Here is a 56,049-nt window from a genome sequence, read left to right on the forward strand (position 1 = left end):
CATGCCGCCGTGGCTCTGCGAACGGCGAGGCTGTGAGCGGGCAGTTAAGGTGAGAAGCGTGAGAGACGTGCCGTCTGAGAATAGGAACCGCCACTTCGTTGGGCTTGCAGCCGGGGTAACTGCCCTCGTGCTGACCTACGTGTTGAGCGGTGGGGTGGTCACGTACCTCATTTACATTGGCGTGAGTGTGCTCGCGGTGCTCGTCGGTCACTACGCGGTCAAGCGGCCGGGGCGCACACGCTGGGCTGCAATTGTCGGACTTGTACTGAGTTATCTCACGCTGGTTATGTCGATCGGGTTGCTTACGGTGCGCCTCACGTTGGTGCTGTCGAACACGGGCACTCCGCTGTAACTGGCCGGCTGCGAAGAAGTTGCGTGAAGAGCTGTCCCAGTGGCCCAACGTTGGTCAATGTGCGACGATTTCGGTTACGTAAGCCGCATATCTCGGAGCAATTCCTCATTCTTTTCATCCGAACGTCACGTTTCGGCAGCAATCCCGTGTTACGGTCGTGGCCCCCTTTCTACCCATTTTGATGTGCCGATTTCGACGGGTAATCGGGATCTGATTCTCGTGCGTGAGCCTTGCCCCCGTTGACCACCGTCGTGGTGTCGCGTCGGCTCGGCACGGGCGACGACACGCCCTCTCCTGGGGATACGCGAGGGGCGCGTCACGATTCCAGCCTTTCGTCGTTCTAGGTGGGAGAGCGTCGGAAATGAACTCGGCGCAAAGTGGCGGGCAGTGGGGGTTGTATGGAGTGGGATGACGTCGAGCCCGAAAGCGACGAGGCAGCGGGAGCGCTTTGGGATGCCGGCCACACGGGTATCACGCGGGCTGCCGCCCGCGGCGAGCGCACGGTGTACCGGCTTTCAGGTCAGAGCGGGCTCTCGCGACTATCGTTTCGAGCGACTGCGTCGAGCGTTGAACCCGCGGCTTTTCGGGCGCGGCTCGTCTCAGTTCCGCTCGGCGATATTGGCTACGAGGAGTTCACTGCGACCTCATGCTCGTTCGATCGAACGGCGGCCCACGTCGCCTCCGACCGCCTCGATGATGTGCGCGTGAGTGTGCTGCACGACGGGGTCGTGAACCTGGATGTCGACGGTGCTCGCTTTCGCCTTGAGCCCGGCGACGTGTACGTAGTCGATCTCGCACGGCCCTACTATGCGGATTTCATCGGCACGACGCGGCAGTCTTCGGTCGTGGTGCCGCGTCGGTTGCTCCGCCTCATAGAGGGAAAAATTGACCTCGTGCGACAACAGCCGGTGTCAGTCTCTGCGCTGTCGGAAGCGTTCGTCGGAGTTCTTTCGGGGCTGGGGAAGCGGGTGCCAGACGACAACACCGTCGACGCCGAACTGCTCGCACACGCGCTTGTAGACCTCGTGCAGGGCGTGAGTCGCACGCGTGATCGTGGAATCGGCATTGATCATGAAGATGTGGTGATACGTAGACGCGTATATGCGCTGATCGAACGCGAATTTCAGCTGCCGGGTTTCAATACCTCCGACGTCGCGGCGCGACTTCGTGTCAGCCTGCGCTATCTGTATCGCCTCTTTGCGACCGAGCCGTACTCAGTTGCGCAGCTGCTTCGCGCACGACGAGTGCGCGAGATCCAGATCGGCCTTGCCGGATCCGCTGAGCGCTTCGACTCTATTGCGCGTCAGGCTGGATTCGGATCGATTGATGCTGCGTATCGCGCATTCAAGGATCTGACCGGTGTGACACCGTCGGAGTATCGATTGGATCCCGCGAGTGTCCCGCTGTTGCTGCCGGATCATTCGTGATTTCTGCCACTTTTGTCTCGTTTTCTGCCATCGTTCGCGTTGGGCGCTGCAATGCATCAGGATGATGATGAGTCACGCACGGTTCATCCGTGTGCGCTCGCATGAGTGCTTCCGTCGGGTGCTGTCCCCCCATTCCCGTTTCAGCACCCGGCGGAGCATCTTTTGTTGCACAACTGAGCGTCACGATTCCGGTCGTTTTGCGTCCTTATCTTGTGGGGTGCTCGGCGGACGCCGTGCCCAGGGATCAACGAGGGGGACACTATGGCGGGCTGTGCGTCAATTTCGGCTGCGGGACGAGAGTTTGGTTCAGCGGCGGAATCCGCGCATCGGCTTGGGTTCGTCACTGCTGCACCGGTTGAACAGGCCAGCCTCCAGCGGGACCCCGATGCTCCCCGTTCCATCGGCTTCACGGATGCCGTCCGCGGCTATTTTGAAGGCTCTGTCGTCTTCTCAGGACGGGCTTCCCGCCGGGAGTACTGGTGGGTCGCACTGTTCGTGGCTCTCGTGCAGATCTCGCCGCTCGTGATCGTGATTACCGGCATCTCGCTGCGCGGCTCTTGGGCAGCGCCTGCGCTCGCGCTCGTCGTGCTCGGTCTGGGGGTGAGCGTGCTGCTGTCCCTGCTCATGCTCCTCCCGTCGCTGTCGCTCACGTGGCGTCGACTGCACGACGCGAACATTCCGGGTTACTACGCACTCGTCGGTGTGATTCCGGTGGTCGGCACGATCGTGCTCAGCGCACTCGCGCTGCTCCCGTCACGACCCGGTGGCGCTCGCTTTGACACACGGAGTGATGCGGCGCAGATTTAGACCGAACACCAGCTGTGACTGTCGAATTCTGAGCGAGGTTTGAGTGGATTTAGCATGTTGCGTCCGCATCGGCGCATAGGGGGTAACGGCTGGTGAGTGCTGCGCCGATCATCGCTAGGTGGTTACACACGCTTCGTGGGCCGGTGATCTCCAGCCACTCGACGAGCCCCGCGAGATGGCCGGCGATCCCATATTCGCTAGGAGCATGGATTACCACTGAGATGCGGCCATCGCTTGAAGTAGACCCAATTTTGAGGTTATCGCCGAGTGCCGTTTGGAGAAAGCCGAGCCCTTCGGGGGCACAGTTCGCGCGCACCTCAACGACTGTACGGTTGCGCTCAGCTTCGTGGGTAATATCGCGCCAATTCTCCGCGAGGTCAAAGTCCTCGGTTCGGTGAACGGGGGCGGCACTTGGGCGAACTGCAGTAATGCGGTCGAGGCGAAATGTCCGTCTGCCCGCCGCTGTGTGAGCAACGAGGTACAAGCGTGAACCCTTAGCCACCAGGCCTAGTGGATGAACATTCCTCTCGGATTCCTGCCCTGCGCTGTCAACGTAGTTGAGCTGCGCCTGCACGCCGCGAATCACGGCATCCTGTAAAATGTCAAGGAACTGCGGACGCCGGTTTACAGCATCGCTCGCGCCCCACTGTTGCGAATCTACAATCAAGGAAGCGGCAGCGGCCTCGGCCTGCGTACGGAACGACTCAGGCAGGGCCCGGACGAGCTTGCGAAGGGCCGCCTTCAACTCAGGCTCTGCCTCTGTGGAGGCCGCCGCTGGCCCGGCGACAAGGAACAGGGCGCGAGCTTCGCTCGCGGTGAGGCCTGAAAGGTCTGTGCGACCGCCCCCGAGAAGACGCCACCCACCGGAACGCCCTTGAATCGAATAGATCGGGACCCCGGCCATGCCGAGTGCATCCAGGTCGCGGCGAGCAGTGCGCTCAGATATCTCCAGTTCTTTTGCGACTTCCGCGGCGGTGATCTGCTCGCGACGCTGCAGCATCAGGAGGATGGCGATCAAACGATCTGATTTCATGATTTCTATCCTCTCTGGAAAACCGGTCAAAGGGTGACCTGTTTATGTCATTAGCTTCGATATATGAACACATCAACGCATGAAGTCCCGTTCCCGGAACCCACTATGATCACCGTGAACGGCGTCGACCTTGAAGTCTTTGAAGCTGGTCGTGAGAACGCAGGAAAGCCCATCTTTCTCTGTCACGGTTGGCCAGATCTTGCATACACTTGGCGCCATCAGATCCCGGCTCTTGTCGATGCCGGTTACCATGTGATTGCCCCCAACCAGCGAGGGTTTGGCGACTCAGCTCGGCCAACCAATATTGCCGATTACGATATCGAGCAACTGACGGGTGACCTCGCCGCCTTGCTCGACCATTTCGGTTACGAGAGCGCGACCTTCGTCGGTCACGATTGGGGAGCGTTCGTCGTTTGGAGCTTCGCGCTGCTGCATCCGAATCGGGTGGACAAGATCGTTGCGCTGAGTCTGCCGTACCTCGAACGCGGCGAGATGCCATGGCTGGATTTCATGGATGCGGTGCTCGGGAGTGACTACTATTTTGTGCACTTCAACAAGCAGCCGGGAGTCGCTGACGCCGTTTTCGACGCCGATCCCGCGCGTTTTATTAACAACCTCTACCGTCGGGATGAGCCGGCGATGCCGCCTAAACCAGGCATGGCGATGATCGAGATCGCGCAGAATGCCTCTCCTCTTGGAAAGCCTCTGCTCACTGCACGCGAGTTGGCGGTCTACGATTCGGCGTTCAAGCATTCCGGGTTCACGGGCGGCATCAATTGGTACCGCAACCTCAACCGCAACTGGCACCTTCTCGCAGACGCCGACCCCGTTATCCGTCAGCCGGCGCTCATGATCTACGGTCTTCGCGACGCGGTCGCTCGATCTGAACGCCTCTCAGTGTTTGTTCCGAACGTTGAAGAGATCAGCTTTGACAGCGGACACTGGGTCCAGCAGGAGCGCCACAGCGAAACCACGAGCGCAATCCTCGAATGGTTGGCCCGGACGCCGGCGGGTTAAAAGGCAGAGACGGACGGCACGTGGCACATGCACCGACATGTAGCTATGCAGATCCACCGTGAACAAACGAGAGGGTTCTCAGTCTCTGACCCGCGAACCTCGTACAGTGAAACCACTGCGGAAACGTCTGTTTTCGCGATGAATGGGAGGGCAACATGGGATTCATCACCGTCGGCACCGAGAACACCACCCCGATCGAGCTGTATTACGAGGATCAGGGCGAGGGGCAGCCAGTCGTACTCATTCACGGCTACCCGTTGAACGGTCACAGCTGGGAACGTCAGGCGCGCGAGCTGCTCGCCGCCGGGTATCGCGTCATCACCTACGATCGCCGCGGTTTCGGCAACTCGTCGAAGGTGCACACGGGCTACGACTACGACACCTTCGCGGCCGACCTCAACAGTGTGCTGGAGACGCTCGATCTACATGACGTAGTGCTCGTCGGATTCTCGATGGGTACGGGCGAGCTTGCCCGCTACGTGGGCAAGTACGGTCACGACCGCGTGGCTAAACTCGCGTTTCTTGCGTCGCTCGAGCCGTTCCTCGTTCAGACGGACGGCAACCCCGAGGGTGTGCCGCAGAGTGTCTTCGACGACATCGAGGCGGCGGCGAAGGGCGACCGTTACGCCTGGTTCACCCAGTTCTTCGCGAATTTCTACAACCTCGACGACACGCTCGGTAGCCGCATCAGCCAGGAGGCCGTCACCGGCAGCTGGAATGTGGCGACCGCGAGTGCGCCCGTGGCCTCATACGCCGTGGTGCCGACCTGGATCGAGGATTTCCGCAGCGACGTCGACGCGGTGCGTGAGAGCGGAAAGCCGACACTGATCTTGCACGGCACTGCCGACAACATCCTTCCGATCGATGCCACCGCCCGCCGGTTCAGCAAGCTGGTTCCGAACGCGCGGTACATCGAAATCGAGGGTGCCCCGCACGGTCTGCTCTGGACTCACGCAGACGAGGTAAATGCGGCGCTCGCCGATTTCCTCTCCGCGGAGCAGTAAGGCTCGCCTCGCGCCGCGTTAGCGCTCGCTAAACGGAGGGTCGATCAGCAGATCGGCCCGCTCGGCGAGATACGAGGCTAGGGTCGGCGCTCCCGAGAGTGGAGCGCCGACCCGCCAGCGCACACGAAGCTCCCCGGAGTCGTACCCGACAGGCAGTTCGGTACCGACGGCGGGCGTCGCATCGAGCGGGATCGGCGCCGCATCGTAATTCACCTCATCGCCGACGGCGTATCCGCCGCGAAGCGCTGCCGCGGCGATCTCTCGCCGCTCTTCACGCGACAGCGACTGGTACCCGGGGCGCCCGCGTTCGGCAGCGCGCGTTGCGTGCCCGAGGGCGTACAGTTCGCCGGAATCCGTGAGCAGCAGTGCGCCGAGACGCCACACCTCGCCCAACGCGCGCATCGTCGGGGGTTTGATACGTAGAAAGCCGCGCCGAGGCTCGACGTATTCAGCGAGATACTCGCGGGGTACTCCCGCGGACGCGAGTCGGCCGGCGGTTTCAGCACACGCAGCCCGCGCCCGCGCACTCGCAGCGGCGATTTCGGGCGACTCAGGCACCCGGCCAGTGTAACCCCGCACCGCCACTATGCTCGGTCTGATGAGCACTCCCGCGACCGCCCAGGGCTTTGATCGAGGTGCCATCGTGCGCGCGATGATTCTCGTGCTGATCGGCGCCACCGGTGTGCAGCTTTCGGCCGTGTTCGCAGTGGGGCTCTTCGAGCCACTCGGCGTGCTCGGCACGAGTTCGCTGCGCCTCACGATTGCCGCCGTCATCTTGCTCGTCATCTTCCGCCCACGGCTGCGCGGGCGCAGCCGCACGGAGTGGGCCGGCATCGTTGTGTACGGCATTGCGATGGCTGCGATGAACGCGATGCTCTATCTCGCGGTCGACCGACTGCCGCTCGGGATCGCGACGACCCTCGACTTCCTCGGGCCGTGCGCTGTCGCGCTGTTCGCCTCCCGGCGCATCAGAGAAGGTCTGCTCGCGGTCGTCGCGCTGCTCGGAGTCGCCCTGATCGCGGGGTTCGGTGGACCGCTCGATCCGCTTGGCATCGTGTTCGGGCTGCTCGCTGGCGCGGCCTTCGGCCTCTATACCCTGCTCGCCGCGCGTGTCGGACAATCGGGAGCTGGCCTGCAGGGAGTCGCGCTGTCGGTCGTCGTCGCTGCGATCCTGACCCTTCCGTTCTCGGTGCCGACAGTGCCACGAATAGAGCTGCCTCACCTCGTGCCCCTCGTCGCGTCCGCGTTGCTCGGCACGGCGCTCGCGTTCTCCGTCGACACCCTCGCGGGTCGTCTCACGTCGGCCCGTGTACTGGGCGTGTTCTTCGCGTTCGACCCGGTCGTCGGCACGATCGTCGGGGCACTCTTTCTCGGCCAGATTCTCTCGCCGATTGCGCTCAGTGGCGTCGTGCTCGTGGTCGTCGCGGGCGCCGGCATTGTTTGGTTTGCGGGCTCCGACACCCGCAATAGACTGGACGAGTGAGCAAAAACGCTGGTCAAGCATCGCTCGAGATCGAGCGCAAATACGAGGTGGCGGCCGACCTCCCGTTGCCTCCAGCAGACGCGTTTGCCGAGATCGGACTGCGCGCGGCGTCGCCGGTCACCTATGAGCTGTCGGCGGTGTACTTCGACACGGGCGACGCTGATCTTGCGAGGCGCGGGCTCGCCATGCGGGTGCGCCACGGCGGCGCCGACGCGGGCTGGCATCTGAAGCAGCGTGGCAGCGACGGCGTACGCGAACTGTTCTGGCCGCTGAGCGAGGCGGTGCCCGACGGGCTGCGCGCCGAGCTGCGCGAGCGCATCGGCGGGGCGGCAGACGCGGTAGCGCCGATCGCTGAGCTCGCGACCGAGCGCACCATCGTCGTGCTGAGTGACGAAGCTGGCGCTGAGCTCATTGAACTCGCCGACGATCGTGTCGACGCATTTGACCGTGTTTCCGGCATCACGCGCGCCTGGCGGGAATGGGAGGCCGAGCTGATTCCCGGTGCTGCGGTCGAGGCGCTTTCGCTCGTGGAACCCGTGCTGCTTGCGGCGGGCGCGGTGCCGTCGCTGAGCGTCGCGAAGATTGCTCGCGCCACGGGTAGGCTCGTCGACGCTGCTCGCGCTTCGGGAGCGAGCGCGGCAGTCATCGCGGAGCTTGAAGCACTCGATCGCTCCGACCGGGCCGCTGCTGAGGCGTCCACGGGTACTCCAGTTGAAGGAACTGACGTATGAGCCAGAAGTCCAACCCGCGCGGTCGCAAGGAATCGCCCGAAGAGCCGCCGTCGCAGAGCGCTCGTCGCAAGCAGATCATTATCGGGCTGGTGATGGGACTGATCATGGGCGTGCTGCTCGGTGCCCTCACGCAGTTCTGGCTGTGGCTGCCGGCCGGGCTCGCGATGGGGCTCGCAACCGGTGCCATTATGAAACCCCCAAGCGACTGATTTCGCGGTAGATTTTGGCTTTTACCTGCGGATTCAGCAAAAATCTGTCGAGTTTTGCGCGATCCGGCAGGAATTCTGGGTGATTCGCGATGTACACCTGAGCGCGAGTGTGCGAGGATCGAACCGGACATCGAGGACGAGGAATCCATGCACCCCACCATTTTTGAAACCCGTATTCCCGAGGCGCGCGTCATTGACGAGGCGCTCGCAGACACGAAACTGTCGTGCTTCTGGACCGATGATGTTGAGCAGCACGCGCCGCGCCACCCCGAGCTCAGCGGCGACCAGCAGGTCGACGACGCCGTCGTCGGCGGAGGCTTCGCCGGGCTGTGGACGGCTATCAAGCTCAAGACCGCACACCCCGAGCGCCGCGTCGTGCTCGTCGAGGCAGTGCGCGTCGGCTGGGCAGCATCGGGCCGCAACGGCGGATTCTGCGAGGCCAGCATTACGCACGGCGAACCGAACGCGGAATCGCGGTGGCCGAACGAGACCGGCACGCTGCGGCGGCTCGGCTACGAGAATCTCGACGCAATTGAACGGTTCATTCATGAGCATCAGCTCGACGTCGACTTCGAGCGCAACGGTGCGCTGGCCGTCGCGAACGAGGCGTATCAGCTGGATTGGCTCGGCGAGAGCGCCGACGAGCACGTCGTGACGCTCGACCAAAGCGCCGTGCAGAGCCGCATCAATTCGCCGACGTTCCTCGGCGGAGAGTTCTCCCCGAGCGAGAACGCGAACGTGCACCCGGCCAAGCTCGCACTCGAGCTGGCGCGCCACGCGGCGTCGATCGGAGTGGAGATCTACGAGGGTTCGCCGGTGCAACATCTCGAGGGATCGGCCGAGCAGCCGATCCGGTTGACCGTTGCGAACGGGAGCAGCGTGACGGCCGAGCGCGTCGCGCTCTGCACGAACGTGTTTCCGTCGCTCTTGAAGCGCTACCGCTTCCACACGATTCCGGTCTACGACTACGTGCTGATGACGGAACCGCTCACCGACGAGCAGCTCGCGTCAATCGGCTGGGAGGGCCGCGAAGGACTCTCTGATCTCGCGAACCAGTTCCATTACTCGCGGCTCACGAAAGACAATCGCATTCTGTGGGGTGGTTACGACGCGGTGTACCACGCGGGCGGGCGCATCAAACGCGAATACGAGGATCGGATCGAGAGCCACCGCAAGCTCGCGAGCCACTTCTTCACCACCTTCCCGCAGCTCGCGGGCGTGAAGTTCTCGCACCGCTGGGCCGGCGTAATCGACTCGAGCACGCGCTTCTGCGCGTTCTTCGGGCAGGCGCACGGTGGGCGCGTGCAGTACGTTTCCGGTTTCACAGGTCTCGGTGTCGGCGCGACGCACTTTGCCGCCGACGTTATGGTTGATCGGTTTGAGGGTCGCGTCACGGAACGCACCGAGCTCGAAATGGTGAAGCAGATGCCGCTGCCGTTCCCGCCCGAGCCCGCGGCGGCCATTGGCGTGAATCTCTTCCGGTGGTCGTTCGACCAGGCCGACCACAACGGTGGCAAGCGCAACCTCTTCTTGAAGGCCATGGACGCCGTGGGATTCGGGTTCGACTCGTGAGCGCGCTGCTGCCGCACGGGCACAACTTCACGATTCCAGTCGGCGATGTCGACGTCGAGCTCGAAGCTGTCGATGCGGCCGAGGTAGTCGCGGGCGGACCGAGCCAGGGAGCCGCTGAGCTCGGCACCATTGGCGGCGCCGAGGTGGGCGTCTGGGAGCTGCGCGACGGCACCGTGACCGACACCGAGATCGATGAGATCTTTGTGGTGATCAGCGGTGGGGCCACGATCGAACTGCTCGAGGTCCCGGGCTCGCCCGAGGAGACGGGGCGTGTCATCGAGGTGGCCGCGGGTGATGTCATGCGACTCGTCGCGGGCACCCGCACGAAGTGGTCCGTCGAGGACCACATTCGAAAGGTCTACATCGCGGGAGAGTAGTGGGAGTAGCGGTCGCGTCCGTCGGGAATGGGTGAAGCTGAGCGCCTGCTGAACGCTAGGATGTGTGACTGGCTGTGCGCTCGAAGGGGTGGCTGCGCGGCTCCTCGCGATCCGGAACCCCCGAAGGAGCCCGCATGGCATTGACCTGGAAGCAGCACGGAGACGGCACGCACGTCGCGCCCGATGCGATCGTGTTGCCCGAGGAGCGGCTCAGCTGGCTGCGCACCATTGGATTCGGCGCGCAACACGTTGTGGCGATGTTCGGCGCGACATTCCTCGTACCCCTGCTCACCGGGTTCAGCCCGACAGCAACGCTGTTCTTCTCGGGCCTCGGCACACTGCTCTTTCTGCTGATCACTGGCAACCGCCTGCCGAGCTATCTCGGTTCGTCTTTCGCGTTCATCGCCCCGATTCTCGCCGCGACGGCGAGCGGGGACCCCGAAAACCCCGATCTCGGCCGAGCTTCATTCGGCATTCTCGCCATCGGCGTGCTGATGGCGATCGTCGGTCTCATTGTGAACCGCTTCGGTTCCGGGTGGATCAACGCGCTCATGCCGCCCGTCGTAATGGGCGCGATCGTCGCGCTGATCGGGTTCAACCTCGCGCCCGCGGTGAAGAACAACTGGAACGCCACCGAGCTTTCAGGCTGGGTCGCGCTCATCACCATCACCGCGGTACTGCTCATCACCGTGCTCTTCCGGGGGCTGCTGGGGCGCCTCTCGATTGTTCTCGGCATGGCCGTCGGGTACATCTCGGCAATCTTCATGGGCGAGGTCGATTTCTCGAAGGTGGGTGATGCGGCTTGGATCGGGCTCCCCGCGTTCCACGCGGTCGGCAACCCGTTTGCGGACCCGACGCTGTGGGGCCTGCTGCCCGCGTTCCTGCCCGTCGTGCTCGTGCTCATCGCCGAAAACGTGGGCCACGTGAAGAGCGTTGGGCTCATGGTGAACCGCGACCTCGACCCCGTGACGGGGCGGGCGCTGCTCGCTGACGGCGTTTCGACGATGCTGGCTGGCTTTGGTGGCGGATCGGGAACGACGACCTACGGCGAGAACATCGGGGTCATGGCGGCGACGCGCGTCTACTCGACGGCCGCGTACTGGGTCGCCGGGCTGTTTGCGGTGCTGCTGAGCTTCTCGCCGAAGGTCGGCGAAGTGATCTTCTCGGTGCCGGCCGGTGTGCTCGCGGGCGTGACCGTGGCGCTGTATGGCCTGATTGGCCTGATCGGCGTCAAGATCTGGATCGACAACAAGGTCGACTTCTCGAAGCCGATCAACCAGTTCTCGGCGGCCGTGCCGCTGATCGTCGGCATCGCCGACTTCACGCTGCAGATCGGATCTGTGCTGTTCAACGGCATCGCGCTCGGCACGATCGCGGCGGTCGTTGTCTATCACCTCATGCGCACACTCGCGAAGCTGCGCGGCGGCGAGGTGCAGGTCGCCGACCCGGTGGTCACGGGCGACACCCGCGACTAGCGCGGGGACGCCGCGCCCCCGCGCGGCCGTCCGCCCCGCGCGGCCCGCGCGCCCCGTGCGCCCCGCGCGCCCCGCCCAATCCCGTCGAACACGAGGGTTCTCGCTGAACGCGAGCGAAAACGGGCCGAAAGTTCCTTCGTTCTGGCGGGCACCCCTCGCGTTCGGCGGCGGCACGCGGGCGGCGCGGGCGCGGGCACGCGGGGGGCACGCGGGCGGGTGCGGGCGGCGCGCCGCGAAACTCCGGGGAATCTGCGCTGATTCTCTGGAGTACTGCGTAGGGTGGCGGTGTGTGGAGTGTAGATCGGAAACGGCGACCCGAAAAGGGACGCAGCGCGGAAAGCGCTGAGTCCGTTCCGACGCGCGCCAACGGCGCCGGCTCGGAGTCGAGACCTGATGCGCGACGCGACGTGATATCCGACGCGCACGCTGCAGCTGAGCATCCTCGCAGCGAAGGCTCGCTCGCGAAGGCTCCCGCTCCGGCACCGCGTGTGCAGCCCGATCTGGCCGCTGGCCTGAGTGGCCCCGTCTCACTCGTCGACGTCTACGCTGACGAGCACGCCGACTGGCGCCGCGAGCTCGCGGGCATCGGCGGGCGCAACGCGCTGCTGCACTTTGACGATCGTCCGGCGAATCGAATCGAGCTTTCGACCACGCACCCGGGCGGCCTGCCACAGTTCATCACGGGCAACAAGATTCTGCTGTCGGCGTTGATTCGCGACGACCTCGCCCTGCGCCACGCGCGCGCCGCCGCTGGCCGCGTCACCGACAAGGCCATCGAGATGCGCACCGTGCGTGGGCTTGAGACGGTCAACCTCGGCGTCGGCATTGCGAAGTGGGAGTTTGAGGGCGAAGACTTCTGCGCGCCGGTGCTGCTGCGTCCGCTCGCGATTCGCCGCTACGGCCGGGACTTCGAGCTCAAGCTCAAGCAGTTCCCTGTGGTCAACTCTGAACTCATCAGGGCAATGCGCGAGCAGTTCGGCATCAGCGTCGACGCACGCTCACTGATTGAGCTCTCGCAATCCGAGGGCGTGTTCAAGCCGCAGCCCGTGATCGACCGGCTGCGCCAGATGGCGGCGGGCGTGCCCGGGTTTGTGGTGCAGCCGCGCCTCGTCGTGTCGTCGTTCCACAACGTCGCGCAGTCGATGGTGATGGACGCGAAAGATCTCACCTCACCCGTACTCGCGGCAGTGTGCGGCAATGAGCCAGCAAAGCGTCAGCTCGAAGCGACGTATCGCCCGGTTTCTGCGACGGCCCCAGACGACCGCTCCCCGAACACCGATCGCACCCTCTACGACGCCGATGCCGAGCAAGACGATGTGCTCGCACAGATCGACGCCGGTCACTCGCTCGTGGTGCACACGCTCCCGGGCACCGGCGGTACGCAGACCGTCGTCAACGCCATCGGCAACCTCGTGCGCGCTGGCAAACGCGTGCTGATCGTGTCGCCGCGCCGTGCAACGCTCGACGGCATCACGCACCGCCTGGCCCGCGTCGGCCTCGCGGGACTCTCCGTGAGCCCCCGCCGCCTGCGCCGTAACCTGGTCGAATCGATCAGTCGAAACGAGAACGCCCGCTCTGAGCAGCTTCGCGACGTCGACGAAGCCCTCGTGCGACTGCGGGGCGTGCTTCTCGACTACCAGACGGCGCTGTCGACGCCCGATCCGCGATTCGGCGCCTCACCGCTTGACGCGCTGCGCAAGCTGACCGCGCTCTCGCTCGATGAGCGCCCGCCGAGCACAACGGTACGCCTCGACGATCAGGCGCTTGGTCAGCTCACGCTCGACCGGTCGTCGGTAGCTGAGGCGCTCACCGAGGTCGCGCGCCTCGGCCAGTTCCAGTACGGCCCGGAAGACTCACCTTGGTACGGCGTCAGCTTTAGTACGACCGAAGAGGCGCGATCCGCGTACGGCACCGCCGTCGACCTCGCGGAATCACAGCTGCCGCGTTTGATTTCGATGGCGAACGAGCTCATCGGTCAGACGTCAATGCGCCCGTACGAGACGATCGCCGAGCTTGGCGTCTATCTGCGCCTGCTCATGGGCATTCGCGAGACGCTCGACCGATTCACGCCCGAGGTCTACGACCGCTCGCTCACCGAGGTTATCGCGGCCCACGCCCCGCGCGGCGACGACGAGATGTCGGCGGCAAACAAGCGCCGCTTGCGCAAGCTCGCTCGCGAATACGTGCGTCCCGGCGTGCACATCACCGATATGTACTCCCGACTGGTGCAGATTCAGCAGCAGCGCGTGCTCTGGCAGCGGTATACGACCGTTGTGGGGGCGCGGCCCGAGGTGCCGCTCGGTATCTCTGACGTGGTTGTCGCCTTCCAATCGGCGTACCAAGATCTCGACTCGCTCGATCGCGTGCTTGGCACGGCGACCGACGCTGACCGCCTGAAGACGCAGTCGCTCGGCCGCCTCGCGAGCCGCATCTCTGACCTCGCCCGCGAGTCTGAGGTGCTGCAGAACATTCAGGAGCGCACCGCGATCGTGGAGCGCATGCGTTCCGCGCACCTCGAACCGCTGCTCGACGATCTTTCTGCGCGCCACGTGCCCGCCGAATCCGTTGCGTCCGAGCTCGAACTCGCCTGGTGGCAGTCGGCGCTCGAGCGCATGCTGCAGACCAACGAATCGCTACTCAGCGCGAACACGAGCGTCATCGAGCGCCTCGAAGCTGATTTCCGGCTCGTCGACGACGCGCACGCGGGCGCCAACGGCGCGCTGCTCGCCGCGGCGCTCTCCGATTCGTGGCGCGTTGCCGTGCTCGACTTCAAGCAGGAGGCGCTCGCGATGCGTGAGGCGCTCCGCAGCGGCTACGTTTCGCCGCTCTCGCTCGCGCAGCGCGCGCCGCACCTGCTCGGCGTGCTCGCGCCGGTCTGGACGATGTCGCCCTATGAGGTCGCGATGCTCCCCGACACGATGCGCTTCGACGCAACGCTCATCGTCGACGCTGGGGCCACGACGCTCGCGGAAAACCTCGGCGCGATTCGTCGCGCCGATCAGGTCGTTGCATTCGGCGACACGATGACGCAGACGCCTTCCCACTTCGAGATCGCGGTGGGTGCATCGGATGAGGATCGCGAAACCGTTGATGTCGAGGCCCTGCACCGCAGCTCTGCGTTTGCACAGCTCGGCGAGGTGCTGCCGACGCTGACCCTGACCCGCAGCTACCGAGCGGGCGGCGAAGATCTCACGAACCTCGTCAACACGCGCTTCTACGGTGGCGCGATCCAGTCGATGCCGTGGGCAGGTAGCTTCCTGGGCCACTCGAGCCTGACCTACGAGTTTGTGCGCGGCGGCCAGGGGCTACCCGATCAGCAGACCGGCGCCGTTGAGAGCACCGATGCAGAGGTCGAGCGCGTCGTGCAGCTCGTGCTGCAGCACGCGAGCGATCGTTCGAGTGAATCGCTCATGGTGATAACCGCGAGCGAGCGCCACGCGGTGCGGGTGTACCAGGCAGTACTGCAGGCGTTTTCGAAGTTCCCGCAGTACCGCGACTTCCTGCTCGGTGAACGCGCAGAGCCGTTCGCCGTGCTCACGCTCGAGCAGGCGACCGCGCAGAGCCGCGATCGCGTGATTTTCTCGATCGGGTTCGGCCGCACCCCGCACGGCCGAGTGCTCTCAAACTTCGGCGGCCTCGGTCGCCCGGGCGGCGAGCGCCTGCTCGCGGTCGCGATGACCCGCGCGCGCCGGGCGATGACTATCGTCAGCTGCTTCAAGCCAGAGGACCTCGACCGTGCGCGCCTGAAGCACGGCGTCGTCGAACTTGCTGAACTGCTCGCGTTCGAGCACCCAGAACCCGAGGCGCCATCGCTGCCCGCTGAGCGCGACCCGATGCTGGGCGAGCTTGCCGATCGTCTTGAGGCGCTCGGACTCACCGTCGCGATGGACTACCGCGGTGCGATCCCACTAGCCGCCTCGCTCGGTGACCGGGCGATCGCCATCGATCTCGATCTCGGCATGGCGGGCGAATACCGCGGCGACAGCCTGCGCGACACACTTCGCCTGCGACCAGCGGTGCTGCGACGCCTCGGCTGGCACTACCACCGCGTGCAGAGTTTCGACCTGTTTGCCGACCCCGACGAGGTCGCGCTGCGCATTGCCCGTATTGTGGGCTACGACGCGGGCAATGAGGCGGGGGAGGGCGCGGCCGAGCAGGGCCGCGCATGACCGACGAAGCTCACGCCCGACCGGCCCCGCGCCGGTCGCGACGCGCGAGCCGACCAGCACCCACGGGCGTGGATCCGAGGCCGTCAGAGCACCCGCTCGACGCGCGCGCGGCTGAGGATCGGCTCGATGCGTGGGGTGACGGCGCCGCAGCCGTCAATGGCGGCCGTGCAGCTCCAAGTGCGCACGACGAGGCGCTGAAGCGTGACCGCCCGCCCCACTGGGGGTAATGAGCGCGCCAGCGCCTAGCTGCTGGAGGAGCCTGAAGATCCGGACGACGACGAGCTGGACGACGATCCTGATCCCGAGCTGGACTTCGAAGGCGACTTCGAACCCCCGCCTGAGCTCGACTTTGATTCCGACGAGGACCCCGAGGATCCCGAGCCCGACGATCCGGATCCAGACCCCGCTCGCGAATCGGTGCGATAGAAGCCGGACCCCTTGAACGAGACGCCGAGCGAGCCGAAGACCTTGCGCAGGGTGCCGCCGCACTCGGGGCACTCGGTCAAAGCGTTGTCGGAGAACGCCTGATAGATGTCAAAGGCGTGGCCGCATTCTGAGCAGCGATAAGCGTACGTAGGCACGAGGCTCAATGATACCCGTTCTAAGCCCGCGCCCAGGGGTGTGACGCCAGCTCTCGCTCAGCCGGTGGCGAACCGGATGATGCGGGTGGGGGTGACGGCGCCGTCGACCGGAACGTCGTGGGCGTCGCGCGGGAGCGACTCGAATACATCGGCGTCGTCGACGACTGCGTATACCGGCGGCCTGCGAGCGAGCGATGCAAGCAACCGGTCGTAATACCCGAGCCCCCAGCCGAGCCGGGTGCCGTGCTCGTCGACCGCGCACGCCGGCACAATCATGAGATCAACCTCGGCCGCCGCCCCTGCCCCGAGTCTGGGCCCGTCGGGTTCTGCGATTCCGTGCCTGCCGATGACGCGAGCACCGGTGTCTCGGGCCCACTCGAGGCGGTGGCCCGAGAGGGCGATCGGAAGCAGTACCCGCACACCCGTATCGCGTGCCCACTGCAAGAAGCCACTCACATCGGGTTCGGTACCGAGCGGCACATACGCGGTGAGCGAGGTCGCGCCGCGCTCAGTGACGAGGGCCGCGAGTTGGCGGGTGAGTCCGTCACGGCGCTCGTCGCGATCCGGCGCAGATACTGTCGCGCGCTGTTCGCGCACGGCCGATCTCAGTGCGGTCTTCGCCGGGCGCGAATCGTCAGCCATAGCACTCAGCATATGCGCGGTGCGAGCCTCTCGGTGGTGACTTTGCGGCCCGAGGATCGGGGGATAGGCTGACAGTCATGACAGAGACTCAGGCGACTCAGAGGCGTTCGGTTGCTAAGGCCGTAGTGCCTGCCGCAGGGCTTGGCACCCGCTTCCTTCCGGCGACGAAGGCGATGCCGAAAGAGATGCTGCCAATCGTCGACAAGCCAGCGATCCAGTACGTAGTGGAAGAGGCCGCCGCAGCTGGGCTCGGTGACGTGCTCATCATCACCGGTCGCAACAAAGACAATCTGCTGAACCACTTCGACAGCGTTCCCGAGCTCGAATACTCGCTCGAGCGCAAGGGTGACGAGGGCAAGCTCGAGAAGGTACACGAGTCGAGCGAGGTCGCAGAGGTGCACTTCCTGCGCCAGGGCCAGCCTCTCGGGCTCGGCCACGCCGTCGGCCGTGCGCGCAGCCACGTTGGCAATGAATCATTCGCTGTGCTGCTGGGCGATGACCTTATTGACCCGCGGGATCCGCTGCTCGATCGAATGATCGCCGAACACGACTCGCGCGGTGCGACCGTCATTGCGTTGATGGAGGTGCCGCGGGAATCCGTGCACCTCTACGGCTGTGCCGCGGTCGAGGCGACCGACGACCACGATGTCGTGCGCATCACGGGACTCGTTGAGAAGCCATCGGCCGACGAAGCGCCGTCGAACCTTGCCGTGATCGGGCGCTACGTGCTGCGGCCTGAGATCTTTGACATTCTTGACCAGCTTCCACCCGGTCGCGGCGGCGAGATTCAGCTCACCGACGGCCTGAACTACCTGGCCGAGGGCAAGGGCGATGGTCCCGTCTTCGGCGTCATCTTCCGGGGTCGTCGGTACGACACCGGTGATCGCGCCGACTGGATCAAGGCCAACGTGCTGCTGGGCGTCGACCACGAGGAGCTCGGCGAAGAGATCACTGAGTGGGTCATCGGCTTCGCGGATCGTCTCCGCAAGCAGCGCGCCGAGGGCTAACCCAGGTGCCGCTCGGCCGTGAGATCGACGACCCGGGGCTGATTTCTGCGGGCCGGGTGGCCGTGCGCATTATTCGTTGGGGCGATGCCGAACCGCTGCGACAGTTGCTCTCGGAGAACCGTGACTGGCTGCAGCGGTGGGAGGCGACGCATCCGGCGGGGCGAAGCGTCGTTCCCGGTTCGGTGTCGATGCGCCCACTGGTGCGTGTGCTGCGTAAGCAACTTCGTGCGGGCAGCGGAATGCCGTTTGTCGTGCTGTACGACGGTCAGGTCGTTGGTCAATTGAGTGTGTCAGAGATCAGCGGCGGAGCGTTGCAGTCGTCACAGCTCGGCTACTGGGTGTCACAGCACGTCGCGGGCCGGGGCATCACTACGGCGGCGGTCGCGCTCGTCATGGATCACCTGTTCGGCGTGCTGGGATTGCACCGCGTCGAAATCTGTATTCGGCCAGAGAATGGGCCGTCGTTGCGGGTCGTCGAGAAGCTCGGGCTGCGGCACGAGGGGCGGCGCGAGTCGTATATCCACATTGACGGTGCGTGGCGTGACCACGAGTGCTTCGTTGCGCTGCGCGGTGACGCGAATGCCGGGTACACCGCGCGGCTACTCGAGGCGTGACCGGTACCCATAGCGCTTCCGAGCCTGAGCGGTTTCGGCATTTCGGGCGGGGGCGCGGCGCGCCGGTCAGAGCGCTCTGCGCGAACACCGTACAGTGATCCCCATGACTGGCGGCGTACTTGGCGGAGGAGTGATCTTCGTAATCGCCGCCCTCTTGTGGGGTGCGGTGCTCGTTCCGAACTGGGCGAGGCGCCGCGAATTCCGCGCAGCTGAAAAGAATGCGCTCCGGCTTCAGCGCACGCTGCGTCTGCTCGCTGAGACGTCTGAGGTGCCGCAGGAAGTGCGCCTCGAGGCCACCGCGCGGGAGGCTCTCGCGCACGAGCGGATGCTGCGGAGTGCGCAGAAACGTCAGGAAGCAGAGCGTCGAGCAGCGCTCGCAGAAGCGGAGGCAGACCAGGTGCGTGCCGAGATTCGAGCCCAACAGATGCAGCGTAAGCAGGCGGCCGCGCAGCGGTCGGCAAAGCTCCGGAAGCCGGCTGCGCGACGCGTGCGCGCTACGGCAGCTCTTGGCGCGTTACTCGGCCTGATCGGCGTGCTCGTCGGGGCAGGTCTCGCGATTGGTGGCAGTGGTCCGTCCTTGCTCATTGGTGCTGTCGCGCTGTTCGCCGCGTCAAGCGGTGCGCTGGTGTTGCTCGCGCCCGGACGCACGCGCGTGCAGTCGACGCCGGCCGAACAGGTCACGAGCGCAATTGCGACGGCGGTTGTCGAGACGGCCCCGCAGCAGGAAGAAATTCTGGATCCGGCTATCGCCGCCGCAGCGCACGCCGAGACGCAACGGGCCGCAGCCGAGCGCATCGAACTCGCCCGTGCTCTTGCGCGCACGCGCGCTCGTGGCGCCGCAGAACGCCCGGTGACGCAGGAGAACCAGACCGACTCGATGCTGCTGCGCGAGGTGCGTCAGCAGCTGGCGACGGGTGGCGGCGCGACTGCCGGTGCGGCCGGTGCCGCTGCCGCGGCGTCCGCGAGTGCCGTCGATCCGCGTGCTGCAGCCGCGGCTGCCGCCGCCGACGATCAGGCGCGCCAGCAGGCGCGCGCGTTCGAGGAGGCGCGTCAGCGTGAACAGGCGCGCGTGCGTGCCGAGCAGGCTAAGCAAGAGGCAGCGAGCAACCGCTTCCGCGGCATGGGTGTCGTGGGAGACACCGCCACGGGCATGCCCGACCTCGACGCTGTACTGCGCCGCCGCCGCAACGCGGGTTAGCGATACCCGCTGAGTCCCTACCGCGGCTGAGGAGGGGTTCGGCGAGCGAGCGCAGGCGGTCCCGACCACATCGAGATACAGTGGTTTGTAGGTTGATCGGAGAGGGGCTGCCGTGGGTGACGTACTGAGCGCTGACGAGCTGGTCGAGGCGCTGAAGGCGCTCGCCAATCCGGTGCGGCTGCAGATCGTTAACTGGCTGCGCGATCCCGAATCTGAGTTTGCCGACTGGGAGCCCGTCGCCGATCGCGCAGAGGTGGGCGTCTGCGCCCTTCATATCCAGGAGAAATCCGGGCTGACGCAATCGACGATCTCGTCGTACATGATCACGCTCGAGCGCGCTGGTCTCGTGCGTTCGACGCGCGTCGGAAAGTGGACTCACTATCGTCGCGATGAGGATCGGCTCCGCCAGGTCGGTAACGCCATCGGTGCGCCGGCAACCAGCGATGTTCACTAACCCCGATATCGACAAAACGCGTTTTATCGTTATGATTGGTGCGTGACGGCGCCTCTCTAGCCGCGCGAACTGCGCACGCCGTCCCAACCAACGCGCTGCTCGAACGTACGTTTGGCGCGCCATCATTCGGTAAGGGAGCCACCCATGACTGCACTTGAGACACCCGATCTGCGCGGGACACCCGATCTGACGCGGCGACAACGCATCGCGGTGGTGGTGCTGCTCACCGCGAACTTCACGCTCGCGGTCGACTTCTCGATCTTGAGTGTCGCACTGCCGCACATCGGCGCCGATCTCGGGTTCGCGGCAGCGAACCTGCAGTGGATCGTCACGTCGTTCGCGCTGTGCGCTGCCGGGTTCACGCTGTTCTTCGGTCGCGTTGCCGATCTGTTTGGGCGGAAACGGCTCTTCCTCACGGGGGTGGCACTGCTCGGCGTTTCATCGCTTGCCGCGGGAATCGCTGTTGAACCAGCACTGCTGCTGGTTGCCCGCGTCGGGCAGGGGCTTGCGACAGCGATGGTCACGCCGGCGGCGCTCTCGCTGCTGACGACGACATTCCCAGAGGGTCGGGCGCGATCCCGAATTCTCGGTCTGTCAGGGGCGCTCATGGCCGCGGGGTTCACGACGGGCGCAGCGCTCGGTGGGCTGCTCACGGGTGTGGTGAACTGGCGCTGGGCGTTCTTTATCAATGTTGCGGTGGCGATTGTCGTGCTCGCGGTCGCACCGGCTGTGTTGACCGATAAGCGATCCGCAGCGCGGCCCCGGCTCGACGCACCAGGAGCGTTCACGGTGACGCTTGCCCTGGTCGCACTCGTGTACGGCATCACGACGGCGGGGGAGCGGGGCTGGGCAGATCCGCTCGCGTGGGGGCCGATCGTAGCGTCGGCGACGCTGTTTGCGCTGTTTGGGTGGATCGAGTCGCGCGTGGCTGATCCGCTTGTGAGTCTGGCCCTGCTTACGCGCAAAAGCATTGTCTGGGGCAACTTTGCGGGTCTGCTGGCGTTCGCGACGTGGACCTCGATGGTGTTTCCGCTCACTCTCTACCTGCAAGAGATTCTTGGCTACGGTGCGGTCACCACGGGCATGATCTTCGCCTGGCTCGGCATCGGCACGGTCATCGGCGGTCTCGTCGCACCCAGAATTATCGGTCGCTCGAGTGCCAAGGTTGCGATCCTCATCGGCTTTCTGGTGCAGGCGGCCGCGACAATTCCGCTCGCGTTCGTGACCGAGGCACACTGGTGGATCGTGCCTGTGCTGGCGGCGGTATTCATTGGCGGCGTAGCAAACTTGATCGCAATCGTCGGATTCACCGTCGCCGCGACATCGGGCGTTGCGGCGGATCAGCAGGGATTAGCGACCGGACTCATCACCATGAGCCAACAGGTCGGGATCGCGCTTGGCACACCCGTCATGGCCGCCCTGATAACCGCATTCACGACGACCACGTTGCTCCCCGGAATTCAGGTTGCTATTGGAGTGAATGCCGCGGTCTGCCTTGCGAGCACGATGCTGGTTGCGGTGTTCTTGCGGGAGGGGCGCACGGCGCGTGGGGCACGCTGCGCTCTGAAACCGTGATGGCCGCCGTATTGCGCTGAAGTTACTGGAGTGGTGGATCTGAGGGGAATCGAACCCCTGACCTTCTCATTGCGAACGAGACGCGCTACCAACTGCGCCACAGACCCTGACAGCGCTCCACTCTAGCAGGGGAGAGGCGCCGCGTGAAATTCTAGCCTTGCGACGCGGATACACTGTGCTGGTGGCTCCCGCAATCTGGCTTTCTCTGTTGGCCGCATCAATCGTCATCTGTATTACGCCCGGCGCCGGGGCTATTAATACGATGTCGAATTCGCTCGCCGTCGGGTGGCGGCGTTCGATCTGGGGCGTGTTTGGTCAGGAACTCGCGCTGCTCGTGCACATCGCGATTGTCGCGGCCGGTGTAGGTGTTCTTGTCGCCAACTCGCCTGTGCTGTTCAACGTCATCAGATACTCGGGTTCGGCTTACCTGCTGTACCTGGGTCTCCGATTGATCTTCACGAAACCGCAGCCGCCGGCAGCTGATGCTGAAGGTGCTGCGATGTCGGCGACACGCATCGCAATGCTGCGCCGCGGATTCTGGGTGAACCTGCTCAATCCGAAGGCGATCGTGTTCTTCCTGGCGTTCATCCCGCAGTTCATCAGCGCGGACGCTCCGCTCATGCCGCAGTATCTGATCCTCATCGCGACCACCGTAGGCGTCGACGTCATCGTGATGTGGGGTTTCTTCGCGGTCGTTGCGCGCCCGTTCCGCCGCTATACGGCGACGGCGCGAGGCCAGCGGGTGCTCAATGCGATTTTCGGTTCATTGTTTGTCGGTGTCGCGGCGCTGCTGCTCTTTTTGCACTGAACGCCAACCCCTAGGCGGGAAGCATTGGGTGTGCGCGATCCGCTAAGCTATTCGGGTTGGCCCCTATAGCTCAGCGGTAGAGCTACGGACTTTTAATCCGCAGGTCGTAGGTTCGATCCCTACTGGGGGCACTTCTAGATTTCAGGTCTGGCGCGCGTTGATTTACTCCATGTGACGGGAGACTAGCTCGAATATGGATCCCATCAGCATTCTCACCGTCATGGTGGTCATTGCGATTCCGGTGTTGATCGTAGTGCTGGTGTTGCGCTCGCGGCGGCAGCGCAGTGTTGGTTTTCTCGAGCCGGATCGCTACAACACGTATGCGGTCGTCGCGTTTGTACTGGCGTTTCTGGTTTCAGTCGCGGCGGTCGTACTGGGGCACATCGCGCTCGCCCAGATTCGTCGTACACATGAACGCGGATGGGGGCTTGCCGCCGCCGCGCTCATCCTCGGTTACCTCGGCGTCATTGGTGGGGCGATAGGCCTGACTGTCCTGCTGGTGCAGCTGCAGCCGTATATGTAGGGACTCGAACAGTCGCAGCACCGCGACGGATCCGGTGAGCCTCGGCGATGCGCACGCGTTTGGCAAGCGATCTGCGTTGCGCAAGCTCCCGCGGCCCGAATTCGGCTTGCGGAACGCGGATCGCGCGCGGAACGCGAATCGCTCACAGAACGCTGAGCGCTTACCGAGCGGAGAGCCCGCACCCCGCCACGCCCACCCACACACACTTGTGGCCCCCGCGCACGCGCGAGGGCCACAAGTCCGCGATTACTTGTCGAAGACATCCTTCGCGGAATCCTTGGCGTGTTCGCCGGCTTGCTTCAGGTCGCCCTTCGCCTGATCGAGCTTGCCCTCGGCGACCTGTTCATCGTCACCGGTTGCCCGCCCGACTGCCTCTTTGGCGTTGCCCTTCAGCTTGTCGCCTGCGGCTGAAATCTTGTCTGATGCACTCATAGGTCCTCCTTCAACGTTGGGAGCATTCCCAAGACCGGGAACACATTCCACGGTGCCATTGGAGCTGCCCAGCGCCCAGGGGGTTGCGTCTTCGTCGGCGTGTGTGAGAAAGCGTGTGTGAGAAAGCGTGACAACCAGTAAAAACCTACCCTTTCAGAATACGCCGCTGCCCCGAATGCTCGGTGTGAGTGGGGTTCTGGGATGCGGCGTAGACTCGCGAGGTCGTCATCGGCAGCAGCGTTGTCGACACGCACACACCGCGAACCAGGCACCGTGAAAGAGGCAGATGTCCCGCGACCACCAGCGCCCCGTATTGCAGCCGGGATTCACCTTCGACTGGATCATTGGCTCAGATGAGCCCGAGGCTGCCCGCAGACTTGCGCAGGAGACCTCGTGGGCCTTGCTCGATCGAGTGCGGGCAGTCGCTGACCCCGAGGTGGTTGAGCGCGTTGTCGGGCTTGCGGCGGGCACGGGCCTCGATGACATCGCGGAGCTGTGGGCGGGCGAGAGCGCGCACTCGCTCGCCGGCGTGCTGTGGCGGCTCTACCTGCTGCGCCGCGTGGTCGATTCTGACCCCGAGGGCTCGGCCGACCTCTTTCGCCGCGGCGTCGCAGTTACGGTGACCATTGACCCGATCGTTGCGGGCGCAGCCGAACCCGTCACGCCCGATTCGATCTCGTACCTCTGCGACACGATCTTGCGCGGTGTATTCACCGGCGATTTGGGCGGAGCGCTGGATCGTGCGGCAAGCTACTGCCGCCTCATGTCTCTCGGCGCGGCCGACCTTGCCGACACCCGCGACGTGCACGACGACGCCCACGCGGCGGAACTCACCACGCGGTCACTGCGCTATTCGACGTTTGCGCACGACCTGCACGGCGGCGCGCGGCGCTGGCGTGACGGGACGCTGTCGTAGCTCGCCTGTGCCACTCCCCGTGCATCCCGCCTGTGCATCTCGCCCCGTGCATCTCACGCGCGCTTTGCTAAACTGATTCACGCCGGGCCGCAGTAACCCCGGGCTCCAATTTTCGCCGCTTCGAGCGGCCTTCCGCCGAGAGGCGTTTCTGCGGCTCGGTTTCTTCTGCCCCTTCGAGGCTCGCGAAGACGTGCCTGACACGGCTGCGCTCGGCGCAGCTGGGCCGACCCGATTCGTTGCAGAGCTGAAACGCGGCCGATCTAAGCTCGAGTCATGAGATCTCAGTATCAGCACGATAACGGCATCAACTTCTCGACGCGCAAGTGGGTGCGGCCCGAAGATATGAACGCGAACGGCTCACTATTCGGGGGTAGCCTACTGCGGTGGATCGACGAAGAGGCGGCGATCTACGCGATCATTCAGCTGGGCAATCCGCACGTGGTGACGAAGTTCATCTCGGAGATCAACTTCGAAGCTTCGGCTCGCCAGGGCGACCTGATCGAGATGGGGCTCGTCGCGACTGATTTTGGTCGCACGTCGCTCACGATGCGCGCGGTGGTGCGCAACATGATCACGCGAAAGACGATCTTGTCGATCGACCGGATCGTCTTCGTGAACATCGGCCCCGAAGGCACCCCGGTGCCGCACGGCTACTCCGAGATCACCTACGAGCGCGATCGGATGCCGACGGCCGACGAGATGCCGAACCACGACGATTAGCGGCGAACGCCTACCCGAAGCGGCCGGAGACGTAGTCTTCAGTTGCCTGCACCGACGGCGTTGAGAAGATCGTCGAGGTGTCGTCGTACTCGATGAGCTTGCCCGGCTTACCGGTGCCCGCGATGTTGAAGAACGCGGTGCGGTCAGAGACGCGCGACGCCTGCTGCATGTTGTGGGTCACGATCACAATCGTGTACTCGCGCTTGAGCTGGTCGATGAGATCCTCGATCGCGAGCGTCGAGATGGGGTCGAGCGCCGAGCAGGGCTCGTCCATGAGCAGCACGTCGGGGGAGACCGCGATCGCGCGCGCGATGCAGAGGCGCTGCTGCTGACCGCCCGAAAGGCCGGAGCCGGGCTTGTCGAGGCGATCCTTCACTTCGTTCCACAGATTGGCGCCGGTGAGTGACTTCTCAACGAGTGCCTCGGCGTCTCCGCGTGAGATGCGGCGGTCGTTCAGTCGCACGCCGGCGAGCACGTTATCGCGAATCGACATGGTCGGGAATGGGTTGGGGCGCTGGAACACCATGCCGACCTGGCGGCGCACGAGCACGGGATCGACCCCTGTGCCGTAGAGGTCCTCGCCGTCAAGCAGCACCTCGCCCTCGACGCGCGCCCCGGGAATGACCTCGTGCATGCGGTTGAGCGTGCGCAGGAACGTCGACTTGCCGCAGCCCGAAGGGCCGATGAACGCGGTGACGCTGCGGGGTTCAACGTTAATTGACACGCCCTCAACCGCGAGGAACTTCGAGTAGTAGACGTTGAGGTCGTTAACCTCGATGCGCTTCGACATGATGATTCTTTCGTTCGAGAGTCTGTGAGGTGGGGAGGCCGGCTCAGCGGCCAGTCTTCGGGGCGAACCAGCGGGCGATCAGGCGACCGAGCAGGTTGAGGGCCATGACGATGAGGATCAAGACGAGCGCGGCTGCCCACGCGCGATTGATAAAGGCCTCGGCCGGGTTGCCCTGGTTCATGAACTGCGTGTAGACGTACACAGGCAGCGACTGCATGCGGTCCGAGAACAGGTTGTAGTTCATCGAAGCGGTGAAGCCCGCCGTGATCAGCAGGGGAGCGGTTTCGCCGATGACGCGAGCAATCGAGAGCATGATGCCCGTCGTGATTCCGGCGATCGAGGTGGGGAGCACGACCTTCGTAATGGTGCGCCACTTCGGCACGCCGAGGGCGTACGAAGCCTCGCGTAACTCATTCGGCACGAGGCGAAGCATTTCTTCGCTCGAGCGAACGACGACCGGGATCATCAGCACCGAAAGCGCGACCGCGCCAGCGATGCCCATGCGTACGCCGGGCCCGAAGAAGAGTGCGAACACGGCGTAGGCGAACAGGCCAGCGACGATCGAGGGAATACCGGTCATGACATCAACGAGGAAGGTGATGGTCTTCGCGACGCGTCCGCGACCGTACTCAACGAGGTAGATCGAGGTCATGAGGCCGAGCGGTACCGAGATGACGGTCGCTGCGAGGGTGATGAGCAGCGTGCCGATCATGGCGTGCAGCGCGCCGCCGCCCTCACCCGTGACATTGCGCATTGACGAGTTGAAGAACTCGGAGTCGAAGCGCGCGAGGCCGTTCGATACGACGGTCACGGCGACTGAGATGAGCGGCACCATCGCGAGCAGGAAGGCACCCGACACGATCGCCGTGATGAAGCGATCCATGGCCTGACGGCTGCCCTCGACGGCGGCGGACATGATCGTGATGACGAGCACAAAGGCGATCGCACCGACGAGCACGGCGCCAACCACGGAGTATTTGCTGCCCGAGGAGGCGGCGATGAGGCCGAAGAGCGCGAGCGCTGCAACGAGGCAGCCAGCAAGCACGATCCACGGCGTTGAGCGCGACAACCGATTCCCGGCGAGCGACGAACCCGCGCGGACGGGGCGGACGGTGATGGCCACGGAGGTGGTCCCCTCTTGTTTCGGTTCGGTCTGCTGGAGCATCAGTTCGCCGCCGAGAACTCAGCGCGGCGGCTCACGATCCAACGGGCGAGCGCATTCACCAGGAAGGTGACGACGAACAGGATGAGGCCGGTGGCGATCAGCACGTTGATGTTTTCGCCGTAGGCCTCCGGGAACGAGAGCGCGATGTTCGCCGCGATCGTCGACGGGTTCTCGGAGGTGAGGAGTTTGAACGACACGAGTCCCGTTGCCGAAAGCACCATGGCGACGGCCATGGTCTCACCGAGCGCTCGGCCGAGCCCCAGCATGGCGGCGGAGACGATGCCCGGGCGGCCGAAGGGCAACACCGCGAGCCGGATCATTTCCCAGCGGGTCGCGCCGAGTGCCAGTGCAGCTTCTTCGTGCAGCACGGGCGCCTGCAGGAAGATCTCACGACAAATTGCCGTCATGATCGGGAGGATCATCACGGCGAGTACTATCGCTGCGGTCAATATAGTGCGACCGGTGCCGCTGACCGTGCCGCCAAAGAACGGGATCCAGCCCAGGTAGGTGTTCAGCCACTCGAACACGGGGCGCGCGGCGGGGGCGAGCACGCCAATGCCCCACAGGCCAAACACGACGCTCGGTACCGCGGCGAGCAGGTCGACCACGTAGCCGAGCACCTGGGCAAGTTGGCGCGGCGCATAGTGCGAGATGAAGAGCGCGATGCCGATCGCGAGCGGCAGTGCGAGCAGCAGCGCGAGAGCGGCCGCCCAGACAGTGCCGAAGACGAGGGGGCCGACGTAGGCCCAGAAATTGCTGGTGAGCAGCGACGCGCTCTCATCGGTGGCAACGAACGCCGGAATGCTCTGCACGATGAGGAAGACCGCGACGGCGGCGAGGGTGACGAGGATCATGCTGCCCGCGAAGACCGCGGAGCGCGAGAAGACGCGGTCGCCGATGCTGAGCACCGGTTTGGCGGGGGCGGAAGTGACGGTCACTGAGTCTCCGAGATCGGGAGGAGCGGAACACGGGGGTGATCGCCTGACGACGACCGGCGGTGAGCGGGGCGCACGATGAGTGCGCCCCGCTCACCGGGGAAGTTAGCTGATCGAGTCGATCGCGGTCTGCACCTTGGTGCGCAGGTCATTCGAGATCGGTGCGTTGCCTGCCGACTCAGCCGCAGCCGACTGACCCTCTTCGCTCACGATGTAGCTGAAGTACGACTTCACGAGCTCGGCGTTTGCCGCGTCTTCGTACTTCTCGCAGCCGATGAGGTAGCTCACGAGTACGATCGGGTAGACGCCGGCCTCGGTCGAGGTGCGGTCGAGTGCGATCGCGAGGTCGTGATCGGTGCGGCCCTCCTCGAGCGGCGACTCGTCGACGATGGCGGCCGCGGCCTCGGGGGAGATCTCGACGTACTCTTCGCCGACCTTGATCTTGACGGTGCCGAGGTCACCAGCCTGCGAAGCGTCGGCGTAGCCGATGGTGCCGGTGCCGTTCTTCACTGCGCTGACCACGCCAGAGGTGCCCTGTGCGCCCTCGCCGCCGTACTCGGTGGGCCAGGTCTCGATCGAACCGGCGGTCCAGTCGGTGGCAGCGGCCGCGCCGAGGTACTCGGTGAAGTTGCCCGTGGTGCCCGAATCATCTGAGCGGTGCACAGCGGTGATATTGGTGTCGGGCAGGTCGACGCCCTCATTCTGATCGGCGATCGCCGGGTCGTTCCACTTAGTGATCGAACCGGAGAAGATCTTCGCGACGGTCGAGGCGTCGAGCTGCAGCGAGTCAACGCCCTCGACGTTGAAGATGACGGCGATGGGGGAGATGTAGGCGGGGAACTCAACGATGTCGCCCGTGGCGCAGCCGTCGAACGGACCGGCGGAGATCTCTTCGGCCTTGAAAGCGCGGTCGGAGCCTGCGAAGGCGCTTGCGCCCTTCTGGAACGTCTCGCGGCCAGCACCCGAGCCGGAGGGCTCATAGTTCACCGTGACGTCGGGGTTGGCGGTCTGGAACCCAGCGACCCAGACCTCCTGCGCCGAGCCCTGCGACGATGCGCCTGCGCCGACCAGTTCGCCCGAGAGGCTCGAAGCGGCTGCGGTCTCGTCGGAGGCGCTGCCGCCCTCGTTCGCGGCACAAGAGGTCAGCGTGAGTGCGGCGATACCGCCGATAGCGGCGACCTTGGCGAATGCTGAAAGCTTCACTTGGATTATTCCAATCTGGAAACGGATGTGAGGTCATGGCCTCGAACGACCACATCACCACGCTAAGCACCCATCGTGACTCAGGGTCTGCCAGGGGGTGAACAACAGGTGAACTCACGCCGCCCGCGTCATCGCGGACTCCAACGACTCAGTGCTTCAGCGGATACGTTTCCACGCAGATGATGCCGGCATCGGGGTGCCGTCGCGACAGGTGGAAGACTGAGAAGCCAGCGGTCGGCAGCGCGGTCGCTTCGTCGAGATACGATCCGAGCGGGCTGCCAGTCGCGAGCGCGAGTTCGCGGGCGAGGTCGGGCAGCACGGGCCGATGGCTGCACAACAGCACACTCTTGCCGCGCGTGATGATCTTGCCGACCAGCGTGCGAAGCCCGGCGAGATCGCCGGTGTCCCAGGTATCTTGACTGATCGCATCGGTAGATCGCACGGGCTTGTGTTGAAAGTAGGCGAACGGCGTGACCGTCTCGACGCACCGCGTAGCCGTCGAGGCGTAGATACGGCGTGGCCCAAACGCGGCGAGCGTTGGCACGAGTGTTTCTGCCTGCTCGGTGCCGAACGGGGTCAGCGGGCGCTCGTGGTCGGCGCCACCGTTTTCAGTGCGCGGCTGCGCCTTGGCGTGACGCAGAAGCGTGACCGTAAAACTGTCGAGCAAGTCACGCTCGGCGAGGCGTAGAAACACGGCAAACAGCTCTTGGTCGGCGGGATAGGTGAGCTGTTCGCGCACTTCCTCAATGGGAAGCCACGCAATCGAGTCGACCTCACTGTTCGGTCGAAACGACAGCGCGAGCGCGCGCTTTTCAGACACCTCGGCCGCCCAGTACTGCACGGTCTTGCGGCGATTTCCGCTGAGCGAGTAGTGGATGGTGCCAAGGTGTGGTCCGAGGCGCACCTTAAGTCCGGTCTCTTCTCGCGTCTCGCGAACGGCGGCCTGCGGCATGCTCTCGCCCGCCTCAAGCTTGCCTTTAGGAAACGAAACGTCTTGCCGTTTGGGTCGGTGAATGACGAGCACGCGCACGCGTTCGCTCCCGTCGGCGCCGACTTCGCGCCGCCAGCAGACGGTTCCCGCCGCGAAGATCTCTTCGGTCACCGGGCTCTCCGCGCGCGACGCGCTTCGGTGCGGTCTGCCATCACGAGGTCTTGCAGATCTGGGAGTGGTTCGCCGGCTTCGTTCACCACGCTTCGGTGCCAGCTGCCGTCGGGAAGCATGCGCCACGACGACACATCGTCGCTGAACGCGAAGTCGAAGAAGCGCGAGATGCGCTCTAGGTGCTCGCGCTCTTCAAGACGCACGAGTACTTCGATGCGACGATCGAGGTTGCGATGCATGAGGTCAGCGCTACCGATGAAGACTTCGGGCTCGCCGCCGTTCTCAAACGAATAAATGCGCGAGTGCTCAAGATAGCGGCCGAGCACTGAGCGCACGCGGACGGTTTCGGAGAGGCCGGGCACTTCAGCCCGAATCGAGCAGATGCCGCGCATCCAGACGTCGATCGGTACCCCTGCCTGGCTTGCGCGGTAGAGCGCGTCAATGATTGTCTCGTCGACCATCGAATTGCCCTTGAGACGGATGCCGCTGGGTCGACCTGCTCGGGCGTGCTCTACCTCGCGCTCGATGCGCTCAAGCAGACCGCTGCGCAGTTGCAACGGCGCGACGAGCAAACGGTCGTAGTCGGTCTCGATGGCGTACCCCGATAGCACGTTGAAGAGCTTCGTCACATCACGGCCGACCTCGGGCGACGAAGTAAACAGTCCGAAGTCTTCGTAGATTCGGCTGGTCTTCGGATTGTAGTTGCCCGTGCCGATGTGGCAGTAGTGCGCGAGTCGGCCACCCTCTTCGCGGATCACGTGCACGAGCTTGCAGTGCGTCTTCAGGCCGACGAGGCCATAGACGACATGCACGCCCGCCTGTTCGAGCTTGCGCGCCCAGGTGATGTTCGCTTCTTCGTCGAACCGCGCCTTGACTTCAACCAGGGCCAGCACTTGCTTGCCCGCCTCGGCGGCCTTAATGAGTGAGGCAACGATGGGGCTGTCGCCCGAGGTGCGATAGAGCGTCTGCTTGATCGCGAGCACGTCGGGGTCTGTGGCCGCCTGCTCGACGAACGCCTGCACGCTCGTGGCAAACGACTCGTAGGGGTGATGTACCAGCACCTCGCGTCGCGCGATCGCCCCGAAGACGTCTGGTTTGTCACTCGGCGCGCCAGTGCGAAACTGCGGGTGAGTCACCGGAATGTGCGGTTTGAACTTCAGATCGGGTCGCGCAATTCGGGCGAGCGCGAACAGGCCGCTGAGGTCAAGCGGAGCCGGAAGTGTGTACACCTGCTGCTCATCGATGTCGAACTCGCGTACGAGCAACTCAAGCGTGGCCTCGTCCATATCGTCGGAGATCTCGAGGCGAATAGGCGGCCCGAACCGGCGACGCAGCAGTTCCTTTTCGAGCGCCTGAATCAGGTTCTCGGTCTCGTCCTCTTCGATCTCGACGTCTTCATTGCGGGTCACACGGAAGACATGGTGGTCGATGACCTCCATGCCGGGAAACAGCCCGTCGAGCTGGTTGGCGATGAGTTCTTCGAGCGCGATAAAGCGTACGTTGTCGACGCTCTCGCGACCGTCGACCCGCACATAGCGGGGAATCATCTGCGGTACCTTGAGTCGCGCGAACTCGACCTTGTCGGTGTTCGGGTTGCGCACTCGAATGGAGACGTTGAGCGCTCGGCCCGAGATATAGGGGAACGGGTGCGCCGGATCGACAGCGAGGGGCATCAATACCGGATAGATGCGTTGCTCGTAATAGTCGGTCAAGATCTCGCGATCCGCGTCATCGAGTTCTTCCCACTCGACGATCTTGATGCCAGCCTCCGCGAGACCCGGCTGCACGTGTCCGCGGAAGCACTCGGCGTGCCGCAGCTGCAGTTCATATGCGCGACGATTGATGTCTGCGAGAACCTCGGTGGGGGCGCGACCAACGTTCGTCGGCACCGCGAGCCCGGTAACGATGCGCCGCTTCAAGCCTGCGACGCGCACCATAAAGAACTCGTCGAGATTCGCCGCGAAGATCGCCAGGAACTGCGCGCGTTCGAGCAGCGGGGTCGACGGGTCTTCAGCGAGTTCGAGCACGCGCTGGTTGAATGCGAGCCAGCTCAGCTCGCGATCGATGTACCGGTCTGCCGGAAGTTCGATCGGCGCTTCATCGAGATCGCGGGGTTCGTCGCTCATGCGTCCATTCTGGCACCCGGCACCGACACTGGGGCCTTTCGCCACTGCCTGCTCCGTGAATCAATGGTGAACCCCGCGTGCTCGTACATACGCACGGCGCGCTCATTATCTCCGTCGACGTAGAGCGAGACGCGGGCTGGACGGTGCTGGGACATGCGCGCGAGCGTCGCGTCGAGGAGCAATTTGCCGAGGCCTTGACCGGCGAATTCGGGCCGCACGCCCACGGCGTAGAGTTCGGTTTCGACCTCGGGCTCGCGCAGCGTCTTGATCCAGGTAGACCCGGCGGCCTCGCCAGTCTCGTCGATGAGGAGCAGCAAGTCCGCGGGATCGAACCACTCCTCGGCGGAAATCAGTGCGAAGTCGGCCTCGGTCATGCGCCCCTGCTCCGGGTGCGTTGCAAACGCGGCTGCGTTCGCCCGCACCCATACTCCTGGGTCGCCGGGCCGCTCGGGATCGAACTGCCGCAGTTCGAACCCTGCAGGCACGGGGAGGGCGCTCGCGAGTGAACCGTCGCTGACGACGGGCTCGGGAAGCAGCGCGGGATCAAGTGCCATGCGGTAGAGCGACCTCACCGGGGTGAAACCAGCCGGCGTGAGGAGCGCCTCGGCAGCGGGATTCACCCCGTGGGCCCACGCGAGCAGTTCGCCAGTTTCATCCGCGAGTAATTCGGCTAGGGCGGCCGCGCCGATGCCCTGTCGCCGCGCATCTGGCCGCACGACGAGGTCGATTTCACCCTGCCCGACGATGCCGATAGCGACCGGGCCGCCGGTCTGATTTGTCGCCGCATCGGAGGTAAACAGTCGCAGCTCGCGCTCGCCCTGTTTGGCCGCGAGAAGAGCCTGATCTGAAACGGGGGAGACGCCGTCGTGCGACTCTGCCGCTGCGACTACCTCGCGAGCGAGTTCGAAGTCGGACGGACGGGTTGCGGCGTGCGACTTGAGCTGACTCATTCCGTGTCTTCCTCCTCGACGCGGGCCCGCGCGAAGCCGTAGCCAACGCCGCGCACGGTGCTGATGAGACCCTCGTGTTCGCCCAGCTTGGCACGCAGCCGCCGCACGTGCACGTCGACGGTGCGCGTGCCGCCGAAGTAGTCGGTTCCCCACACTTCGCTGAGTAGTTGCTCGCGGGTAAAGACACGGCCGGGGTTGCCAGCAAGAAAATGCAGTAGCTCGAACTCCTTATAGGTGAGGTCGAGCGGCCGGCCGAACAGTCGGGCCGTGAAGTTTGATTCGTCGATGACGACGCCCGCTGCGTGCACCGCTGAGGGTTGCGCCGCGGCACGTGGGCGCTCGAGCAGCCGCAGCCGCAGCTCGATCTCCACCGGGCTCGCCGTCGGAATCAGTAGCTCTTGCACCCCCCAATCAGGTGTCAGCGCGGTGAGTGCCACCTCCGGCAAAATCACGACGCGTGGCGTCTCGCTGCCGTTCACCAGGCTGAGGCACGCCGCGCGGGCACGCCGCGCATCGAGCGTGCCGTCGATCAGGACGGCGTCGAAACGATCGGCCATTGTCTCGGGTACGCGCAACGAAAGCGGCGAGGTGCGCACATCGTGTGGCAGCAGATCGAGCCCGGGGAGTGAATCCGCTGGATCGCGGTCTGAGAGGCAGAGGAGTTGCATCCGTGTGCTCCCTTTCTCGTCTGGTGACCTGCTCCAAATAGTACTGTGCGCCTTGTTTCACACCCGTTTCACGTTTGTTTCGGTGCCTCGGGAGTCTGCGGCACGTGTGGGAGAATGACGCCATGAGCGATGCGCCCCCCGAAACGTCCGAGATGCCAGATGCGCACTCCTGGCACATCGCGCGTCTCGTTGTGGCGTGGGCGGTAGCCGCGGTGATCGGCACACTTGTGACGCTGCTCGTGCCTGAGGCCGAGCGTTTTTCTTGGCTCGCGCTCGCCGTCGGGGTCTCAACGCTCGTCACCTTTGGACTGCAGCTCGGCACCGCCCAGCGTGAGGGATTCATCACGCGCGTCTCGTTCAGCGTCGCGGGTTCGGTCGTCGTGATCGCGATTATTGACGTACTGGGCCTCATTTTTCTCTAGATTCTCGGGCCCGAGAGCGTCTCGGGCCCGCTCCGAGAGCGTCTCCGGTCTCGCCTGCGCCGGGCGCGGCGGCGATGTAGACTGTGATCATGCTTCTCGCCCTCGAACTCTTCTTTCTCGGACTCCTCGGCCTGGCGTCGCTCGCGATCGTCTGGGTGTCTGGCACCGTCATCTTCAAGCTCTTCAAGGGTCAGCGCTAAGCTTCACGGCTCCGACCTCTGATTGTGATCGGAGTATCGATGCATTCCTTCGCTGAGCTTCCCGGCAGCGTTCTCGACAGTGAGACCGGCGCTTCCTCGCACTTCGGTGAGCCGCTGCTCGAACAGCGCGCCCTCGAAGCGGGCGCAGCAGTCGTCGATCTGTCACACAACGGCATCGTTGTTGTCTCCGGGCCAGATCGCCTGAGCTGGCTGCACTCAATGACGAGTCAGCAGTTGCTGGGGCTGCAGCCCGGGGAGAGCACTGAAACCCTGCTGCTCGATCCGAATGGTCGCATCGAGCGCGCCGTGCGCGTTGTCGACGATGGGGAGTGCACCTGGTTGCTCGTCGACGCAGGGTCAGCCGAGCCGCTCGCAGCCTTTCTCACGCGCATGCGCTTCGCGCTGCGCGTCGAAGTCGCAGACGTGAGTGCCACGCACGCGGCCGTGCTCGCGTTTGCGGGCCCCGCCAGCGAAGCGCTGCGCAGCCTGCGTCCGAGCGTCGAGTGGCGGGACCCGTGGGCCAAGGTGTTGCGGGGCGGTGTGCAGTATGCCCGCGCAGACATTGCCCACGCAGGTGCCGACTGGACGGCGACACAGTTCGTATTCGAGCGCGAACGGTTCGCTGAGATCATTGGCCTGGTGCACAGCGGCGAGATTCGTTCCGCAGGCGTGCTCGCGCTCGACGCACTCGAGGTTCGCGCCTGGCGGCCCTCGCAGGCCGGGGATGTAGACGAACGCGCGATCCCGCACGAGTTTGATTGGCTTCGCACCGCGGTTCACCTGTCGAAGGGGTGCTATCGAGGGCAAGAGACCGTGGCAAAAGTGCACAATCTGGGCCACCCGCCCCGCCGTCTCGTGCTGTTGCACCTCGATGGTACGGGGGGCGAGTTGCCTGTCTCTGGCGCGCTGATCTATTCGGGCGCCGGGTCAGCCACGGCCGAGGGAGCGCGGCCCGTTGGGCGCGTCACCCGAGCCGCGCTGCACCACGAGTGGGGTGGCATCGCGCTCGCGCTCGTGAAGCGGTCCGTAGCTGAAGACGCCGAGCTTGAAGTGCGCGGTGGCTCGACCGGTAATGACCCCGCGGCGACGGCGGGGGAGTCGATCGCCGCGACGCAGGAGGTCATTGTGCCCGCCGACGCCGGCGCAACACGAGACGTGCCACGCCTGAAGCGCCTCTGAGCGTGACGGTCGCCCCATAGACTGGAACGCATGACAAATACGCTGATCTTGCTCCGCCACGGGCAGAGCGAGTGGAACCAGAAGAACCTCTTCACCGGCTGGGTTGATGTGCGACTCACTGAACAGGGCCGAAGTGAAGCCGCTCGCGGCGGCGAGTTGCTGGCAGAGGCCGGGTTGCTTCCCGACGTGCTGCACACCTCGCTGCTCAGCCGCGCGATTCAAACCGCGCACCTCGCACTCGACAGCGCTGACCGGCTGTGGATCCCGGTGCGCCGCTCATGGCGGCTCAACGAGCGCCACTACGGTGCGCTGCAGGGTCTCGACAAGGCCGAGACGCTCGAGAAGTATGGCGAGGCGCAGTTCATGGAGTGGCGTCGTTCGTTTGACACGCCGCCGCCCGTACTCGACGACTCGAGCGAGTGGTCGCAGGCCGGCGATCCGCGCTACGCAGACATTGATGGCGAGCAGCCCCGCACCGAGTGCCTCGCAGACGTGATCGACCGCATGCTGCCCTACTGGGAGCAGAGCATTCTGCCCGATCTGAACGCGGACAAGACGGTCCTCGTGACCGCGCACGGTAACTCGCTGCGCGCGCTGGTGAAGCACCTCGACGGGATTTCTGACGAAGACATTGCCGGTGTGAACATTCCGACCGGCATGCCGCTCGTCTACGAGATCGACGAGAGCGGTACGCCGACCGGGCCTGGCCGCTACCTCGATCCTGAGGCCGCGGCCGCCGGTGCAGCCGCCGTCGCCGCTCAGGGTAAGGGCGCATAGCGCTCTCGAGACAATGACTGAGGGCCCCTCCACCGGAGGGGCCCTCAGTCATTTCAAGACGAGGAGCGTTGCGCTCGTCAAGCGATCACGCGCCGAGGATCAATCTTCGTCGTCGTCTTCCGCGTTGTACTTACTGGCGTACTCCGCCCACGGGTCAACCTCGGGCGTCCGTGACGCCTCGGCGGCCTCAGCCGCCTCAGCGGCTGAGAGTTCCTGTTGCAGCGCAGAGTAGTTCGTATCAGGGCTGAAATACTTCAGCTCCCGGGCGACCTTGGTGTGCTTTGCTTTCTGACGGCCGCGCCCCATGCGTGACCCCCTTACACAGTCGGGCCCCGCGGGATATGCTCCCCGAGGCAAATACCAGTTTATAGACGTATGGTGCAGATTCTAGCATGATGAACCTGCGCGACGAACGCGGGGCATTAGCATGAGGACATGCCTTCGACGCGTGCCCGCCCCCGCAGAATCGTGCTCGTCGCACTCCTCGTCATCGCCACCCTCGTATTGGTTGCTGTCGCCGCGATCGTTGCCCCGATTCTGCTGCACCGCAGCGCTGGCGGTTCCGGCCAAGAGGTGCCCGCGAGCGTCGTGTCTGAGGCGTCGGCGCGCGGCGCCGATGGACGCGAACGGGTGCTCTCCGCCGTCGATACGGACGGGAACGCCGCGGATCTCGGGTCGCTAGAGCCTGGTCAAACAGTGCGAGTCGACGGGTCTGGCTTCGATGCCGGAATCGGAATATACGTTGCGATCTGCGCTATCCCGGAGCCGGGCGAAAAGCCTGGACCGTGCCTCGGCGGAATCCCGAAGGGTGCCGAGTCGGGGGACGCTGATGTCTCACAGCTTGCGAGTGCCTGGGTCACTGACGATTGGGCGTGGCGCAACTTCGCTACCCACACATACTCGAACGAAACCGACGGTGACTTTTCCGTGACGCTCACCGTGCCTGAGCCGACCACCGACGGGCTTGATTGCCGCGTGATGAAGTGCGCCATTGCGACCCGCGCCGACCACACGGCGAGCGGCGATCGCGTGCAAGACATGCTGCTGCCCGTGACGTACGCGAAGTAGTGCTTATCGCCCTGCTGGCCGATACAACTGGCGAAGCTAGTGCGGGAGCCCGGCGAGCGGAGTAATCACCAGGGTGGCGATGGCGTAGATCGCGAGGCCTGCAAGGGATCCGACAACCGTGCCGTTAATGCGGATGAACTGCAGATCTTTGCCGACCTGCAGCTCGATCTTCTCGGCGGCTTCTTGCGCGTCCCATCGCTGTACGGTCTCCGTGATCACGTTCGCGAGGTCGTGGCGGTAGGTGCGCACGAGGTGCTCGACCACGTCCATCACCCACACGTCGATCTTGTACTGCAGCGTTGCGTCCTCCTGCAGTTTCATGCCGAAATCTTGCGCAGCGCGCACCATGCGCGTGCGCAGATCACTCTCGGGGTCTTCGAGCATTTCGATGAACGCCGCGCGCGCCGCCTGCCAGGTGCTCTGCGCGAGTGCGCGAATGCGCGGACTGTCGAACACGTCGTGTTTAAACGCTTCGAGCTGCTGCTGCAGTCGTTCCTGCGATTGCAGGTCGCGCGCGAGATCCGAGAGGAACTTACCGATTGCGAGCCGGAATGGGTGCTTGGGTTCAGCAGCCACGCGCTGCACGAACCGAACTGCCTCCGCGTGCAGACGGTTGTCGACGAAGCGATCAACAATGCCGGGCACCCACGAGGGCAGCTGCGACGAGACAACGCGGTCGAATGCGCCGGGGTGTTCGACCAGCCAACCCTCGAGTCGGTCGGCCGCGATTTCGAGCAGCGCCTCGTGGTGGCCGCCCTCAACAAACGAATCAGCTGCACGGCCGAGCAATGGCCCCCATTCGGGGTCGATGACGTGCCGCCGCACGAGTACCTCGATCAGCTCCTGCACATCGTCGTCGTCGAGTACCGCGAGCGCGCCGAGGCCCGCACTGGCCGCCATTGCGCTGACGCGCTCGGCGTTGCGGCGATCCGAAAGCCACTCGCCGGCGCGCCGAGCGCCGCTGATTTCCGAGAGTTTGTTGTGCACGACGTCGTCTGCGAGGAAATTCTCTTCAATGAAGGAACCAAGCCCTTCGCCGATGTCGTTCTTCTTCTGTGAAATCAGATTTGTGTGCGGAATCTTAATTCCGAGGGGATGGCGAAACAGCGCCGTGACCGCGAACCAGTCGGCCAGCGCGCCAACCATGCCGCCCTCGCTCGCCGCGCGCACGAAGCCCCAAGCGGGAAATTTCGCCTGCAAGATGAACGAGACGACGAACAGCACTGCCATTGCGATGAGTAGCCCGACCGCGATGGCTTGCATGCGGCGGAGCTCGGCGAGACGCTGGAAATCTACGGGGGAGACGGCACCGAGCGTTCGGCGGGTGCGTGGCTGCGGCATCTCAGTATTATCCACCCTGACCAGTGCGAGAAACCACGGGTGGACATGGGGAGGTGCACAGCGTGGGATAATCGCGGTCATGCACCTCCTTACGGCGCTGAGCCTGAAGAACCGCGCGCTGATCGCGCTCGTCACCATCGTCGCAGCGCTGTTTGGGCTGATTGGCGTCGGGTCGCTGAAGCAAGAGCTCATGCCCTCAGTTCAGTTCCCCACGATTGCGGTTGTGACGAGTTACCCGGGCGCCTCGCCCGAGGTCGTCAACAAAGACGTGTCCGTGCCGATCGAGACCGCACTGCGCGGGGTGCCCCAGCTCGAGACGTCGTCGGCGACGTCGAGCACGGGGACGTCCACTGTGCTGGCGCAGTTCACGTACGGTGTCGACCTTCCCTCGACCGAGCAAAAGGTCGAGCGAGCCGTGAGTCGCATTTCTCAGGCCCTGCCTGAGTCGGCAGACACTCAGGTGCTCTCCGGGTCCATTGATGATTTTCCAATTATTCAGATCGCGGTCACTCCCGCCGACGGTGAATCGATTGAATCGACCGCCGCGCTGGTTGAGCGCACCGCAATCTCCGACCTCTCCGACCTCGACGGCGTGCGCGAAGCACAGTTGAGCGGTGCCAGGCCCGATCAGGTGACGATCGAGCCCAACACTGAGGCGCTCGCGGCGCAGGGGCTGACCGCGCAGTCAATTACCGACACCCTGCAGCAGAGCGGCGTACTGGTCGCGGCCGGGACGATCACTGAGGGCGATCGCACCCTCGCGGTCCAGGCCGGAAGCGAACTGCACTCGGCCGAAGACATCGCGGCATTGCCCATCGCTCCGAGCGCTGAACAGCTTGCGGCCCAGCAGCAAGCGCCCGCCATTCCCGGCCAGATCGCCCCTGCTGTCCCCGCCGCGCCGGTCACCATCGGTGCGGTCGCCGATGTGCGCCTCGAGCCGGGCCCCGTACAGAGTATTTCTCGGGTCGACGGAGCGGCAGCACTGACCATCGGCGTCACCAAGACGTCCGAGGCGAACACCGTCGACGTTTCGCACGAGGTGCAGAACAAGCTCGACGAGATGCAAGATGAGCTCGGTGGGGCGAAACTCACCGTGATCTTCGACCAGGCGCCGTACGTCGAGCAATCGATTGAAACGCTGGCCGTCGAGGGGCTGCTCGGGCTGCTGTTCGCGGTGCTCGTGATCCTCGTCTTCCTGATGTCGATTCGCGCGACGCTCGTTACGGCCATCTCGATTCCGACATCGGTGCTGCTGACATTTGTCGGTCTGAACTTCGCTAATTACACCCTTAACCTGCTGACGCTCGGCGCGCTGACGATCTCGATCGGACGCGTGGTCGATGACTCGATCGTCGTGATTGAGAACATCAAGAGACATCTCGCCGACGGCGGTGACCGAACGACCGTGATTATTCGCGCCGTGCGAGAGGTCGCGGGTGCGATTACGGCGTCGACCATTACCACCGTCGCGGTGTTCTTGCCTCTGGCATTCGTGGGTGGAATGGTCGGCGAACTCTTCCGTCCGTTCGCCTTCACTGTGACGATCGCGCTCATCGCTTCGCTGCTCGTCTCGCTCACCATCGTGCCGGTGCTGGCTTACTGGTTCTTACGCACGGGCCCCGCGCGCCGGCGCCGTGGCTTCGTGACGGCAGGGAGCGGCGAGACGGCGAAGGTCAGTGAACGCGCGATCGACCACCCGGGCGAAGAAATCGACGAGCACCCAACGGCGCTGCAGCGGCGATACCGTCCCATCATCGAGTGGACGCTGCGGCGGCCGGCCATCACGCTGCTCATCGCGGTCGTTGTGTTCGGTGGCACCCTCGCGGCAAGCCCGTTCATGAAGACCAGCTTCCTGGGCTCCGACGAACAGAACTCGGTCGGGCTCGAGCAGAGTCTCGCGCCCGGCACGAGCCTCGACGCTCAGCTCGCGCAGGCCGAAAAGGTCGAGCAGGCGCTCAGTGATGTTTCGTCGATCCAGAGCTTGCAGGTGACGATCGGCAGTGCCGGTGGCGCTGGCGCGCTCTTCGGGGGCGGCGGCAGCGACGGCACGGTGAACTACGCGATCACCACGGATCCCGATGCCAACCAGACTCAGGTGCAAGACGACATCCGGGCCGCTGTCGACAAGCTGAAAGACGCTGGCGAGTTCTCGCTCGGGCAGTCGGGCGGCGGCGTCACGTCGTCGAGCGCGATTGACATCAACGTCACGGCGCCCGACCAGGACTCGCTTACGAAGGCGAGCGACGCTGTCGTCGCAGCGCTCAAAAAGAAGTCGAGCCTGCAGGCGGTCGAGAGCGACCTGGGCGTCTCTCGCGAGTACCTGCGCATCGCGGTGGATCGTGGGCTTGCGGCGCAGGCAGGGCTCACTGAGGCCGGCGTCGCCGGTCAGGTTGCGCAGCAAATGCAGCCGTCACAGATCGGGCAGATCACGATGGACGCCGATTCGGTGTCGGTCTATTTGGTCAACGGCGCAGCGCCCACTGACCAGGCGGGGGTCGCGGCTCTGCCGATCCAAACCGCTGTTGGCCCGCAGGCCCTCAGTAGCTTGGCGGCTGTCGAGCTCGCAGACGGGCCGGTAACCGTGCGCACCGAAGATGGCGTGCGGTCGGTCACGGTGTCTGCGATGCCCAAGGGCGACGATCTCGGCACCGCGAATACTGACGTCGCGGCCGCGCTCGACAGCGTGAAGTTGCCGGCAGGGGCGAATGCGGAGATCGGCGGTGTGCTGTCGCAGCAGTCTGACGCGTTCCAGCAACTCGGGCTGGCGCTGCTCGCCGCGATTCTGATCGTGTACATCGTGATGGTGGCGACGTTCCGCAGCCTGCTGCAGCCACTGCTGCTGCTGATATCGGTGCCGTTTGCCGCAACCGGCGCGATACTGCTGCTCATTGTCACGGGCATTCCTCTCGGCGTCGCATCGTTGATCGGCGTCTTGATGCTCGTCGGAATCGTTGTGACGAACGCGATCGTGCTGATCGACCTTGTGAATCAGTACCGCATACGAGGCGATGCCCTGCGCGACGCCGTACTGCACGGTTCTCTGCAGCGTCTTCGCCCGATCGTCATGACGGCGCTCGCAACCATTCTGGCGCTGACGCCGATGGCGCTCGGTATCACGGGCAAGGGCGGATTCATTTCGCAGCCGCTCGCCGTCGTCGTGATCGGCGGCCTGCTGTCGTCGACCGTACTGACGCTGATCGTGCTGCCGACGCTCTACTACATCGTGGAGCGCCGCCGCGAGGGCGGTCCCAAGCGCGGCAGCGGGATCCGCCGCGGGAGCGATCCAGCTGGCCCGACCGACTCGGGCCGGATCGCGGTAGCCGGTGCAGGCGCAGTTCCTGGCGCTGTCGGCGCCGGAGGGGTTGCTGCGGGCGGTGCGGCGCTGTTCGCAGCGCCGGTTGCCGAGCGCGCTTCGCACGCCGGGGCCGTAGAGTCCCCGGTGTCCGCGCCCGTCGCGGCGGTACCGCTGCCACAGCCGCAGCCGGCCGAGCCGGTGGTCGCCGAGCCGGCCGTTGCTGAGCCGGCTGTCGCTGAGCCGGTTGTGACCGATCCGGTTGTTGCTGAGTCGGTTGTCGCCGAGCCGGTGCCCGCGTCGACCCCAGCTCACGGTATTCCGGAATCGGCTGATGAGTCCGAGACGCTGGTCGACGCGACGGATGCCACTGACGAAGCGGTGACGATTGAACCCGCGACGGTCAATGAGCCGCTCGGGCCGTCAACTCAGCAGATGTCACTCGACCTGAACCATCTCGGTTTTACCGGCGAGGACAACCCACTGACCGACCTGATGGCCGGCGCGACGCCGCACCACGCGGCGGCTGAGGGATTCGAGGCTGAGGCTGAGGAGCCCCAGGCGGCCAAGGAGGCCGAGCCCGAGGCTCAGGAGCCTGAGGCCGAGTCGACGCCCGCGCCCGCGACGACGCCGATCTGGGAGATCGTTCCCGGACCGAACCTTGAGCCGACGCTCGACACCACGCCGCTGAGCGCCGTCTCGCACGAGGTGATTGACGCTGAACCCCGTGTGAGCCCATTGTTTGCGGCTGAACCCACGAACGCCGATGATGTCACCGCGCCGCTCGTGCTTCCCGAACCAGCCGTTGTCGGCGACGATGACGAGGAGCCGGGAGAGCCGGCACCGCCCATTACCGGAGAACTCGACTGGGAACAGCTGATGTGGCAGGCGACACAAGATGGCGACGAAGACTCGCCAGAGGAGACTCGCTAGACATGGCCCAAAAGCGACGCGGCGGATTCAAGCCGCCCGCCAACTACGATCCGAACCGAAAGCCTAAGCGGGCGGGAACTGCAGCGGGCGGCGCGCCCGGGCGGCGGGGGGCCGCAAGCCCAAAGCGCGCAGAACCGGAGTCGCCGTCGGGCGAACGCGCCGACCTCGTTCATCGCAAGAAACCCTCGGCCGCGCAGCGTGCCGCGGCACCATCTCGGCTCATGACCCCGGCGCCCGAACGGCTCGTAGCGAAGCGCACGACGTCGGCCGATGTCGCGGGCCTCGCCTTCACTGATCTCGGGCTCGGCGGCAATCTCGTGCGAGTGCTCGGCGAACTGGGTGCTGACAAGCCGTTCCCCATTCAAGCCGCGACGATTCCCGACGCGATCGAGGGACTTGACGTGCTCGGTCGCGCGCGAACAGGGTCGGGAAAAACAATCGCGTTCGGCGCGGCGCTCGTTGAACGACTGCTGCGGCTCAAGGCGCAAGGAGCCTTCGCGTCAGATCCGAAGCCGGTGCGAGGGAAGCAGCAGCGCGGCGTGCGCGACGTGAAGCGTGCGACGCGCAAGCCAAAGGCGCTGATTCTCGCCCCGACCCGCGAACTCGCGCTGCAGATCGATCGCACAGTGCAGCCGCTCGCTCGCTCTGTCGGGTTCTACACGGCGCAGTTCGTCGGCGGCGTGCCGGTTGACCCGCAGGTGCACGCGCTTGAGCGCGGCGTCGACATCATCATCGGGACCCCTGGCAGAGTGCAAGATCTCGTGACCCGTCGCAAGCTTGACCTCCGCGAGGTGCTCGTCTCAATCATTGACGAGGCAGACCACATGTGCGATCTCGGCTTCCTTGAACCGGTACAGCAGGTGCTGCGCCAAACGACGCGGGGTGGCCAGCGGCTGCTGTTCTCGGCGACGCTGGATGCGTCGGTCTCCGCGATCGTCGCTGAGTTTCTCGACAATCCGGCCGTGCACGAAGCGGAGGAGGCCGCGGCGATGCCCGTGGATCACCGCGTGTTTGTCGTGGGGCGCGAGCAGAAGGACGAGGTGCTCACCGAGCTGGCCTCGACTCGCGGTCGCGTCATGATCTTCTGTCGCACGCGCGCGTACGCCGAGCAGACAGCCGAAATGCTCGCAACTGCGGGCCTGAAGGTGAACGCGCTGCACGGCAACCTGAGCCAGGCGAGACGCGAGCTGAACCTCGCGAAGTTCACGTCGGGGAAATCTGGCGTGCTCGTTGCGACGGACGTGGCGGCGCGCGGGCTGCACATCGACGATGTCGACCTCGTCGTGCAGGCCGATCCGCCGGAGGATTTCAAGACGTATCTGCACAGGTCGGGGCGCACCGGCCGCGCGGGCAAAGGGGGCCGCGTCGTGCTGCTGACCCCGCGGAACCGTCAAACGCGCACGCGCGAGATGCTCGACGAAGCGGGGATCGCGCCCGCGTTCTTCGGCGAGGTGGAACCGGGGTTCGAAAAGCGGTTCCGTGGTGCGAAGCGCGGCTAGATGATTCTGCTAGCTTAGCTCCCCTCGTTTTGGAGGGTATCCACAATCATCACCGGCCTCGTCAACGGGTCTCGTTGTGTGTGCTCAGCGACCGGTTTGGCGGCGCCGAAGGCCGACTTTAGGCTGACAGCAGCAGGGGGAGAGACCGCCAGGGCCGTCTCCCACATGTCATCTCGAAGGAGTACCGATGGCCGACCCGACCTCAACGCCCCAGCCACGCATTAACGTCGAAGCCGTGAGCGACGCGCTACTCGGCAAATGGAAGGCCGAACGCCTCGAATCGCGCCGGCTGGCAGCAGATTCGCGCCTCCACACCATCCCGGGACAGTCGATGGACGACCATCGCGAGCGTGCGCTTGAACAGCTCGGCAACTTGGTGGAGGCCGGCGCTATTCAGCGCGCGTTCCCGACTGCGGTCGGCGGCGCAGACAACCACGGCGGCAACATCGCGGCGTTCCAGGAGCTCGTGCTCGCGGATCCATCGTTGCAGATCAAGAGTGGCGTTCAGTGGGGGTTGTTCGGCGCTGCGATTCTGCACCTGGGCACCGCGAAGCACCATGAGCAGTGGTTGCCCGACGTGATCAATCTGAAGACGCCGGGAGCGTTTGCGATGACCGAGATTGGTCACGGCTCAGATGTGGCTTCGATCGGCACCACCGCTACCTACGATCCGGACACCGAGGAATTTGATCTCCACACCCCGTTCGCCGGCGCGTGGAAAGAATATCTCGGCAACGCCGCACTGCACGGTCAGGCGGCCGTCGTGTTTGCGCAGCTGATCACCCGCGGCGTCAATCACGGCGTGCACGCGTTCTACGTGCCAATTCGCACTCCAGACGGCAAGATGATGCCAGGCGTCGGCAGCGAAGACGACGGTGTCAAGGGCGGTCTGAACGGCATTGACAACGGGCGGTTGCACTTCACGCACGTGCGCGTGCCCCGTGAGAACCTGCTCAACCGATACGGCGATGTCGCGGCAGACGGCTCGTACTCCTCGGCAATCGAGAGCCCGGGCCGCCGCTTCTTCACGATGATCGGCACGCTCGTGCAGGGACGTGTCTCGCTCGATGGCTCCGCTGTGCGCGCCATGCAGGCGGCGCTCGCGATCGCGATTCGGTACGGCAGCGAACGCCGTCAGTTCCCGGGTGCGTCAGGCCGTGAGACCGTGCTGCTCGACTACGGTCAGCACCAGCGTCGACTCATTCCGCGGCTCGCGCAGACCTACGCGATGCAGTTCGCCGACGAGCGCTTGCTGACAGTTTTCGACGAGGTGTTTTCGGGTGCGAAAGACACCGACGAGAATCGCGAAGACCTCGAAACGCTCGCCGCAGCGTTCAAGCCGCTGTCGACCTGGGCGGCGCTCGACACGCTGCAGGAGGCGCGCGAAGCGTGCGGCGGCGCCGGCTTCATTGCGAAGAACAGAATCGTGGGGCTGCGAGCTGACCTCGACATTTATGTGACGTTCGAGGGCGACAACAACGTGCTGCTGCAGCTCGTCGGTAAGCGACTGCTTTCTGACTATGCCGCGCAGTTCAAGAACGCGGATCGCGCGACGCTCGCGCGCGCGGCAGCGAGCCAGATTGGCGATCGTGTCAGCCGCTTTGGGTTGCGCCGTGTCGGTCAGAGCATCGCCGACTTCGGGCAGGTCGCTCGCTCGGTCGAGAGCATGCGCTCGCCTGAGGCCCAGCGCGAATTGCTCGCAGACCGCGTGCAGACAATGGTGGGCGAGATTGCGCTCGCACTGCGCGACGCAACGAAGGGCATTCCTAAAGACGACCGTCGCGCCCGCGCGATCGCCAACGAGAACGCGTTCAACGCGCAGCAGCACAAGCTCATCGAGGCCGCGCGTGCGCACGGCGAGTTGCTGCAGTGGGAAGCGTTCACCGATGCGCTCGAGAAGATCACGGACTCCGGATCTAAGCAGGTGCTGACCTGGGTGCGCGACCTATTCGGGCTCGGACTCATCGAGCGTCATGCCTCGTGGTACCTCATCGCGGGTCGCATCTCCCCGCACCGCGCAGAGTCGGTCACCGCCTACATCGATCGCCTGATCAGCCGGCTCCGCCCGCATCTGCTCGATCTCGTCGAGCCGTTCGGTCTCACGCCCGAGCTGTTGCGCGCCGAGATCGCCACCGGCATCGAGGCTGAGCGTCAGCAGGAGGCGCACGCGTACGTCGAGGAGCGACGAGCAGCAGGCACCTGGCCGGTGCACGAAAAGGAGCTGCGGAAGCAGCAGCAGGAAGCCGAGAGGAAGCGGCAGGCCGCGAAGGCCAGCTGACTGCTGTAAACGAAACACGAGTCGCGGCGCGCGTCCGAGCATCCAATGGGGTGCCGGGCGCGCGCTGCTCGTTGGTCTCGTTGGCGTGTAGTTACAGTGGAGACATGACCGATGCGCTGCGCGACTTGTACCCGACAATCGAACCCTACGATCACGGCATGCTCGACGTGGGAGACGGGCACTCCGTCTACTGGGAGACCTGCGGCAACCCAGACGGCAAACCGGTCGTGTTCTTGCACGGTGGCCCCGGGGGTGGCTGCTCGCCCGATCACCGCCGCTACTTCGACCCCGAGCGCTATCGCGTCGTACTGTTCGATCAGCGCGGATGCGGGCGCAGCCTGCCGCACGCGAGCGCGCCCGATGCCGATCTCTCAACCAACACCACGTGGCACTTGGTCGCCGACATTGAGCGCTTGCGCGAACACCTGGGGATCGATCGCTGGCAGGTGTTCGGGGGATCGTGGGGTTCGACACTCTCGCTCGCGTACGCGCAGACGCACCCCGAGCGAGTGACCGAGCTCGTACTGCGGGGTATCTTCACGCTGCGTCAGAGCGAGATCGACTGGTTCTACCAGGAGGGCGCTTCGCACCTCTTCCCCGACGTCTGGGAGGAATATCTCGCGGTGATTCCCGAGGCTGAGCGCGGCGACCTCGTCGCCGCCTACCACCGCAGGCTATTCGACGCTGACCCCGCCGTACACGAGCCCGCCGGGGTCGCCTGGACCGTGTGGGAGAACTCGACGATTCGGTTGCACCCAGACGAGGCGAGTATCGCGGCGGCGCGCGCCGATACGGCTGCCGCGGTCGCTTTCGCGCGCATTGAAAACCACTACTTCACCAACGCGGGTTGGATGGACGACGGCCGGCTGATCCTCGACGCGGCGTCAAAACTTGCCGGGATACCCGGAGTGATCGTGCAGGGCCGCTACGACGTGTGCACCCCGCCCGAGACTGCGTGGGATCTGCATCGAGCATGGCCCGAGGCGCACTTCGAGATGATTCCGGACGCGGGTCACGCGGCGAGCGAACCGGGCATCGTCGACGCGCTCGTGCGGGCCACCGACCGCTTCGCCGCTGAGTGAGGCGCTCAATTGCGAGTGAACGAGTGAACGAGTGAACGGGTGAACAAGTGAACGGGGATGGGGAGCGGGTGAGCGAAAAATGACGCTTGATGTGCAGGAACTCATTGACGACGTGCATGAGGCGGTGCGGCCCCTGATTGGATCGGGGAGCGTCGCCGATTACATTCCGCGGCTCGCTGCTGTGAACCCCGATCACTTCGGCATTTCCGTCATGATGACGGACGGTTCGCAGTACTCGGCGGGCGATGCGAACGTCGAATTTTCAATTCAGAGCATCTCGAAGGTGTTCTCGCTGGCGCTCGTCATGGCGGGTGACGGCGACGAGATCTGGCAGCGGGTGGATCGCGAGCCATCCGGTGCGGCGTTCAACTCCCTGGCGCAGCTCGAGTACAAGCGGGGGATTCCGCGTAACCCGTTCATGAACGCCGGCGCGCTCGTGGTCGCCGACCACCTGCTGTCGCTCACGCCCGACGGGGTAGACCCGGTGCTCGATTTCGTGCGCACCGAGTCTGGCAACCCCGACATCGGCGTCGACGCGCTCACCGCAGCTTCGGAGCTTGCCCACGCCGATCGCAATTCGTCGATCGCGCACCTGCTGCGTAGCTACGGGAATCTCGTGAATGACGTAGATGCGGTGCTCGACCGCTATGTGCGGCAGTGTTCGATCGCGATGACCTGCGACGATCTCGCCGCGGCTGGCGCGTTCCTTGCTCGTCGCGGTGAGAGCGCCGATGGCCGACACCTGCTGAGCGGCAACCAGACGAAACGCGTGAACGCTGTCATGCTGACATCGGGCTTCTACGACGCCGCGGGCGAATTCGCGTACCGCGTCGGACTCCCGGGCAAGTCGGGGGTCGGCGGTGGCATCCTCGCGATCGTGCCAGATGTATGCTCCATCTGCGTGTGGGGCCCGGGGCTCGACTCGTCGGGCAACTCGTTCATAGGCATGGCCGCGCTCGACGAACTGACGTCGCGCACGGACTGGTCGATCTTCTAAGCGGGAACCCACCCGTCCCGCCCCGCCCGCCCCGCTCGCCCGCCCCGCCCGCCGCGCCCGCCCGCCCGCCCCGCCCGCCCGCCCCGCCGAGAGTACTCATGTGGTCCTTATGCGGCGGCGAGACGACCATTTGCGTACTCTCGGCGGGGCCAGGTCAGGGCTCGGGGGTGCAGGGAGCACTAAAATCGGCTACACACCCCACGCGTTTGGCGTTTCAGTTTCGCCGAGCACGACAGAGCACCAGGAGCAGCCTTGACGTTCAACGACAACGTGCGCATCGACAACAGCAAGGTCACCAAGCGCGGCGGTGCCCGCAAGGGCGGCATGATCGCCGGGGGTGGTATCGGGATTGCGCTGCTGCTCGCACTGGGTTCGCAACTGCTCGGGTTCGACCTCACGCCGTTTGCGCCGGCGGTGCAGCAGGCGATCGGAGGGGGTACGACCTCGGAACAGGCTGACGAAGTGCTCGACTCGTGCAAAAACGGTGCCGACGCAAATACCGACGACGAGTGCCGCATGAACGCGACGGCCGACTCGCTCGACCGGTACTGGTCGGAGCAGGTTGGCAATTATCGCTCACCCGGGCCGGTAGTGCTCTTCGACGGACAGACGCAGTCGGGCTGCGGCACGGCATCGTCGGCAACCGGCCCGTTCTATTGCCCCGGTGACGAAACGATCTACGTTGACGTCGCATTCTTCGACACTCTGTCGAGCGAGTACGGCGCATCCGACGGTTCACTTGCCCAGATGTATGTGCTCGCCCACGAGTGGGGGCATCACATCTCGAACCTGATCGGTTCGCTGCAGAACGTCGGCCGCGAGACGGGCCCCGCATCGGGTTCCGTGCGTCTCGAACTCCAGGCCGACTGCTTCGCCGGCGCATGGGTGCAGAGCGCGTCGAACACGACGGACGACGAGGGTGTGCCGTTCTTGAAGCCCGTGACACAGCAGCAGATTGACGACGCGATGAGCGCGGCGTCGGCGGTCGGCGACGATCACATCATGGAGTCGGCGGGCGTGGGCGTGAACCCCGAACGGTTCACTCACGGCACGTCCGAGCAGCGGCAGCGCTGGTTCATGGCCGGCTACGAGCAGGGTCCCACTGCCTGCGGCACTTTCGATGTGAGCGCCGCGAAGCTGTAGAGACCGTAGTCAGCTGAGCGAGCCGAGTTAGCGGCGCTTGCGCCGCTTGGCCTGGCGGGCTTCGGCCTTTTTCCGCTCTGCCTTGTCTCTGGCCGCCTGCAACTGCGCACCGCGAGAGTTGGGTTTCAGCTTCGGAGCCTGCTTCTTGGGTTGCACGTGCACCCGCGGCGCGCGCTCCGTGTTCTTCGCCTCCTCCTTGGCCGACTCGCGGGAGCTGTTCGCGGTGCGCCCGCGCAGAATCCCGGCGAGGTGCTGCACGGTCGCATCGTCGCGCGCGGCGTCCCACACGGCCCACACCACGGGCCCGTCGAGCAGCGCCTCACCCGGTTCGGGGCGTATCGGCAGCACAGTGTGCTCGCGCTTGTTGATGAGATGGCGGGCGAGCGGCACGGGAAGCAGGATCGCGCCGGCGCCGGTCGCGACGAGCGCGAGCGCGGCGCGCGGATCCTTCGGCATCCACTCGGCCTCCTCCCACGGCTCAGCCTGCGGCCAGCTTGCGTAGTGGTCGGGGTGATCGAGCAGCGTGACGAACTGCATCTCAGCGAGGCTCACCGACTCCTGCTCGGCAAGCTCGTGATCCACGGGTACGACGAGCGCCATGGACTCCGCATAGAGACGGATGGCGCGACGCTCGCTGCCATCGCCCGTTGATCGGGCTGGGCGTCCGCCGGGCGCGGTGCGCTCAATGAGCACGTCACAGGAGGCGGCGTCGGTAGCCGTCTCGCGGTTGCGCGCGTCGAGGGGGGAACCGAATGCGGCCTCCAGCGACACGAGTTCGAGCTTGCGGCCCGGTGTCGCCGCCTTCCAGCGGCGGGCCCACTTACTCGGTGCGATGCCGCGAGCGAATCCGAGGCGGATCGGCGCGGGGGCCGCTTCACTCGCTTCGACCTCTGAGTCAATCGTCGTGTCGCTCACAGCGCCACCTCTCCAAAGATTTCGTGCGTATAGGGCAGCCGGGCTGCCGATAGGGCGATCCGGTACTCACCGGTCTGTGCGGCGCGGGCCGTGAGCTCGGCGCTCAGTGCCGCCGCAGCGGTGCCTGCTCTGGGTGCGCCGGTGACCCGGATCGGGGTGCCCTCGTCGAGGTAATGCGGCAGCGCGAGCACGCTGTGCCCCTGCGGTGGATTGCCGCTCGCGGGCACGACGCGCCACCACGGCGAGGCGTGCCCGTAGAGCGCCATGACACGGCCGACGGCGCGTGGCGCGTCAGAACCTATCGCGATCCCGACATCGCCGTAGGTCATGACGCGCCCCTCAGGGATGCGCGCGACGACGTCGAGCACGGCTTCGACGAATTCGGCGCTGGGCATGCGATAAGCCTACGCGGTCAGGCGTCGGCCCAGGCCAGGGACGAGCTACGCCACCGAGACGCCGAGGAGTGATCCGATCGTGTAGGTCGCGGCGACCGCGATGCCGCCGAAGATGAGCTGCCGCGTCGCGCCCATGAGCCAGTTCCGTTTCGTGAACCGCGCTGCGAGACCGCCGGCGATCAACAGGCCGACGCCGCCGAACGCGAGACCGAAGCCCAGCGTGCCAAAACCGAAGATGAAGGGCAGGATCGGGATCAGCGCGCCCACGCCGAACGCCACGAACGACGACGATGCGGCAACCCAGGGCGACGGCTTTTCTTCGGGGCTGACGCCCAGCTCGGAGAGCAGGTGCACGCGCACGGCCTGATCCGCGTTGGAATGGACCTGCTCAGCTGCGGTCCGCGCGATCCCGTGTTCGACACCGAGATTTTCGAGCAGCGCGGTGAGTTCCGCCTTCTCACCCTCCGGGTTGCGCAGGTGAGCTTCGCGCTCCGTGCGCACCTCGGCGTCGAGTTGTTCATTTGCCGTGCGCACCGAGGTGTACTCGCCGAGCGCCATCGAGATTGCTCCGGCGATGAGGCCGGAGATGCCAGTGATGGCGACGATGCCGGGGGCAGCGCCGGCCGCGGCGATGCCCGCGATGAGGCCGAGGTTCGAGACCAGGCCGTCCATAGCGCCGAAGACGCTCGCGCGCAGCCAGCCGGACGTGACGTCAGCGTGGCGGTGGTCGTAATCGTGCGGGCTCGCGATGTTGTAGTCGCTCATGTGTGCTCCCCAGGTATTGCGGTGCGCGGTGGCGCACGAAGAGCAACCGTAGCAAGGTTCGCGAGCGAGGGAGAACCCCGGATCAGACCTCGAAACGAGGTGTGTTGAGAGTTCGGCATGGCGAACATTTCGAGGTGGGGTACCGCGCTCTCGGGTGCGCCCTAGGCTGCGCGCTCGGCTGCGCCCTAGGCTGGGGGAGTGCGGCGCGTTAGGTCGCACTCGACCAGCCAGGAGGCAGTCATGACCGACACCAGTGGACGCGTCGTCGCAACCGAGCGCGGGCGGGATTTGATCCTCGTTCGATCGCTGTCGCTCACGCAGGACGAGGCATGGGACTTCCTCACCGATTCGGAGCTGACCGAAAAGTGGTTCGGACCGTGGGAGGGCGATGGTCGCGCCGGTGGCTCGGTGCGTGTGCGCATGCGCTTCGAAGATCACGAGCCGGCGATCAGTATGAAGATCGTCGCGTGCGACGCGCCCCACACGCTCGCGCTGCTGTCGGACGAGGAGGTCGGCGGATGGCAGCTCGAACTGCATCTCGAGGCCGACGGTGACGACTCCCTGCTGACGTTCATCCATCACCTGAACGCAGACGACGCCGTCGGTGAGATCGGCCCGGGCTGGGAGTACTACCTCGATCTGCTCGTCGCCGCGACCGAAGACACGGAGCGTCCGGGGTGGGACCAGTACTACCCGGCGCTGCGCGAGGCCTATCTCGCGATGTAGTTGCGGTTCTGCACACGTGAAGGGGTCAGTGTATGGAGCCTGAACAGGCTTGGTCGGACATCCGCGCCGAGCGGGAGCGCCTCGCTGGGCTCCTGCAACAGTTGACTCCTGAGCAGTGGCGAGCGAGATCCCTCTGCACCGCCTGGACCGTTGAGGAGGTCGTCGCGCACCTCACCGCGGCGGCCAGCACGGGAACAGCGGCGTGGATCCTGAACATGCTTCGAGCGGGGTTCAACACCGACCGGCACAACGCTCGGTTGCTCGCGAAGCATCGCGGCGTCAACGTGGCCGACACTCTCGCGCGATTTCGCGAGGCAGTGCCGAACAGGATCGCGCCGACCAAGGACTACGCCGCGTTTCTGGGCGAGGTCATCGTGCACGGGCAAGACATCGCCCAGCCGCTCGGCGCCGAGCTGGTCCCGAGCCCCGCGGCTGTACTGGAGGTCGCGCGGTTCTACGCGTCTCGCGACTTCGCCGTGAACAGCAAAACGCTCACGCGCGGGCTCGCGCTCGCCGCAAGCGACGCCGATTTCTCAGCCGGTGATGGAGAGACAGTGCGAGGTCCGCTGCTCGCGCTCGCCATGGCGATGGCGGGGCGCCCGACGGCGCTCGCGCAGCTTGAGGGCGATGGAGTGGAGTTGTTGCGGGCGCGCGGCCTGTAACCGCTTAGTTATTTAGCTGCGCAAAGCGAGAAGCTCGCAGCAGCCAATCGCGGAGCAGTGCGCCAACGATCTCCGGCTGTTCGAGGTGCAGGTTGTGGCCTGCGCTGTCGAGCACGCTGAACGTGCCGCGCGAGTAGTGATGCGCGAAGGCGAGCCCGTCCTCGAACCCAACGACGTGATCCTGCCTACCAAAGACGTGCAGCGACGGTGCGTCAAACGGTTGTAGGGCGTCGGTCTCGGGGACGTAGCCGTCAGAGTATGTTTCGCTGAGCCGGTCGAGCACTTCTTGATTTGCGCCTCGTAAGCCGGGCAACACGAATTCTTCGAACGCGCGCAACGCAGCCGCGGTCTGCAGAACCGCCATGGCTGCAAAATCTTCGCGACCATCTCCCGCGAGCTCAAGCACTCGCTCGTCTCGGAGCATGATCTCTCGGTGGGGAAGCGTTCGCTCGGCATGATCCAAAACGAATACGCCCGCAAAGGTCGCGAGACCGATGCACTGCTCCGACAGTGCGTGGGCGACATGGCGCGCAATCATCGCTCCGAACGAGTTGCCGATGATCGCGAACGGTCCGTCCCCCGCGATGTGTCGCACTTCATCAACGACGAAATCAGCAACAGCGCGCGGGTTCGGTGCCCCATTGTCGGTCGCGCCCTGAGCCCACGGGAGATCGAGATAGACGCGTTGCCACTCGCCCGTCTCGGGCATCCCGTCGAGCATCTCTTCGAGGGGGAGCATGATGCGATGATCAACCCCGAAACCGTGGATCGCGATCAACGGAACACCCTGGCCGCGCACCTCAGCAATCATCGTTCGAGCATATCCGCGCGATCACCCCTGAAGGCTGTCGACCGAGCAACTCCGCTCGCGAGACCCGGTTACCAGAACCACAAAGCAACTGCAAGTCGCTCACGAATTTCTTCCATATCTCTGTATTCTCTGAGAAAGGTGTGCACGAGTCGTTTCTGTACCCGATCACTTGTTGCAGTAGCGACTAAAACAAGAGGACGAGGAGCCCTGGGAATGCGAAACTGGAAGATCCTGACGGGCGCCATTGCCCTCGGAATAAGCGGAGCACTGCTGGTCGCCGGATGCGCCGAGAACGCACCGCAAGGTTCTTCGGATACTCGTGCCGAGCAAGACAAGTCCCCGACACCCGAGTCCGCTGACGAGACCGAAGCTCCGGACGCTGCACTTGCTACACCCGTCGATGCAGCAGCGCCGACCGTGATCCCGGGCTGCGACACGATGAACGCTGTTGCTCAGCAGGAATACCAGGATTTCGGGCCCGAGCATTTCAGTGAGCCAGCCGGGGAAGCCAATTTCGCCGTGTTCGATGAACAGGCGGGTCCCATTGCGCAGGATGTGATGCGCAACGCCCGTGAGCGCTCAGGATGCCGGTGGCCAGTCCATATGGAGAACACGGTCACCCAGTACGTCGCCGTGCTGTCCCGCGACGATCGCGAACGGCTCGTAGAAGCGCTCCGCGCAGAAGCGTGGCCTGAGCGGCAGCTCGACGGTGCGAGCGTCTTTACATCGGAGGTGCCCATCGCCAATTCGATAGCGGGCTCAATCCAGGTGAACCATGTCTTCGTTGGCGATGCGTGGGCGTCCATCTTCTACTTCGGAGGGCAAGGGGACTGGGGCTACGCGGGGTCGGCCATCAAGGGGCTGCTCGACGCAAATCCCGAACTGCTCGCGGAGGCGGCGGAATCGACCCCGTCACCTGCTGAATGATGCACGGCGCGTCAAACCGGGGACCACGCTTCGATACACGGTCTGCTTCTCGTCATTGCTCAAGCGGCGAACCGGTCTAGGATTTTCTTCAGCGCTTCCACGTTGAGGTTCGCTTTCTTCGGGTCATCGGTCTGATCGATGAGCGCGATGTATCGCTCTGTGTCGTCGGAGATTACGCAGGGGTTGGAACCTCCGCAGAACGGGTTCTCACCGTTGGTGCCATTGAGGCCGAAGACGACATAGATAAGACCGCTACTCCGATAGCCTTCGAATTCACAGCTCAATGTCCGCTGACTCCCTGCCGGGCTCCCAAAGTTTCGTGTTGAGGCGCTTTTCCAAGGGTCTGACACCTCGCTTCCCTGATTCGTGGGAACCTCCTCGCCGGAAAGCCCGACCCTCGACGTGGCTGTTTGGGGCGACGAGAGTAAGGCGGTGCAAGCTTTCGCGGCACCCTCTTTCCCGCCATCTGCAACTTCGGCCAAGCTGATGGGCGTGGCTGGGGCCTCCCGCTCCGCGCCCGCTTCACCCGAGCCGGCTTGTTCTGCTGCAGGTATGCCGCCCAGCGTTGCTGT

Annotated in this window: 55 protein-coding genes and 2 tRNA genes (1 of these 57 cut by a window edge); 36 read left to right on the forward strand and 21 right to left on the reverse strand. The window is 64.9% G+C overall.

Annotated features, from left to right (window positions below):
* Window positions 1-58: 58 nt before the first annotated feature.
* The 3 genes from ACFWHR_RS04320 (at window position 59) to ACFWHR_RS04330 (ending at window position 2,586) form a co-directional block, all read left to right on the forward strand.
* Complete coding sequence (locus ACFWHR_RS04320) at window positions 59-352, forward strand: hypothetical protein (RefSeq protein WP_382447037.1); 294 nt, start codon at window positions 59-61, stop codon at window positions 350-352.
* Window positions 353-750: 398 nt separating this feature from the next.
* Complete coding sequence (locus ACFWHR_RS04325) at window positions 751-1,779, forward strand: helix-turn-helix domain-containing protein (RefSeq protein WP_382447038.1); 1,029 nt, start codon at window positions 751-753, stop codon at window positions 1,777-1,779.
* Window positions 1,780-2,040: 261 nt separating this feature from the next.
* Window positions 2,041-2,586 (forward strand): DUF805 domain-containing protein, encoded by a 546-nt coding sequence (locus tag ACFWHR_RS04330; RefSeq protein ID WP_382447039.1) that lies wholly within the window; start codon window positions 2,041-2,043, stop codon window positions 2,584-2,586.
* A 49-nt stretch (window positions 2,587-2,635) separates the two neighbouring features.
* Here the strand turns inward: ACFWHR_RS04330 and ACFWHR_RS04335 are convergent, their stop codons facing one another.
* On the reverse strand, window positions 2,636-3,619 hold the full coding sequence (locus ACFWHR_RS04335) for a helix-turn-helix transcriptional regulator (RefSeq protein ID WP_382447040.1): 984 nt from the start codon (window positions 3,617-3,619) through the stop codon (window positions 2,636-2,638).
* A gap of 105 nt (window positions 3,620-3,724) precedes the next feature.
* On the opposite strand from ACFWHR_RS04335, the gene ACFWHR_RS04340 reads away from it, so the two are divergent.
* Complete coding sequence (locus ACFWHR_RS04340) at window positions 3,725-4,636, forward strand: alpha/beta fold hydrolase (RefSeq protein WP_382447041.1); 912 nt, start codon at window positions 3,725-3,727, stop codon at window positions 4,634-4,636.
* A 155-nt stretch (window positions 4,637-4,791) separates the two neighbouring features.
* Window positions 4,792-5,640 carry an alpha/beta fold hydrolase gene (locus ACFWHR_RS04345; protein ID WP_382447042.1) on the forward strand — a complete coding sequence of 283 codons (849 nt, stop codon included), beginning with the start codon at window positions 4,792-4,794 and terminating at the stop codon, window positions 5,638-5,640.
* 18 nt (window positions 5,641-5,658) lie between these two features.
* Here ACFWHR_RS04345 and ACFWHR_RS04350 read toward each other — a convergent pair whose 3' ends face one another.
* Complete coding sequence (locus ACFWHR_RS04350; RefSeq protein WP_382447043.1) at window positions 5,659-6,198, reverse strand: hypothetical protein; 540 nt, start codon at window positions 6,196-6,198, stop codon at window positions 5,659-5,661.
* Window positions 6,199-6,238: 40 nt separating this feature from the next.
* Here ACFWHR_RS04350 and ACFWHR_RS04355 point away from each other — a divergent pair, with 40 nt between their 5' ends.
* From ACFWHR_RS04355 to ACFWHR_RS04390, 8 genes are all read left to right on the forward strand, one after another.
* Window positions 6,239-7,123, forward strand: coding sequence for a DMT family transporter (locus tag ACFWHR_RS04355; protein WP_382447044.1), 885 nt, complete (start codon window positions 6,239-6,241; stop codon window positions 7,121-7,123).
* Window positions 7,120-7,854 carry a CYTH domain-containing protein gene (locus ACFWHR_RS04360; RefSeq protein ID WP_382447045.1) on the forward strand — a complete coding sequence of 245 codons (735 nt, stop codon included), beginning with the start codon at window positions 7,120-7,122 and terminating at the stop codon, window positions 7,852-7,854. The genes ACFWHR_RS04355 and ACFWHR_RS04360 overlap by 4 nt, the downstream gene beginning before the upstream one ends.
* Window positions 7,851-8,063, forward strand: a complete 213-nt coding sequence (locus ACFWHR_RS04365) for an HPP family protein (protein ID WP_382447046.1) — start codon at window positions 7,851-7,853, stop codon at window positions 8,061-8,063. Before ACFWHR_RS04360 ends, ACFWHR_RS04365 begins: the two co-directional genes overlap by 4 nt.
* A gap of 147 nt (window positions 8,064-8,210) precedes the next feature.
* Window positions 8,211-9,635 (forward strand): NAD(P)/FAD-dependent oxidoreductase, encoded by a 1,425-nt coding sequence (locus tag ACFWHR_RS04370; protein ID WP_382447047.1) that lies wholly within the window; start codon window positions 8,211-8,213, stop codon window positions 9,633-9,635.
* Complete coding sequence (locus ACFWHR_RS04375) at window positions 9,632-10,012, forward strand: cupin domain-containing protein (RefSeq protein ID WP_382447048.1); 381 nt, start codon at window positions 9,632-9,634, stop codon at window positions 10,010-10,012. Before ACFWHR_RS04370 ends, ACFWHR_RS04375 begins: the two co-directional genes overlap by 4 nt.
* A gap of 134 nt (window positions 10,013-10,146) precedes the next feature.
* Complete coding sequence (locus ACFWHR_RS04380; RefSeq protein WP_382447049.1) at window positions 10,147-11,487, forward strand: uracil-xanthine permease family protein; 1,341 nt, start codon at window positions 10,147-10,149, stop codon at window positions 11,485-11,487.
* Between the two features lie 407 nt (window positions 11,488-11,894).
* Entirely contained in the window at window positions 11,895-15,656 is a 3,762-nt protein-coding gene (locus tag ACFWHR_RS04385) for an AAA family ATPase (RefSeq protein ID WP_382447050.1), read from the forward strand.
* Window positions 15,653-15,883: a hypothetical protein gene (locus ACFWHR_RS04390; protein ID WP_382447051.1), complete on the forward strand. Its 231-nt coding sequence runs from the start codon at window positions 15,653-15,655 to the stop codon at window positions 15,881-15,883. The genes ACFWHR_RS04385 and ACFWHR_RS04390 overlap by 4 nt, the downstream gene beginning before the upstream one ends.
* A 15-nt stretch (window positions 15,884-15,898) precedes the next feature.
* On the opposite strand, the gene ACFWHR_RS04395 is transcribed toward ACFWHR_RS04390, so the two are convergent.
* Together ACFWHR_RS04395 and ACFWHR_RS04400 are read right to left on the reverse strand one after the other, a co-directional pair.
* Entirely contained in the window at window positions 15,899-16,237 is a 339-nt protein-coding gene (locus ACFWHR_RS04395; protein WP_382447052.1) for an FmdB family zinc ribbon protein, read from the reverse strand.
* Between the two features lie 57 nt (window positions 16,238-16,294).
* Window positions 16,295-16,879, reverse strand: a complete 585-nt coding sequence (locus tag ACFWHR_RS04400) for a 5-formyltetrahydrofolate cyclo-ligase (RefSeq protein WP_382447053.1) — start codon at window positions 16,877-16,879, stop codon at window positions 16,295-16,297.
* Window positions 16,880-16,956: 77 nt separating this feature from the next.
* Here ACFWHR_RS04400 and galU point away from each other — a divergent pair, with 77 nt between their 5' ends.
* The 5 genes from galU to ACFWHR_RS04425 all read left to right on the forward strand — a co-directional run bounded on the left by galU (window position 16,957) and on the right by ACFWHR_RS04425 (window position 21,727).
* A complete protein-coding gene (gene galU / locus ACFWHR_RS04405) occupies window positions 16,957-17,886 on the forward strand; it encodes a UTP--glucose-1-phosphate uridylyltransferase GalU (RefSeq protein ID WP_382447054.1) in 930 nt (309 codons plus the stop codon).
* Between the two features lie 5 nt (window positions 17,887-17,891).
* Window positions 17,892-18,500 (forward strand): GNAT family N-acetyltransferase, encoded by a 609-nt coding sequence (locus ACFWHR_RS04410; RefSeq protein ID WP_382447055.1) that lies wholly within the window; start codon window positions 17,892-17,894, stop codon window positions 18,498-18,500.
* A gap of 103 nt (window positions 18,501-18,603) precedes the next feature.
* Window positions 18,604-19,698 (forward strand): hypothetical protein, encoded by a 1,095-nt coding sequence (locus tag ACFWHR_RS04415; RefSeq protein ID WP_382447056.1) that lies wholly within the window; start codon window positions 18,604-18,606, stop codon window positions 19,696-19,698.
* 112 nt (window positions 19,699-19,810) lie between these two features.
* Entirely contained in the window at window positions 19,811-20,152 is a 342-nt protein-coding gene (locus ACFWHR_RS04420) for an ArsR/SmtB family transcription factor (RefSeq protein WP_382447057.1), read from the forward strand.
* A gap of 144 nt (window positions 20,153-20,296) precedes the next feature.
* Window positions 20,297-21,727, forward strand: coding sequence for an MFS transporter (locus ACFWHR_RS04425; protein ID WP_382447058.1), 1,431 nt, complete (start codon window positions 20,297-20,299; stop codon window positions 21,725-21,727).
* 31 nt (window positions 21,728-21,758) lie between these two features.
* Here the strand turns inward: ACFWHR_RS04425 and ACFWHR_RS04430 are convergent.
* Window positions 21,759-21,834: transfer RNA gene (locus ACFWHR_RS04430), tRNA-Ala, on the reverse strand.
* A 74-nt stretch (window positions 21,835-21,908) separates the two neighbouring features.
* Between ACFWHR_RS04430 and ACFWHR_RS04435 the strand changes: the two genes are divergently transcribed.
* The 3 genes from ACFWHR_RS04435 to ACFWHR_RS04445 all read left to right on the forward strand — a co-directional run bounded on the left by ACFWHR_RS04435 (window position 21,909) and on the right by ACFWHR_RS04445 (window position 23,058).
* A complete protein-coding gene (locus ACFWHR_RS04435) occupies window positions 21,909-22,535 on the forward strand; it encodes a LysE family transporter (protein ID WP_382447059.1) in 627 nt (208 codons plus the stop codon).
* Window positions 22,536-22,594: 59 nt separating this feature from the next.
* Window positions 22,595-22,666, forward strand: a tRNA-Lys gene (locus ACFWHR_RS04440).
* Between the two features lie 62 nt (window positions 22,667-22,728).
* A complete protein-coding gene (locus tag ACFWHR_RS04445; RefSeq protein ID WP_382447060.1) occupies window positions 22,729-23,058 on the forward strand; it encodes a DUF4190 domain-containing protein in 330 nt (109 codons plus the stop codon).
* Window positions 23,059-23,304: 246 nt separating this feature from the next.
* Here the strand turns inward: ACFWHR_RS04445 and ACFWHR_RS04450 are convergent, their stop codons facing one another.
* Window positions 23,305-23,490, reverse strand: a complete 186-nt coding sequence (locus tag ACFWHR_RS04450) for a CsbD family protein (protein ID WP_382447061.1) — start codon at window positions 23,488-23,490, stop codon at window positions 23,305-23,307.
* Between the two features lie 286 nt (window positions 23,491-23,776).
* On the opposite strand from ACFWHR_RS04450, the gene ACFWHR_RS04455 reads away from it, so the two are divergent.
* Together ACFWHR_RS04455 and ACFWHR_RS04460 are read left to right on the forward strand one after the other, a co-directional pair.
* Window positions 23,777-24,406: a hypothetical protein gene (locus ACFWHR_RS04455; protein WP_382447062.1), complete on the forward strand. Its 630-nt coding sequence runs from the start codon at window positions 23,777-23,779 to the stop codon at window positions 24,404-24,406.
* Window positions 24,407-24,679: 273 nt separating this feature from the next.
* Window positions 24,680-25,126, forward strand: a complete 447-nt coding sequence (locus tag ACFWHR_RS04460) for an acyl-CoA thioesterase (protein ID WP_382447063.1) — start codon at window positions 24,680-24,682, stop codon at window positions 25,124-25,126.
* 10 nt (window positions 25,127-25,136) lie between these two features.
* Here the strand turns inward: ACFWHR_RS04460 and pstB are convergent, their stop codons facing one another.
* The 8 genes from pstB to ACFWHR_RS04500 form a co-directional block, all read right to left on the reverse strand.
* Window positions 25,137-25,916 carry a phosphate ABC transporter ATP-binding protein PstB gene (gene pstB, locus ACFWHR_RS04465; protein ID WP_382447064.1) on the reverse strand — a complete coding sequence of 260 codons (780 nt, stop codon included), beginning with the start codon at window positions 25,914-25,916 and terminating at the stop codon, window positions 25,137-25,139.
* A gap of 43 nt (window positions 25,917-25,959) precedes the next feature.
* Window positions 25,960-27,081, reverse strand: a complete 1,122-nt coding sequence (pstA, locus tag ACFWHR_RS04470; RefSeq protein WP_382447065.1) for a phosphate ABC transporter permease PstA — start codon at window positions 27,079-27,081, stop codon at window positions 25,960-25,962.
* Window positions 27,081-28,019, reverse strand: a complete 939-nt coding sequence (pstC, locus tag ACFWHR_RS04475) for a phosphate ABC transporter permease subunit PstC (RefSeq protein WP_382447066.1) — start codon at window positions 28,017-28,019, stop codon at window positions 27,081-27,083. Before pstC ends, pstA begins: the two co-directional genes overlap by 1 nt.
* 102 nt (window positions 28,020-28,121) lie before the next feature.
* Complete coding sequence (gene pstS / locus ACFWHR_RS04480; RefSeq protein WP_382447067.1) at window positions 28,122-29,219, reverse strand: phosphate ABC transporter substrate-binding protein PstS; 1,098 nt, start codon at window positions 29,217-29,219, stop codon at window positions 28,122-28,124.
* Between the two features lie 148 nt (window positions 29,220-29,367).
* A complete protein-coding gene (locus ACFWHR_RS04485; RefSeq protein ID WP_382447068.1) occupies window positions 29,368-30,321 on the reverse strand; it encodes an NUDIX domain-containing protein in 954 nt (317 codons plus the stop codon).
* The gene (locus ACFWHR_RS04490; protein WP_382447069.1) at window positions 30,318-32,447 is read right to left on the reverse strand and encodes an RNA degradosome polyphosphate kinase; all 2,130 of its coding nucleotides are present in this window, start codon (window positions 32,445-32,447) and stop codon (window positions 30,318-30,320) included. The genes ACFWHR_RS04485 and ACFWHR_RS04490 overlap by 4 nt, the downstream gene beginning before the upstream one ends.
* The gene (mshD, locus tag ACFWHR_RS04495) at window positions 32,444-33,397 is read right to left on the reverse strand and encodes a mycothiol synthase (RefSeq protein WP_382447070.1); all 954 of its coding nucleotides are present in this window, start codon (window positions 33,395-33,397) and stop codon (window positions 32,444-32,446) included. The genes ACFWHR_RS04490 and mshD overlap by 4 nt, the downstream gene beginning before the upstream one ends.
* A complete protein-coding gene (locus ACFWHR_RS04500) occupies window positions 33,394-34,065 on the reverse strand; it encodes a winged helix-turn-helix domain-containing protein (RefSeq protein WP_382447071.1) in 672 nt (223 codons plus the stop codon). Before ACFWHR_RS04500 ends, mshD begins: the two co-directional genes overlap by 4 nt.
* A 122-nt stretch (window positions 34,066-34,187) precedes the next feature.
* Between ACFWHR_RS04500 and ACFWHR_RS04505 the strand changes: the two genes are divergently transcribed.
* From ACFWHR_RS04505 to ACFWHR_RS04515, 3 genes are all read left to right on the forward strand, one after another.
* On the forward strand, window positions 34,188-34,487 hold the full coding sequence (locus ACFWHR_RS04505) for a hypothetical protein (RefSeq protein WP_382447072.1): 300 nt from the start codon (window positions 34,188-34,190) through the stop codon (window positions 34,485-34,487).
* 239 nt (window positions 34,488-34,726) lie between these two features.
* A complete protein-coding gene (locus ACFWHR_RS04510; protein ID WP_382447073.1) occupies window positions 34,727-35,866 on the forward strand; it encodes a YgfZ/GcvT domain-containing protein in 1,140 nt (379 codons plus the stop codon).
* A gap of 30 nt (window positions 35,867-35,896) precedes the next feature.
* The gene (locus tag ACFWHR_RS04515; protein ID WP_382447074.1) at window positions 35,897-36,643 is read left to right on the forward strand and encodes a phosphoglyceromutase; all 747 of its coding nucleotides are present in this window, start codon (window positions 35,897-35,899) and stop codon (window positions 36,641-36,643) included.
* A 99-nt stretch (window positions 36,644-36,742) separates the two neighbouring features.
* Here ACFWHR_RS04515 and ACFWHR_RS04520 read toward each other — a convergent pair whose 3' ends face one another.
* On the reverse strand, window positions 36,743-36,949 hold the full coding sequence (locus tag ACFWHR_RS04520; protein WP_382447075.1) for a DUF3073 domain-containing protein: 207 nt from the start codon (window positions 36,947-36,949) through the stop codon (window positions 36,743-36,745).
* Window positions 36,950-37,078: 129 nt separating this feature from the next.
* On the opposite strand from ACFWHR_RS04520, the gene ACFWHR_RS04525 reads away from it, so the two are divergent.
* On the forward strand, window positions 37,079-37,711 hold the full coding sequence (locus ACFWHR_RS04525) for a hypothetical protein (protein WP_382447076.1): 633 nt from the start codon (window positions 37,079-37,081) through the stop codon (window positions 37,709-37,711).
* Window positions 37,712-37,747: 36 nt separating this feature from the next.
* Here the strand turns inward: ACFWHR_RS04525 and ACFWHR_RS04530 are convergent, their stop codons facing one another.
* A complete protein-coding gene (locus ACFWHR_RS04530; RefSeq protein WP_382447077.1) occupies window positions 37,748-39,052 on the reverse strand; it encodes a DUF445 domain-containing protein in 1,305 nt (434 codons plus the stop codon).
* 79 nt (window positions 39,053-39,131) lie between these two features.
* Here ACFWHR_RS04530 and ACFWHR_RS04535 point away from each other — a divergent pair, with 79 nt between their 5' ends.
* The 6 genes from ACFWHR_RS04535 to ACFWHR_RS04560 all read left to right on the forward strand — a co-directional run bounded on the left by ACFWHR_RS04535 (window position 39,132) and on the right by ACFWHR_RS04560 (window position 50,276).
* The gene (locus ACFWHR_RS04535) at window positions 39,132-43,277 is read left to right on the forward strand and encodes an efflux RND transporter permease subunit (RefSeq protein ID WP_382447078.1); all 4,146 of its coding nucleotides are present in this window, start codon (window positions 39,132-39,134) and stop codon (window positions 43,275-43,277) included.
* 2 nt (window positions 43,278-43,279) lie between these two features.
* Complete coding sequence (locus ACFWHR_RS04540; protein ID WP_382447079.1) at window positions 43,280-44,776, forward strand: DEAD/DEAH box helicase; 1,497 nt, start codon at window positions 43,280-43,282, stop codon at window positions 44,774-44,776.
* Between the two features lie 187 nt (window positions 44,777-44,963).
* Window positions 44,964-47,054: an acyl-CoA dehydrogenase gene (locus ACFWHR_RS04545; protein WP_382447080.1), complete on the forward strand. Its 2,091-nt coding sequence runs from the start codon at window positions 44,964-44,966 to the stop codon at window positions 47,052-47,054.
* 104 nt (window positions 47,055-47,158) lie between these two features.
* A complete protein-coding gene (gene pip / locus ACFWHR_RS04550; protein WP_382447081.1) occupies window positions 47,159-48,136 on the forward strand; it encodes a prolyl aminopeptidase in 978 nt (325 codons plus the stop codon).
* 79 nt (window positions 48,137-48,215) lie between these two features.
* A complete protein-coding gene (locus tag ACFWHR_RS04555; RefSeq protein WP_382447082.1) occupies window positions 48,216-49,133 on the forward strand; it encodes a glutaminase in 918 nt (305 codons plus the stop codon).
* 252 nt (window positions 49,134-49,385) lie between these two features.
* A complete protein-coding gene (locus tag ACFWHR_RS04560) occupies window positions 49,386-50,276 on the forward strand; it encodes a neutral zinc metallopeptidase (protein WP_382447083.1) in 891 nt (296 codons plus the stop codon).
* A 27-nt stretch (window positions 50,277-50,303) separates the two neighbouring features.
* On the opposite strand, the gene ACFWHR_RS04565 is transcribed toward ACFWHR_RS04560, so the two are convergent.
* Genes ACFWHR_RS04565 through ACFWHR_RS04575 form a run of 3 tightly spaced genes read right to left on the reverse strand, consistent with a single transcriptional unit; the run spans window position 50,304 to window position 52,351 of the window.
* Window positions 50,304-51,191: a LysR substrate-binding domain-containing protein gene (locus ACFWHR_RS04565; protein ID WP_382447084.1), complete on the reverse strand. Its 888-nt coding sequence runs from the start codon at window positions 51,189-51,191 to the stop codon at window positions 50,304-50,306.
* Window positions 51,188-51,586, reverse strand: coding sequence for an MGMT family protein (locus ACFWHR_RS04570; protein WP_382447085.1), 399 nt, complete (start codon window positions 51,584-51,586; stop codon window positions 51,188-51,190). The genes ACFWHR_RS04565 and ACFWHR_RS04570 overlap by 4 nt, the downstream gene beginning before the upstream one ends.
* Before the next feature lie 45 nt (window positions 51,587-51,631).
* On the reverse strand, window positions 51,632-52,351 hold the full coding sequence (locus ACFWHR_RS04575) for a VIT1/CCC1 transporter family protein (RefSeq protein ID WP_382447086.1): 720 nt from the start codon (window positions 52,349-52,351) through the stop codon (window positions 51,632-51,634).
* A 240-nt stretch (window positions 52,352-52,591) separates the two neighbouring features.
* Here ACFWHR_RS04575 and ACFWHR_RS04580 point away from each other — a divergent pair, with 240 nt between their 5' ends.
* Window positions 52,592-53,077, forward strand: a complete 486-nt coding sequence (locus tag ACFWHR_RS04580) for an SRPBCC family protein (protein WP_382447087.1) — start codon at window positions 52,592-52,594, stop codon at window positions 53,075-53,077.
* 32 nt (window positions 53,078-53,109) lie between these two features.
* Window positions 53,110-53,739: a maleylpyruvate isomerase family mycothiol-dependent enzyme gene (locus ACFWHR_RS04585; protein WP_382447088.1), complete on the forward strand. Its 630-nt coding sequence runs from the start codon at window positions 53,110-53,112 to the stop codon at window positions 53,737-53,739.
* A gap of 4 nt (window positions 53,740-53,743) precedes the next feature.
* Here the strand turns inward: ACFWHR_RS04585 and ACFWHR_RS04590 are convergent, their stop codons facing one another.
* Window positions 53,744-54,550 carry an alpha/beta fold hydrolase gene (locus ACFWHR_RS04590; RefSeq protein WP_382447089.1) on the reverse strand — a complete coding sequence of 269 codons (807 nt, stop codon included), beginning with the start codon at window positions 54,548-54,550 and terminating at the stop codon, window positions 53,744-53,746.
* A 213-nt stretch (window positions 54,551-54,763) separates the two neighbouring features.
* Between ACFWHR_RS04590 and ACFWHR_RS04595 the strand changes: the two genes are divergently transcribed.
* A complete protein-coding gene (locus tag ACFWHR_RS04595) occupies window positions 54,764-55,477 on the forward strand; it encodes a hypothetical protein (protein WP_382447090.1) in 714 nt (237 codons plus the stop codon).
* Between the two features lie 59 nt (window positions 55,478-55,536).
* On the opposite strand, the gene ACFWHR_RS04600 is transcribed toward ACFWHR_RS04595, so the two are convergent.
* A protein-coding gene (locus ACFWHR_RS04600) for a hypothetical protein (RefSeq protein WP_382447091.1) crosses the window boundary here: on the reverse strand, window positions 55,537-56,049 show its 3' portion. Its footprint extends 93 nt past the window's final position; 513 of the gene's 606 nt are visible here — the last part of the coding sequence; its start codon lies off the right edge, out of view; the stop codon is at window positions 55,537-55,539.

Source organism: Leucobacter sp. NPDC058333 (genome assembly GCF_042726155.1).
In the GTDB taxonomy this organism is placed as follows: domain Bacteria; phylum Actinomycetota; class Actinomycetes; order Actinomycetales; family Microbacteriaceae; genus Leucobacter.

Bases quoted from the DNA above. Each gene is read 5' to 3' on its own strand.
- pip (WP_382447081.1), top strand. From the start codon at position 47,159: ATGACCGATGCGCTGCGCGACTTGTACCCGACAATCGAACCCTACGAT.
- ACFWHR_RS04530 (WP_382447077.1), bottom strand. From the start codon at position 39,052: ATGCCGCAGCCACGCACCCGCCGAACGCTCGGTGCCGTCTCCCCCGTA.
- ACFWHR_RS04345 (WP_382447042.1), top strand. From the start codon at position 4,792: ATGGGATTCATCACCGTCGGCACCGAGAACACCACCCCGATCGAGCTG.
- ACFWHR_RS04580 (WP_382447087.1), top strand. From the start codon at position 52,592: ATGACCGACACCAGTGGACGCGTCGTCGCAACCGAGCGCGGGCGGGAT.
- ACFWHR_RS04585 (WP_382447088.1), top strand. From the start codon at position 53,110: ATGGAGCCTGAACAGGCTTGGTCGGACATCCGCGCCGAGCGGGAGCGC.
- ACFWHR_RS04455 (WP_382447062.1), top strand. From the start codon at position 23,777: ATGTCCCGCGACCACCAGCGCCCCGTATTGCAGCCGGGATTCACCTTC.
- pstA (WP_382447065.1), bottom strand. From the start codon at position 27,081: ATGCTCCAGCAGACCGAACCGAAACAAGAGGGGACCACCTCCGTGGCC.
- ACFWHR_RS04510 (WP_382447073.1), top strand. From the start codon at position 34,727: ATGCATTCCTTCGCTGAGCTTCCCGGCAGCGTTCTCGACAGTGAGACC.
- ACFWHR_RS04355 (WP_382447044.1), top strand. From the start codon at position 6,239: ATGAGCACTCCCGCGACCGCCCAGGGCTTTGATCGAGGTGCCATCGTG.
- ACFWHR_RS04460 (WP_382447063.1), top strand. From the start codon at position 24,680: ATGAGATCTCAGTATCAGCACGATAACGGCATCAACTTCTCGACGCGC.
- ACFWHR_RS04445 (WP_382447060.1), top strand. From the start codon at position 22,729: ATGGATCCCATCAGCATTCTCACCGTCATGGTGGTCATTGCGATTCCG.
- ACFWHR_RS04340 (WP_382447041.1), top strand. From the start codon at position 3,725: ATGATCACCGTGAACGGCGTCGACCTTGAAGTCTTTGAAGCTGGTCGT.
- ACFWHR_RS04365 (WP_382447046.1), top strand. From the start codon at position 7,851: ATGAGCCAGAAGTCCAACCCGCGCGGTCGCAAGGAATCGCCCGAAGAG.
- ACFWHR_RS04500 (WP_382447071.1), bottom strand. From the start codon at position 34,065: ATGCAACTCCTCTGCCTCTCAGACCGCGATCCAGCGGATTCACTCCCC.
- ACFWHR_RS04520 (WP_382447075.1), bottom strand. From the start codon at position 36,949: ATGGGGCGCGGCCGTCAGAAAGCAAAGCACACCAAGGTCGCCCGGGAG.
- ACFWHR_RS04570 (WP_382447085.1), bottom strand. From the start codon at position 51,586: ATGCCCAGCGCCGAATTCGTCGAAGCCGTGCTCGACGTCGTCGCGCGC.
- ACFWHR_RS04415 (WP_382447056.1), top strand. From the start codon at position 18,604: ATGACTGGCGGCGTACTTGGCGGAGGAGTGATCTTCGTAATCGCCGCC.
- ACFWHR_RS04515 (WP_382447074.1), top strand. From the start codon at position 35,897: ATGACAAATACGCTGATCTTGCTCCGCCACGGGCAGAGCGAGTGGAAC.
- ACFWHR_RS04535 (WP_382447078.1), top strand. From the start codon at position 39,132: ATGCACCTCCTTACGGCGCTGAGCCTGAAGAACCGCGCGCTGATCGCG.
- ACFWHR_RS04575 (WP_382447086.1), bottom strand. From the start codon at position 52,351: ATGAGCGACTACAACATCGCGAGCCCGCACGATTACGACCACCGCCAC.
- ACFWHR_RS04490 (WP_382447069.1), bottom strand. From the start codon at position 32,447: ATGAGCGACGAACCCCGCGATCTCGATGAAGCGCCGATCGAACTTCCG.
- ACFWHR_RS04330 (WP_382447039.1), top strand. From the start codon at position 2,041: ATGGCGGGCTGTGCGTCAATTTCGGCTGCGGGACGAGAGTTTGGTTCA.
- mshD (WP_382447070.1), bottom strand. From the start codon at position 33,397: ATGAGTCAGCTCAAGTCGCACGCCGCAACCCGTCCGTCCGACTTCGAA.
- ACFWHR_RS04400 (WP_382447053.1), bottom strand. From the start codon at position 16,879: ATGGCTGACGATTCGCGCCCGGCGAAGACCGCACTGAGATCGGCCGTG.
- ACFWHR_RS04545 (WP_382447080.1), top strand. From the start codon at position 44,964: ATGGCCGACCCGACCTCAACGCCCCAGCCACGCATTAACGTCGAAGCC.
- ACFWHR_RS04380 (WP_382447049.1), top strand. From the start codon at position 10,147: ATGGCATTGACCTGGAAGCAGCACGGAGACGGCACGCACGTCGCGCCC.
- ACFWHR_RS04555 (WP_382447082.1), top strand. From the start codon at position 48,216: ATGACGCTTGATGTGCAGGAACTCATTGACGACGTGCATGAGGCGGTG.
- pstB (WP_382447064.1), bottom strand. From the start codon at position 25,916: ATGTCGAAGCGCATCGAGGTTAACGACCTCAACGTCTACTACTCGAAG.
- ACFWHR_RS04370 (WP_382447047.1), top strand. From the start codon at position 8,211: ATGCACCCCACCATTTTTGAAACCCGTATTCCCGAGGCGCGCGTCATT.
- ACFWHR_RS04540 (WP_382447079.1), top strand. From the start codon at position 43,280: ATGGCCCAAAAGCGACGCGGCGGATTCAAGCCGCCCGCCAACTACGAT.
- ACFWHR_RS04590 (WP_382447089.1), bottom strand. From the start codon at position 54,550: ATGATTGCTGAGGTGCGCGGCCAGGGTGTTCCGTTGATCGCGATCCAC.
- ACFWHR_RS04335 (WP_382447040.1), bottom strand. From the start codon at position 3,619: ATGAAATCAGATCGTTTGATCGCCATCCTCCTGATGCTGCAGCGTCGC.
- ACFWHR_RS04595 (WP_382447090.1), top strand. From the start codon at position 54,764: ATGCGAAACTGGAAGATCCTGACGGGCGCCATTGCCCTCGGAATAAGC.
- ACFWHR_RS04325 (WP_382447038.1), top strand. From the start codon at position 751: ATGGAGTGGGATGACGTCGAGCCCGAAAGCGACGAGGCAGCGGGAGCG.
- galU (WP_382447054.1), top strand. From the start codon at position 16,957: ATGACAGAGACTCAGGCGACTCAGAGGCGTTCGGTTGCTAAGGCCGTA.
- ACFWHR_RS04425 (WP_382447058.1), top strand. From the start codon at position 20,297: ATGACTGCACTTGAGACACCCGATCTGCGCGGGACACCCGATCTGACG.
- ACFWHR_RS04505 (WP_382447072.1), top strand. From the start codon at position 34,188: ATGAGCGATGCGCCCCCCGAAACGTCCGAGATGCCAGATGCGCACTCC.
- ACFWHR_RS04525 (WP_382447076.1), top strand. From the start codon at position 37,079: ATGCCTTCGACGCGTGCCCGCCCCCGCAGAATCGTGCTCGTCGCACTC.
- ACFWHR_RS04390 (WP_382447051.1), top strand. From the start codon at position 15,653: ATGACCGACGAAGCTCACGCCCGACCGGCCCCGCGCCGGTCGCGACGC.
- ACFWHR_RS04450 (WP_382447061.1), bottom strand. From the start codon at position 23,490: ATGAGTGCATCAGACAAGATTTCAGCCGCAGGCGACAAGCTGAAGGGC.